The organism is Acinetobacter faecalis (genome assembly GCF_034187745.1).
In the GTDB taxonomy this organism is placed as follows: domain Bacteria; phylum Pseudomonadota; class Gammaproteobacteria; order Pseudomonadales; family Moraxellaceae; genus Acinetobacter; species Acinetobacter faecalis.
On record NZ_JAXHPF010000004.1, the window covers coordinates 57,672 to 115,342 of the forward strand.

Sequence of the window (57,671 nt, forward strand, 5' to 3'; positions counted from 1 at the left end):
GTGTTGTGATATTGGTTTAACCAAGCTTTTTCCTCTGTAGTAAGAAGATTTAAATCAATACAATCAATATTAATTGGGCATAGTGTAAGTGTTTCAAACTCTAAGAAATCACCGTAAATTGTACTGGTATTTTCTTTTAAGCGGTTTGTGACCAAGTTTTCAATTCGAATGCCGTATTGACCTTCATGATACAAGCCAGGTTCATTTGAAATAATCATGCCTTCACGTAGCTTAGAATACGCATGAATAGGTGCGTAATAAGATAAAACTTGTGGACCTTCATGAACATTTAACGCAAAACCAACGCCGTGACCTGTACCGTGTCTATAGTCCAATTGATGTTGCCATAAATGTTGACGAGCAATTGAATCCAGTAATGGCGCAGCTAAACCTTCAGGATAAACGACTTGTGCCAATGCAATATGGCATTTCAAAACAAGCGTGTAATCACGTTTTTGATCAGCCGATGGTGTACCTACAGGAACAACTCGCGTAATGTCGGTTGTGCCATCTTCATATTGACCACCTGAGTCAATTAGAAGTAATCCATTACCTTGAATATCGCTATAACTTTCAGGTGTTGCGCGATAATGTGGAAGCGCACCGTTGGCATTAAAACCTGCAATAGTCGAGAAACTTAATCCAATAAAACCATCTTGCTCTGCACGATACGCTGTAATTTTCTCATCAATCGTCAGTTCGTTAATTGCTTCATTGTGTTTTAAAGCATTTTCTAACCAATGGAAGAAATGACAGAGCGCAACGCCATCTTTTTGCATTGCGTTGCGAATATGTGCAATTTCGCTTTCGTATTTTTGCGATTTAAATAAAGTGCTTGGATTAATATCGTGATGGATTTTCACCTGAGAATTTAAAGTACCTTGGTGGTAATAAGATACTTTTGCAGGATCAATTAAGACACTAGAAACTTGTAATTTGTTTAGGAAATTTTGGCTTTCTGTATAATCTAAAATAGTGATATTTTCGTTTTTAAAACGTGAAACTAAAGCATCATCAAACTTATTTAAATCACAGAATAAGATAGTTTGTTTGCTGTCGATATAAAGATGAGATAAGAACACTGGATTGTATTCAACATCTGCACCACGACAATTCAGTATCCAAGCAATATCATCTACTGCAGAAATGAAATGTCCTTCAACTTGCTTTGAAGTAAGTGTTTTACGAATTTTCTCGATTTTTTCAGCACGAGATAATGCATTAATACCATCTTTCATTTCATAAACTGCTTGCACAGGTAAGGCAGGGCGGTCTTGCCAAATTTCTGAAATGAGATCGATATTTTCAACAATATTTAAATTATTTAACTTAGTGATACGCTGTAAAACTTCAAATTGTTGAACAGAGACAGTTTGTGTATTCACTGAAACATTTGCATTGGCTTTTAAATTTTGATTTAACCAAGCCCAATGTGATGAGCTTTCATCGCTAGTTAGTTTTTGCAGACTAAAACCAGTATCTTTAAGCTGTGTTTCTGCTTGAACCCAATAGCGACCATCTACCCAAAGTCCTGCAATATCTTGAGTAACTAAGATAGTACCAACAGAACCTGTGAAACCTGTAAGCCACTCACGAATTTTCCAATAGTCAGGTAAATATTCTGACATATGTGGATCAGCACTTAGTGCAATGAAAGCATCAACATTGTGTTTTTGCATGTGCTCGCGTAAGCATTTAAGTTTTTCTGAAGCAATCATTATAAAGTTTCCGTCAATTTAGTTTTATCGTCACTATCTGAAATAAGTTTAAGAATAGGTTTTTTGATGATAAGTAGAACAATAGCACCAATCATTAAGGCAACTACGCAACGTATAAATAAAGTTGGTAAATCTTGTAGTGAATCTTGAGATACATGACCACCAATTAAGCCTGCCATTAAGTTACCAAGCGCTGATGCTGTAAACCATAGTCCCATAACCTGACCACGAATTACACTAGGTGCTAATTTGGTCATTGTTGAAAGACCAACTGGACTTAAACACAACTCACCAAGGGTAAGTAAAAGGAATGTTGAAATTAGCCACCAAGGTGAAACTAAAGCTCCGCCACTTGAAATAACAGAGTAACTTGCAAGTGCCATAAGTCCAAAACCTGAAGCAGCAAGCACTAAAGCAATAATGAATTTAGAAATGTAGCTTGGGTCTTTATTTACTTTGCCAAGTTTTACCCAAAGCCAAGCCATAATTGGTGCGAAAATAATTACAAATAATGGATTAATCGATTGAAACCATACCGCAGGTACTTCATAGCCGAATACATATTTATTTGTGAAATCATTTGCGAATAAATTAAGAGATGTTGCTGATTGTTCAAATGCAGACCAGAATAAAGCAGCAATAATTAATAAAATAAAGCAAATAACCAGTTTTTGTTTCTCTTTTACAGTGGTTTTAGAAAAGAGTAAAAGATAGGCAAAATAGCCAATAATGGTAATGCAAATTATAACAGTCAAATAAGTAACGATTTCAACAGGATTAATGATGATAATCCCTGTTGCTGTTAAGGTAATTACTGCCGCACAAATAGCCAAAAAGCCCATCACAATTTTAGGTGCATGGCGGTTTTGATTAGTTGCTTGTTTCCAAGAGTTATCAATAGTTTTAACTGTGCTGAATTCTGTGATTTCTGGTACCGCAATAGAGCGGAAGATAACCAGAGCAATCAACATACCTAATCCGCCAACACCAAAACCTAAATGCCAACCATAGTCTTTAATTAGGAAACCTGTAATAAGTGGTGCAACAAAAGACCCTAAATTGATTCCCATATAGAAAATGGAAAATCCTGCATCACGTCGTGAATCTTTTGCTTCATATAATGTGCCGACAATAACGGAAATACAGGTTTTGAATAAACCTGAGCCTAATACAATAAGTACAAGACCAAAATAGAAAAAGAAATTGCTAGAAAATGCAGTTAAGGCAATAGAGAGATGCCCTAAAGCCATAATAATTGAGCCATACCAAACAGCACGTGCTTGACCTAGCCAGTTATCTGCAACCCATCCACCAAATACGGTCATGAGATACATAGAACCTGCAAATAAACCAACAATTGCTGATGCAGTAGGGAGATCTAGTCCTAAACCGCCATTAATTGTCATTGCAGACATATAAAGAATGAGAAGAGGGCGAATGCCGTAAAAAGAAAAGCGTTCCCAAAGTTCTGTGAAGAATAATCCTCTGAGTGGTTTTGGGTGTCCGTAGAAAGCTTGATCGTATTTATTTACATCTGGCTGCATATAAAGTCCGTTTATATTTATTGAATTCCATATGGAAATTCGAATATATGGGCTTTTATATGTGCGGATTGATGATGAATAGTAATTAAATGATGTGTAATTAATACAGATTATTGCGTTTATGTTTCAATCTAAAGAATCTATTTGACTTTGGAATAAATAGTATTAATAAAAAGAATGAATTAATTTTAAGCATAAAAAAACCACCCAAAAGGGTGGTTTTTTCAACGGAGTTCGAATTAACGAACGATATCGCGTTGAACTTCGCCAGTGTAAAGCTGACGAGGACGACCGATTTTGTAAGGACCGCTGTGCATTTCTAACCAGTGGCTAATCCAACCAACAGTACGTGCAAGAGCGAAAATTACAGTAAACATTTCTGTTGGGATACCAATCGCTTTAAGGATGATACCTGAGTAGAAGTCTACGTTAGGGTATAGGTTACGTTTGATGAAGTATTCGTCAGAAAGAGCGATACGTTCAAGTTCCATAGCTAAAGCTAATTGTGGATCGTTGATACCAAGTGCGCTTAACACTTCGTCGCAAGTCTCTTTCATTACTTTCGCACGTGGATCGAAGTTTTTGTAAACTCGGTGACCGAAGCCCATAAGTTTAACTTCTTTAGTTTTCACTTTTTCCATGAAGCCAGCAACATTTTCTACAGAGCCGATTTCATCAAGCATCTTAAGAACAGCTTCGTTCGCGCCACCATGAGCAGGCCCCCAAAGCGCAGAGATACCAGCAGCGATACATGCATATGGGTTTGCACCAGTAGAACCAGCTAAACGTACTGTTGACGTAGATGCGTTTTGTTCGTGGTCAGCATGAAGCGTGAAAATACGATCCATTGCTTTAGCAAGAATAGGGTTAACTTTGTAATCACGATCTGCTGGAGTAGCAAACATCATGTACAAGAAGTTTTCAGCGTAGCTTAAGTCATTACGTGGGTAAACGAATGGTTGACCAACAGTGTACTTGTAGCTCCAAGCTGCCAATGTAGGAATCTTAGCAATTAAACGAATTGCTGTGATTTCACGGTGGTTAACATCTTCGATGTCTAAGTTGTTGTGATAGAACGCAGAAAGCGCACCAACAACACCAACCATTATAGCCATTGGGTGAGCATCACGACGGAAACCGTTGTAGAAGCGGCTAACTTGATCGTGAACCATAGTGTGGTTACGAACTTTAGCGTCAAATTCTTCTTTTTGTGCAGCAGTTGGAAGCTCGCCATTTAATAATAAATAGCAAGTTTCTAAGTAATCAGCTTTAGTAGCTAACTGGTCGATTGGGTAACCACGGTGTAAAAGAATACCTTTGTTACCATCGATAAATGTGATTTTAGACTCACAAGAAGCAGTAGCCATAAAACCAGGATCAAAAGTAAAGTGACCTGCGGCCAATACATCTTTAACGTCGATTACATCTGGGCCCAATGTACCGCTGTAAATTGGTAGTTCAATTTCTTTGCCATCAAGTTGTAAAACAGCTTTTTTGCCAGTTGCTTCAGACATTCAATAGATCTCCTGTCCTGGTGAATGTTAGTCTGATTCTAAAAGTTCATCTTTTAATACATGAATCAAACGGATCGAAAATTGCTACAAGATTAGTAGCTACTGAAAATTTGTCAATTATACTTAGGGCTAAAAAGAGGCTGACAAATCATTGTTTCGTCAAAAAGCCAACTTAATAAAAAACATAATAGAATCACAGTATCGGGGCAATATAATATGTCAAATCTAAAGAGAAATGCAGAAAAAAATAAGCTGATTTAATTTAATTGTAAGGAATTATACGGGTTTAATTCATGTGGCTTTGTATATAAGTAAATGGCTAAATCGCGTAAAAGATTATAATTTTCGTAACTTACATTAAATTTTTAATCTAAAACATTAGATAGATCACTATAAATAAAATGATATAAGCATCCTTTTTTAATGTACTGATTGGTTAAAAAATAGATGGTTGGGTTGATTGAAAAATGAACTCGGATTAAAAAATAATCAAAAATATGAGTCATTTGACACCTAAAATACCGAGGAAATAGGTGCTAGGTTTAATTTGAATAATTAAGTTGTTATTAATATTCAGGATATTTGATAATTTTGATCAATAGCTTTGCAATATTTAATTTAAAAATAATGGGTTGATAAAAATTTTGCTGTACCTTATGGGAAAAACCAATCTCATTCCAATTACATTCATCTTTAGTCGTAGTTATGGTTAGGTTAGGTATGTAATAAAAATACTGAAAAAGCCGTTTATTTAGCTGTAAACCTAGGTAAATGCAGGCTTTGGGTGCTTTTTGATATTCAAATAGGTGAATTTTATACTATTTGAGATTTTGTTAATGATTCTTATTTATAGATATTTGCTTGAAATGGGCTTGAGAGCCGTTTGTAATTTGAAACTTGACGTTTTATAATTCAGTGTCGTTTTTAATTTAGGCAAAAGCTTGCCTATCTATGCCAGCTTTCCTTCGAACTAATTCCAACAAACTCCGGATGGAGTTTTTACTTACAGGATGCCCGCTGTGAAAAGCAACAGACCTGTCAATTTGTCCATGGGTCAAGTTTTAGAAGTAAACTTAAAATCCCCTGTGGCTATTGCATCAATTTTACACCGTCTTTCAGGTGTCATCGTATTTTTACTCGTTCCGGTACTTTTATGGATCTTAGACAAATCTTTGTCTTCTCCAGAAGGTTTTGCACAAGTTCAAGCTGTCTTCGATAGTTTTATTGTGCGTTTCATCGTATGGGTATTTGTAGCTGGCTTAATTTTCCACTTTATTGCTGGTATCAAGCATTTACTTGCTGATCAAGGCATTGCAGAAGAACTGCAAAGTGGTCGTGTTGCAGCTACTATTTCATTAATCTTGTCTGCAATTGGTATTGTTGCAGCATTTGTATGGATCGTACTCTAATGAAAAGTGCTACAGGTTTTACGGGTTCAGGTTCTCGTGATTGGTTTATCCAACGCGTAAGTGCTGTTGTATTAGCTGTTTATACCGTAGTGGTATTAGGTTGGATTCTGTGTAATGGCGGATTCAACTTTGAACAGTGGTACGGTTTTATGATGACAACACCAATGAAGATTTTATCTTTATTGTCAGTCTTATCTCTTGTTGCACATGCATGGATCGGTATGTGGCAGGTTTTCACGGATTACGTGACGACTCGTCAAATGGGTCCTTCTGCAAATGGTTTGCGTATTGTACTAACTTCAGCAGTAATTATTGCTGTATTGGCATACGCAATCTGGGCAATCCAGATTTTTTGGGCGAATTGATAGGAAACAATCATGGGCGCTATAAACCCTAAAGAAGATTACACAAATATTCCACACGAAACTTTCGATGCAGTCATCGTTGGTGGTGGTGGTTCAGGTATGCGTGCTTCTTACCAACTTGCTCAAGCTGGTTTGAAAGTTGCGGTACTTACTAAAGTATTCCCAACACGTTCACACACTGTAGCTGCTCAAGGTGGTATTGGTGCATCTCTTGGTAACATGCAAGAAGATAATTGGCACTACCACTTTTACGATACAGTAAAAGGTTCTGACTGGTTAGGTGACCAAGACGCAATCGAGTTCATGACTCGTGAAGCACCTCAAGTTGTTTATGAACTTGAACACCTAGGTATGCCATTTGACCGTAACGCAGACGGTACAATCTACCAACGTCCGTTTGGTGGTCACTCTGCAAACTACGGTGAAAAAGCAGTTCCACGTGCTTGTGCTGCTGCTGACCGTACAGGTCACGCACTTCTTCATACGCTTTATCAAAGCAACGTGAAAATGGGTACTCAATTCTTCGTTGAATGGATTGCATTAGATTTAATCCGTAACGAAGCAGGCGATGTACTTGGTGTAACAGCAATTGACCAAGAAACTGGTAAAATTGCAGTATTCCAAGCAAAAGCGACTTTATTTGCTACTGGCGGTGCTGGTCGTGTTTACCGTGCATCTACAAATGCTTATATCAACACTGGTGACGGTCTTGGTATGGCAGCTCGTGCAGGTATTCCATTGCAAGATATGGAGTTCTGGCAATTCCACCCAACGGGTGTTGCGGGCGCAGGCGTATTGTTAACTGAAGGTTGTCGTGGTGAAGGTGCAATCCTTCGTAACGATTCAGGCGAGCCGTTCATGGAACGTTATGCTCCGACACTTAAAGACTTGGCTCCACGTGACTTTGTATCACGTTCTATGGACCAAGAAATTAAAGAAGGTCGTGGTTGTGGTCCTAAGAAAGACTACATCTTGCTTGATATGACGCACTTGGGTGCTGAAACAATCATGAAGCGTCTTCCATCTGTATTTGAGATTGGTAAGAAGTTCGCGAACGTTGATATCACTAAAGAGCCGATTCCAGTTGTACCAACAATCCATTATCAAATGGGTGGTATTCCTACGAATATTCACGGTCAAGTGGTTGTGCCTGAAAGTGTTGAGACAACTCCATTTAAAGCGCATTACGATAAAGAAAATGACGTTTATTCTACTAATGCAGAAGGCCGTGACTTCACTAAACCAGTGAAAGGTTTCTATGCAATCGGTGAATGTTCATGTGTATCTGTACATGGTGCAAACCGCCTAGGTACCAACTCACTTCTTGACTTAGTTGTATTTGGTAAAGCTGCTGGTCAACACATTATCGATTATGTGACTAAGCATCACGGTGATGAGTACGAGCCACTTCCTACAACTGTACTTGAGCAAACTGTTGCACGTATTCGTGCATTGGATGAATCGACTTCAGGTGAAAATGCTCAAGACGTTGCTGATGCAATTCGTGATATTGTTCAAGACCACGCAGGTGTATTCCGTACAACTGAGTTGCTTGAAAAAGGCGTAAAAGAGATTCTTGCAATCGAGCCACGCGTACGTAACATTCATTTGAAAGATAAGTCTAAAGTATTCAACACTGCACGTATTGAAGCTCTAGAAGTTGAAAATATTTATGAAGTTGCTAAAGCGACCTTGATTTCTGCTGCTGCTCGTAAGGAGTGTCGTGGTGCGCATACAGTGGTAGATTTCGAATTACCACCTGATCATGCAGATTATCCGTACGGCCGTCGTGATGATGAATGGATGAAGCATACTTTATGGTTCTCTAGCGATAACCGTCTTGAGTATAAGCCAGTTCGTTACCGTCCATTGTCGGTTCAGGCTATTCCACCTAAACCACGTACATTCTAATTAGGAGAGTTGAGATGAGTAGAGGTACTCGTACATTTAATATCTACCGCTACGATCCTGATAAGGATGCAGCACCGTACATGCAAACTTTTAAGCTTGAGTTGACTGATAAGCATCGTATGTTGCTTGATGCTCTTCTTGCGCTAAAAGTACAAGACGAAACATTAACATTCCGTCGCTCGTGCCGTGAAGGTATTTGTGGTTCTGATGGTGTGAACATTAATGGTAAAAATGGTTTAGCGTGTCTTTGGAACCTAAACGATTTACCAGAAGTGATTACAGTTCGTCCTTTACCTGGTTTGCCAGTGGTTAAAGATTTAGTTGTGGATATGAATCAGTTCTACGAACAGTACAACAAAATTCATCCATTCCTAATCAATAATCAACCTGCGCCACCTAAAGAGCGTTTACAATCTCCAGAAGAGCGTGAACACTTAGATGGTTTGTATGAATGTATTTTATGTGCATGTTGTTCAACTTCATGCCCATCATTCTGGTGGAACCCTGATAAATTCTTAGGTCCATCTGCATTGTTAAATGCATACCGTTTCATTATTGATTCGCGTGATACAGGTACACAAGAGCGTTTGGCTCGTCTTGACGACCCATTCTCTCTATTCCGTTGTAAAGGTATTATGAACTGCGTATCTGTTTGTCCTAAAGGTTTGAATCCTACAAAAGCTATTGGTCATATCCGTAGCATGATGTTTGATCAAGCTGGCTAATTTTGGCGCTAAAAAAAAGCACACTTTCGGGTGTGCTTTTTTTTTAATATATAAGTAATAAAATGATACAAAAGTTTTGGTGATCTTATAGTAATTTACTCCTAATTAAAGGAAGGTAGTAGGTGATCTATTTAGTTATAAATTAAAGTGAAATTTACAGTTGTACTGAAAGTTAAAATTTGAAATGTTAATATGAAGGGGTTTGAGGGCGATTTTTATTGAGAAATACGAATAAAATTTATTATCAAAATTTAATAATTTAGAGCTTGATTTGCAAAATGTAAAACCCCATATATTAGGGTGGATTATATGTATTGTATTTAGCCAATTTATGAAAGGTATATGTCAAAAAAATCAATTCAAGTCGAAAGTTCGTGTTAAAATAACTCGCATCACTATATTTGAAAAAAATGCATATTTTATGTGTGAAATTTAATCAAAATAGGGGTGATTAATCGTTAATAAATATAATTGCTTTAGAAAAACAAACTTAAAAAGTTATTTTTTCTAAGTCAGTTTGCAGAAAATTGCTCGGTATCGCCGAGTATATGTGAGTGATGATGCCGCTGAGGGCGTTATGATTCATTGTTTACATTAGAGTTATCTAATGTAGTGATAACGCCTCAAAGGTTACGCCTAAAGGGGAGTAATGTAGTGTCGCCAATTTGACATTACAAATCATGGGTTTTGCTGTCAAAAGCAACCTGTAAATATTTTTGCAATAGGAAATGGGTCCAAAAATGCAAGAAGTTGTTGACGCTTCGCGTCTAGACACTGAACTTTCCGCTGATAGTGCAGCGTATATTGAAGAAATTTATGAGCAGTATTTAACGGCTCCAGATTCAGTTGGAGAAGATTGGCGTAAATACTTCGATAAATTTCCAAAAGGTGATCAACCACATAGTAATGTGCGCGAGCAATTTCTATTATTAGGTCGTAACTCAAATCGTATTCAGTCTGTTGTGCAAAGTACAGTGAGTTCTGAACATGGTCAGCGTCAAATTGGCGTGTTACAACTTATTGCTGCGTACCGTAACCGTGGTCATCAAAAAGCGAAGTTGGATCCATTAGGTTTGGCTAAACGTGAAGATGCTTATGACTTAGAATTAGGCGCTCATGGTTTAACTAAATCTGATTTAGATACAGTATTCAATACAGGTAACTTAGAGATTGGCAAAACAGAAGCTACTCTGGGTGAAATTGTTGATGCAATGGAAAAAATCTATTGCGGATCAATTGGTGTTGAATATATGCACATTGTGGACACCAAAGAGAAGCGTTGGATTCAACAACGTCTTGAAAGTGCACGTGGGCAATTCGGACTTAATGCGGATCAGAAAAAGCACGTTTTAGAACGCTTAACTGCTGCTGAAGGTTTAGAAAAATATTTAGGTAATAAATATGTTGGCGCTAAACGCTTTGGTGTAGAAGGCGGTGAGTCTTTCATTCCAATGGTAAACGAACTTATTCAACGTGCAGGTGCTGTAGGTTGTAAAGAAGTTGTTATTGGTATGCCACACCGTGGTCGTTTAAACCTTCTTGTTAACATCATGGGTAAAAACCCAGCTGACCTATTTGGTGAGTTCGAAGGTAAATCTCTTCACAAGAAAGGTTCTGGTGATGTTAAGTACCATCAAGGTTTCTCATCTAACGTAATGACTCCAGGTGGCGAAGTTCACTTAGCATTAGCGTTTAACCCATCACACTTAGAAATCGTTGGACCTGTAGTTGAAGGTTCTGTACGTGCTCGTCAAGTGCGTCGTAAAGACATTGGTGGTGATGATGTACTTCCAATTATCGTTCATGGTGATGCTGCATTTGCTGGTCAAGGCGTAAACCAAGAAACGTTCCAAATGTCACAAACTCGTGGTTTCACAGTAGGTGGTACAGTTCACATTGTTGTAAACAACCAAGTGGGCTTCACAACTTCAGATCCACGTGACGCACGTTCTACAGAATACTGTACTGATATTGCAAAAATGATCCAAGCGCCGATCTTCCATGTAAATGGTGATGATCCTGAAGCTGTGATTTTTGTAACTCAATTGGCACACGATTTCCGTCACACATTCCGTAAAGATGTTGTGATTGATATGTTCTGTTACCGTCGTCGTGGTCATAACGAAGCGGATGAGCCAGCTGCAACTCAGCCAATGATGTATCAAGTGATCAACAAAAAAACGACGACTCGTACTTTGTATGCTGATCAATTAGTACAAGAGAAAGTATTAGACCGTGAAACTGCTGATCAAATGATCGAAGATTATCGTGCTGATCTTGAAGCAGGTCGTCATGTTGCGAATGCATTGGTATTAGAACCAAATACAAAAATGTTTGTAGATTGGTCTCCATATGTAGGTCATGACTATACAGACGTTTGGGATACAACTTTCCCGATCGAGCGCTTAAAAGAGCTTGGTACAAAAATGCGTGAGCTTCCAGAAGGCTTCGTAATGCAACGCCAAGTATCAAAAGTGATTGATGATCGTTTGAAAATGCAAACAGGCGAAATGCCTCTAAACTGGGGTGCTGCTGAAACTTTAGCTTATGCATCTATTTTAGATGAAGGTTTCTTGCTTCGTTTAACAGGTGAAGATGTTGGTCGTGGTACGTTCTCACACCGTCATGCAAAATTGCATAACCAAGTAGATGGTTCTACTTACATCCCACTTTGCAACTTAAAAGAAAACCAGCCACGTACTGCTATTTATGACTCATTATTGTCAGAAATGGCTGTACTTGCATTTGAATATGGTTATGCAACAACTCTTCCTAAGAGCTTGATCATTTGGGAAGCTCAGTTTGGTGACTTCGCTAACTGTGCACAAATGGTTATTGACCAATTCATTTCATCTGGTGAAACGAAGTGGGAACGCGCATGTGGTTTAACAATGCTTCTTCCACATGGTTTTGAAGGTCAGGGTCCTGAGCATTCTTCAGCACGTTTAGAGCGTTTCTTACAGCTTTGTGCAGAAGACAACATGCAAGTGATTACACCGACTACACCAGCACAGATTTATCATGCTTTACGTCGTCAAGCACTTCGTCCAATTCGTAAACCGTTGATCGTGACTTCACCTAAGTCATTACTTCGTCACAAGTTAGCAACTTCTACTTTAGAAGAGCTAGCAAATGGTTCATTCCAAACTGTGATTGATGAAATCGACAACATCAACAAAGCAGACGTAACTCGTCTAGTACTTTGTGGTGGTAAGGTTTACTACGACTTAGTTGAAAAACGTCGTGAAAAAGAATTGAACAATACAGCTATCGTTCGTATTGAACAGTTATATCCATACCCAGAAGCACGTCTTGCTGAAGTTCTAGCACAATATCCAAATGTGAAAGAACTTGTTTGGGCTCAAGAAGAGCCTAAAAACCAAGGTGCTTGGTTGTTCATTGCTCCTCGTTTATATGACGACGTAATGAATGCTGGTAAACAAGTACGTATTAGCTATGCGGGCCGTGAAGCATCTGCTGCACCAGCGTGTGGTTCACCATATTTACATGCAAAACAACAAGCTCAGCTCGTAAATGATGCTTTAGCGATCGTAGAATAATCAGGAGATTCTAAAATCATGGCAACCGAAATTAAAGCACCTGTATTCCCAGAATCAGTTGCGGATGGAACTATCGCAACTTGGCACAAACAACCAGGTGAAGCAGTATCACGTGACGAAGTAATCTGTGATATTGAAACAGATAAAGTTGTTTTAGAGGTTGTAGCTCCTGCTGATGGCACAATTGCATCTATCATCAAAGGCGAAGGCGATACTGTTCTTTCAAATGAAGTGATTGCTCAGTTTGAAGAAGGTGCTGTTTCTGGCGCTGCTCAAACTCAAGCAGTTCAATCTGAAGAGAAAGTAGAAGTTGCTGCATCTCAAACTCAAGCAGGTGCTGCACCTGTTGTTGAGCGTGCTCAAGCTGTTACAGATCAAGCTCCTGCAGTTCGTAAAGCATTAACAGAATCTGGTATTGCTGCTTCTGATGTTGCTGGTTCTGGTCGTGGTGGTCGCATCACTAAAGAAGATGTTGCAAATCATCAAACTAAACCTGCTGCTGCACCTTTAAGTGTTGCTGTTGGTGAGCGTATCGAAAAACGTGTTCCTATGACTCGTCTTCGTAAGCGTGTTGCTGAACGTCTTCTTGCTGCAACTCAAGAAACTGCAATGTTAACGACTTTTAACGAAGTTAACATGAAACCAATCATGGAAATGCGTGCTCAATATAAAGATGCTTTTGAAAAGCGTCACGGTGCACGTCTTGGCTTCATGTCATTCTTTGTTAAAGCTGCAACTGAAGCACTTAAACGCTACCCAGCTGTAAATGCTTCAATTGATGGCGAAGATATTGTTTACCACGGTTTCTATGACATCGGTGTAGCTGTTTCTTCTGAGCGTGGTTTAGTAGTTCCTGTATTACGTGATACAGATCGCATGAACTATGCTGAAGTTGAAAACGGTATCCGTGCTTACGCTGCGAAAGCACGTGATGGTAAATTGGGTATTGAAGATATGACTGGCGGTACTTTCACTATTACTAATGGTGGTACTTTCGGTTCATTATTATCTACTCCAATTTTGAACACACCACAAACTGCTATTTTGGGTATGCATAAAATCCAAGATCGTCCTATGGCAGTAAATGGTCAAGTAGAAATCTTGCCAATGATGTACTTGGCACTTTCTTATGACCACCGTTTAATCGATGGTAAAGAAGCTGTAGGTTTCCTTGTAGCAATCAAAGAATTGTTAGAAGAGCCAGCACGTCTTATCCTTGATCTATAATTTATAGTTCTTAAGAATAATCAAAACGAGTTCAGGGCGATCCTTTGAACTCGTTCTTGGAGATACAAATGTCTCAATTCGATTTAGTTGTAATCGGTGGTGGCCCAGGTGGCTACGAAGCAGCAATTCGTGCAGCTCAACTTGGTTTTAAAGTTGCGTGTATCGAAAAGCGTATTCATAAAGGTAAACCTTCTTTAGGTGGTACTTGCTTAAACGTAGGTTGTATCCCTTCTAAAGCTTTACTTGACTCTTCTCATCGTTATGAAGATACAGTTCATCATTTAGATGATCATGGTATTACGACTGGTGAAGTTAAGTTCGATCTTGCTAAACTTTTAGCGCGTAAAGACAAAATCGTTGACCAATTAACTGGCGGTATCGATCAGTTATTAAAAGGTAACGGTATTGAGTGGTTAAAAGGTACTGGTAAATTACTTGCTGGTAAAAAAGTTGAGTTTGTATCTCACGAAGGTGAAACTCAAATTTTAGAGCCTAAATACGTAATTCTTGCGACTGGTTCTGTACCTGTGAATATTCCAGTAGCTCCTGTAGATCAAGACATTATTGTTGATTCTACTGGTGCGTTAGAATTCCAAGAAGTGCCTAAGCGTTTAGGTGTTATTGGTGCTGGTGTTATTGGTCTTGAACTTGGTTCAGTTTGGCGTCGTCTTGGTGCAGAAGTTGTTGTATTTGAAGCAATGGATGCATTCTTACCAATGGCTGATAAAGCTTTGGCAAAAGACTACCAAAAGCTTTTAACTAAGCAAGGTTTGGATATTCGTGTTGGCGCTAAAGTTGCTGGTACAGAAGTTAACGGTTCTGAAGTAACTGTTAAGTACACGCAAGGTGGTGAAGACAAAACTCAAGTATTCGACAAGTTAATTGTATGTGTAGGCCGTCGTGCTTATGCTGAAGGTTTATTGGCGGATGATTGTGGTATTAAATTAACTGAACGTGGTTTAGTTGAAGTGAACGATTGGTGTGCTACTTCTGTTGAAGGTGTATATGCAATTGGTGACTTAGTACGTGGTCCAATGCTTGCTCATAAAGCAATGGAAGAAGGCGTAATGGCTGTTGAACGTATTCACGGACATGCTGCTCAAGTTAACTACGACACAATTATTTCTGTAATTTACACACACCCTGAAGCGGCGTGGGTAGGCTTAACAGAAGAGCAAGCGAAAGAAAAAGGTCATGAAGTTAAAACTGGTCAATTCGGTTTTGCTGTAAATGGTCGCGCTTTAGCTGCTGGTGAAGGTGCTGGTTTCGTTAAGTTTGTTGCTGATGCAAAAACTGATCGTTTACTTGGTATGCACGTAATTGGACCTGCTGCGTCTGATATCGTTCACCAAGGTATGATCGCACTTGAATTTGTTTCATCTGTTGAAGATCTTCAATTGATGACGTTTGGTCACCCGACATTCTCTGAAGTAGTTCATGAAGCTGCTTTAGCGGTTGATGGTCGTGCCATTCACGCGATTCAGCGTAAACGTAAATAAATAAAAAGAGCGGCTTCGGCCGCTCTCTTTACATTTGGTGGTTGTTTTAACTTGAACAATCATCTAAAAATATAAAAATAAATTTTGATAAATGCTAATGCTTACTGCATAGCAGTATAAGTATTAGTGACCATAAAAACGTGAAAAGTAGTAGAAGGTAAATAATTAAATGAATCTACATGAGTATCAAGCAAAGGCTCTATTAAAAAAATATGGAATGCCTGTTCAAGAAGGCATTATTGCAACGAATGCAGAAGAAGCTGTTCAAGCATTTGAGAAGCTCGGTGGTAAATTTGCTGTAATGAAAGCTCAAGTACATGCAGGCGGACGTGGTAAAGCAGGTGGTGTTAAGGTTGTTAAATCTGCACAGGAAGCTCGTGATTATGCTTACAGTATTATTGGTACACGGCTTGTTACTTATCAAACAGATGCAGATGGTCAACCTGTAAATAGCGTACTTGTTGCAGAAGATGTATATCCTGTTGAGCGTGAATTATATCTTGGTGCTGTAGTTGATCGTTCAAGCCGTCGTGTGACTTTCATGGCATCAACCGAGGGTGGTGTTGAAATTGAGAAAGTTGCAGAAGAAACACCAGAAAAAATTATTAAAGTAGAAGTAGATCCTTTAGTTGGATTGTTGCCATTCCAAGCACGTGAAGTGGCTTTTGCATTAAATTTAAAAGATAAGCAAATTAATCAATTTGTAAAAATTATGACAGCAGCTTATCAAGCATTTATTGAAAATGATTTTGCATTGTTTGAAATTAACCCGCTTTCTGTTCGTGAAAATGGCGATATTTTATGTGTAGATGCCAAAGTAGGTATCGATTCAAATGCACTTTATCGTTTACCTGAAGTTTTAGCTTTACGTGATACATCGCAAGAAAATGAACGTGAACTTAAAGCATCTGAATTCGAGCTTAACTATGTTGCCCTAGAGGGTAATATTGGTTGTATGGTGAATGGTGCTGGTCTTGCTATGGCAACCATGGACATCATTAAATTATATGGTGGTCAACCTGCAAACTTCCTAGATGTTGGTGGTGGTGCAACGAAAGATCGTGTAATTGAAGCATTCAAAATTATTCTTGCAGATAGCTCTGTTCAAGGTGTTTTAATTAACATCTTTGGTGGTATTGTGCGTTGTGACATGATTGCTGAGGCAATTATTGCAGCGGTTCAAGAAGTAAATGTATCTGTTCCAGTTGTTGTTCGCCTTGAAGGTAACAATGCTGAACTTGGTGCAAAAATACTTGATGAATCAAGATTAAAACTAATTTCTGCAAATGGCCTAGCCGATGCTGCAGAAAAAATCGTTGCTGCAGTAAAAGCTTAAGGAGTATCAATCATGAGCGTATTAATTAATAAAGACACAAAAGTATTGGTACAAGGTTTTACTGGTAAAAATGGTACTTTCCATTCAGCTCAAGCTTTAGACTATGGCACAAAAGTAGTAGGTGGTGTAACACCAGGAAAAGGTGGTTCTGTTCATTTGGACCTTCCTGTTTTCAACACAATGAAAGATGCTGTACGTGAAACATCTGCCGATGCAACAGTAATTTATGTACCTGCTCCATTTGTTTTAGATTCAATTATTGAAGCTGTAGATTCAGGCGTGGAATTAATTGTTGTAATCACCGAAGGCGTGCCAACAATTGATATGTTAAAAGCAAAACGCTATATAGAAACTTATGGCAATAACACGCGTTTAATTGGTCCAAACTGTCCGGGTATTATTACTCCAGGCGAATGTAAGATTGGCATTATGCCGGGTCATATTCATCAACCTGGTAAAATTGGCATTATTTCACGTTCAGGTACTTTGACGTATGAAGCTGTTGCTCAAACGACGAAGCTTGGTTTAGGTCAATCTACGTGTATTGGTATTGGTGGTGATCCAATTCCAGGTATGAACCAAATTGATTGCTTGAAATTATTCCAAGAAGATCCACAAACTGAAGCCATTATTATGATTGGTGAAATTGGTGGTTCTGCTGAAGAAGAAGCTGCTGAATACATTAAGTCCAATGTGACCAAACCTGTTGTTGGTTATATTGCAGGTGTAACAGCACCGAAAGGCAAACGTATGGGACATGCAGGTGCAATTATTTCTGGTGGTAAAGGTACTGCTGAAGAAAAATTTGCAGCATTTGAAAAAGCAGGTATGGCTTATACACGTAGTCCAGCAGAGCTTGGTTCTACAATGTATCAAGTGCTGAAAGATAAAGGTTTAGTTTAATTTAAACTGTAAAAAAGCCCTCAATTGAGGGCTTTTTTACAATCATTTTTCTGCTATTAATGCATAAATAATTATATTGATGGATATTCACTAAATTTTAGACAAAAAAATACGCAATGGTTGGGGTACACATTGCGCAGAAAATCGAATCTGTTTTCACAGGTTCGGGGGTAACTATTGAAATTAAATGTATGATTAATTTCGATAAGAGAATAATAATGTAGAAAATAGATTAGGTCTTTTACTCTATTGTGTGGCTGGTGTTAAGCCTTGTAATTAATGTTATTTTGGGTGACTACATCACGCTTTATGTATAAAAAGCAAAAAAGCTCAAATATGAGCTTTTTTGTTCAAAAATTGCTTAGATATTAAAAGTGGAAAACACCTAAACCAGATTTAACTTCATCTAGAGTTTGTTGTGTAATGTCACGGCATTTGTCTGTACCAGATTTTAAAATATCCATGATGTAATCAGGATCTTTCGCAAGTTCCATACGACGTTCACGAATTGGTGTAATTAATTCTTTAAGCACACCTTCCAAACGTTTTTTCACAGTACCATCGCCTAAACCACCACGACGATAATGTGCTTTAAGTTCTTCAACTTCTTCTTTGTTTGGATCGAAAGCATCTAAGTAAGTAAATACAACATTACCTTCTACTTGACCTGGATCTTCAACACGTAAGTGATTTGGATCTGTGTACATTGCATTAACCGCTTTCTTAATGTCTTTATCAGAAGCATCTAGCACAATGGTGTTGCCTAAAGATTTAGACATTTTTGCTTTACCATCAAAGCCGGGTAAACGACCTACATTTGAAAGTAATGCTTGGCATTCTGGAAGTAAGTCATGACCAATTTGACGGTTTAAACGACGAACAATTTCATTGGTTTGCTCAATCATTGGAATTTGGTCTTCACCAACAGGAACAACGGTTGCTTTAAATGCTGTGATGTCAGCCGCTTGAGCAACTGGATAGCATAAGAAGCCTGCTGGAATATCACGCTCGAAGCCACGCATTTGAATTTCAGATTTAATGGTTGGATTTCGTTCTAAACGAGATACAGTCACAAAATTCAAATACAGCATAGTGAGTTCATTTAAAGCAGGTAAGCTTGATTGAACACAAATTGTTGTTTTAGTCGGGTCAATGCCTACAGCCAAATAGTCTGTTGCTACTTCAATAATATTGCGACGAACTTTTTCAAAGTTATCTGCATTATCTGTAAATGCTTGAGCATCAGCCAATAAAAGATGTTGATGATGCGAATCTTGTAAACCTACGCGTGAACGTAAAGAACCTACAAAGTGACCTAAGTGAAGTTGGCCAGTAGGGCGGTCGCCAGTCAAAATCACTGGACGATTATCTTGATTACTCATTATGAATTCCATAACAGTAGCCAGCGCTACTTAAATATACAAAGAATGCAGTTATTGTACGGTAATTTATTTTTTATTGTCAGCAAGATTAAATAGTGAAGTGGAAAAATAGGGAGATTTTTTACATATTAATGAATATCACTAGAACTTATTTTTAAATTGGAACATGACTTAAGGTGGAACTTTTATTTAGTTTCTTTGTTTATATAAATAGATTTTTCTTTTTTTAACGTAGTCATTAAATATAGAATATAGAAAACGCATAGGATAAGAAAAAATGGCGAGCAGTTTACTATTACTATTAGATGATATTGCCACTGTACTTGACGATGTTGCTGTTATGAGCAAAATGGCGGCGAAAAAAACCGCAGGTGTTTTGGGCGATGACTTAGCTTTAAATGCACAGCAGGTGAGTGGAGTAAAAGCAGACCGAGAGCTTCCTGTAGTTTGGGCTGTTGCAAAAGGTTCATTTGTAAATAAGCTGATTTTAGTTCCACTTGCATTATTAATTAGCGTATTTGCACCTTGGCTTATTAATCCGTTACTTATGATTGGTGGGTTATTTTTGTGCTATGAAGGTGTGGAAAAAGTTTTACACTCTTTACATAAGAAGAAATCAGGTTCAAAGAATCATCTTGAAAATAAGTCTTTGGAAGATGTTGATATAACAGCGTATGAAAAAGATAAAATTAAAGGTGCAATTCGAACTGACTTTATTTTATCTGCGGAAATTGTGGTGATTTCATTGGGCACGGTAGCTGCTGCCACTTTTATGACTAAATTGAGTGTATTGGCTGTTATTGCAATAGGAATGACAGTAGGCGTTTATGGTTTGGTCGCAATGATTGTCAAAATTGATGATTTAGGTTTGTATTTGGTAGAGCAAGCATCATTACTAAAGCAAAGTATGGGTAGAGCTTTACTCGCTTTTGCACCAAAGCTGATGAAAACACTGACTATTGTAGGTACGATTGCAATGTTCTTAGTGGGTGGAGGAATTATTAATCATGCAATTCCACTATTTCACCATTGGACTGAAGATGCCGTAGATTATATGGAGCTTATTCCAAATGTTGGAAATATTGTGGGGGCTCTTACACCAACTATGATTAATTTAGTCACTGGTTTTGTTGCAGGATTAATTGTATTAGTGATTATTACATTAGGACAAAAAGTTTTTTCAAAAGCAAAACAAGCATAATGAAATAGAGAACGCTAAAATAAAGCATATAAAAAAAGGATAAGACTATGCGTTGGAAAGGTCGTCGGGTAAGTAATAATATTGAAGATCGTCGTGGTGGCGGTGCAGGTAAAGCAGGTGGAATAAGTATTCTTGGCTTAGTTGTAGCCTTTGTTGCGTGGAAGTTTTTTGGTGTAGATCCTCAACAAGCATATCAGGCGACTAAACAAGTTACAGCGCAAGTTCAACCAGCCGAAACAAGCGGATTAAGTAATCCAACGCCAGATCAGCAAGAAGCAATGGCGTTTGTTGGCACTGTTTTGGCAGATACGGAAGATACTTGGACTCAAGTGTTTCGTGATCAGCTTAATGCAGAATATCAGCCACCAAAACTTGTGATGTTTAATGGTGTTGTAAAATCTGGATGTGGTACAGCTCAGTCAGCAATGGGACCATTTTATTGCCCAAGTGATCGAAAAGTTTATATAGATACTTCTTTCTTTAAAGATATGAAGTCGCAAATGGGTATTACGGGTGAGCAAAACCAAACTGAATTATCACGTAAAGATCAAGCAGGTGATTTTGCACAGGCTTATGTGGTTGCACATGAAGTAGGGCATCATATTCAAACTTTATTAGGTATTTCAGAGCAAGTGCATAAAGCACGTTCTCAAGCGACAAAAGTTCAGGGAAATGAGCTTTCTGTGCGACAAGAATTGCAAGCAGATTGTTTGTCTGGTATTTGGGCGCATCATAATCAGCAGCGTACTCAATTTTTAGAACAGGGCGATATTGAAGAAGCTATGGATGCTGCACATAAAATTGGCGATGATTATTTACAGAAAAGTGCAACAGGACAAGTTGTTCCAGATAGCTTTACGCATGGTACAAGTGCACAGCGTATGAAGTGGTTTCAAACGGGTTTAAAAAGCGGAAACATGAATGATTGCGATACATTTAATCAAAATATTTAAAGCTTAAAGATTTGATTAAAAGAAATGTATAAAAGGGAGCTCGCTCCCTTTTTTGTTTAAAGGATATAAAAAATTCTAAATGTAAAAATTTATGTTAAAAAACTTTAACAAATGAAAAAGCAATTAGAAAAAAATATTACACTATTAAAATAATAAATCCTGAAAGACTTTCTATTTAATATAGAAATATTAAGGGCACGTACTGTTGCAATATATGGAATACTGATGGGTAATTATTTTTTTCTCCAGATTTTTACGGTTATTTTTGCACTTTCAATCGCAACGACAATCTTTAATAAACGTGTTTTAGGTTTTCCTCAAGCGATAGGCGTTCCCTTAGTATCTGCAATTTTTGTCTTTATTTTACAATGGGGTGCAAGTTTATTAAGTGGTAATGAATTTATCACGATTAATATTCATAACATTGAAAATGCTGTTCGACATATCGATTTTTATGACTTTTTAATTAATGGCGTAATCTGCTTTATTTTGACGTCATCTGCCTTGAAATTTAAGGTTTCAGATTTAAGAAGTTATTGGAAACCTATTAGTATTCTTGCCAGTATTGCCTTAGTTTTATGTGCCGTATTTGTTGGCGTTTTACTTTATGGTTATCAAATTTTAGTGGGTAACCATGTCAATTTATTGGTGCTTTTACTGCTTGGTGCAGCTTTAGGTGCAACAGACCCAATTGGAATTAAAGGTGTTTTAAGCTCTGTTCGTGCGCCGCACCATCTTATGGTGAAGTTAGAAGGTGAGTCTTTGTTTAACGATGCAATGTGTATTGCATTGTTTATGACTTTATTGAATGTATTACAGGGTGAGAATTTCACAATTGTAGGTGTACTTGAAACACTGCTTTATGAAATTGTAGTTGCTGTGATTATTGGTTGGGCATTTGGTTTAGGAATTTTACGCTTACTCCGTGGTAAGCATGAAATGGAGTCTTTAATTTTAACAACTGCGTTACTGGCTTGTGGTTCATATTTAGTCGCTTTGTTTGCACATGCATCTGCACCAATTGCATGTGTTATTGGTGGTTTTTATTGTTGGTAATAAATGGAAAGAGATTCTACAAGATAGAGAAATTCGTGAAGTAAACCATTTTTGGCATACAGTTGAAGGCATTATTAATTCGTTCTTATTTACCTTAATTGGCTTAGAACTTTTCATTCTAGATTTAAGTGTAAGTTTAATTTTAGGTGGTATTGTTGCCTTTATTATTCTTCATGCTTCACGTTTTGCAGCGAATTTTTTATCATTTGCATTATTTCCAAGTTTAAAACATAAAAGTTATAACGGTAGTTTGGTTATTTTATCTTGGGGTGGGGTGCGTGGTGGTATTTCGCTTGCGTTAATTTTAGCGGTCGCCAATATTCCACAATTAAGTGAATATAGTAGTATTTTAATTGGCTACACATTTATTTCTGTGTTGTTGTCAGGTTTGGTTTGTGGTTTAGGTTTACCTGCGGTAATGAATGCTTTTTATTACAATCCGAATGAAGAGAAAACAGGATTCAAAGGTTGGTATCAGCGTATGTGCCACAAAATGAATAAGAAAGGTTTTCAATATGTTGTGGAAGAAGACGAGCATGGTAATGAAATTATTAGCGTGTATAAGCCAGACAGTATTGTCGATCAGAAAACTGATGATGGTGTCGCGAAACTTCATCATCCAGATAAATTACAAGAAGTTAAGCGTCTTGAAAGTCCAGAGAATTTCTAAATTATAATGCAAGATTATATACGTGAATTTTATGGAATTATTCAGTTAATTCCGAAAGGAAAAGTCGCAACATATGGGCAAATTGCATGCCTAGACATGCACGTCACGTGGGTTTTGCTTTAAAAAATATGGCGGATGATACAGCTGTACCCTGGCATAGAGTGATTAATTCTCAAGGGAAAATTAGCCTAAGCAAAGAAGATGGCTTTGGTGAAAATATTCAAATTGTGAAACTACAATCAGAAGGGGTTGTGGTGCTTAATGGCAAGGTGAATTTGAAGCTATTTCAATGGATTCCATAAATAAAAAAAGCTTCTTTAAAGAAGCTTTTTTTATTGGGAAGTGACTTATTTACGAACAATAAGTACAGGAACTTCGCCTTCAGCAAGAATGCTTTGTGCAACGCTACCAAGTACTAATTTTTTGAAACCTGTACGACCATGCGAACCAATCACAATGATGTCTGCTTTAGCTGCTTCAGCTGCTTTTACGATTTCACGTTGAATGACTTGACCTTCTAAAAGTTGAGTTTCAACAGTTACGCCGTATTCAGCGAATTTAGCTTTCGCTTCATCTAAAGTTTTAAGTAAAGATGTGCGCGCACGCTCAATAAGTTCGTTTGTATGAGATGCAGTAATGTATTCAGCAGCAATATAAGGGTCTAAAGTAAGTACTTGCACAACAGTTACTTTACTATTAAATGCTTTTGCTAAATCTGCCGCTTTTTCAATTGCAGCATAAGATGTTTCTGAACCATCTACAGGGACTAAAATATTATTAAATGACATTTTATTACTCCTTATTTTTAAAACAATTGAATTACTTAAAACGTTAAGAATACTTCTTTATAACTTCATAATATATTGATTTATAAAAGAATAAAACCCACCAAAACACTTGGAATATAAAGCTAACTTTATGTATTTATTAATGAATATTTATAGGAATTGAACAATGGCAAAAAAGATTAAAATGTAAACATCTATATATTCTTTAGTCTTAGATTCATAAAAATACCAATGTATGAATTGGCATTTTCATCCATGTAAAATAGGTTTTTTAGCTATTTTTTGAAAAATGAGTTTATGTATATAAAAGCCTAAAATCATTGAAATAATAAAATATAGCCCTTCATAATGACCTAAACCAATTAAAGTTAAGCTTGGTGCAGGGCATATTCCTGCAATTCCCCAACCAATACCAAAAATGATGCTACCTAAAATAAGTGAGCGATCTATTTGTGTGTTCTGTGGAAGTTGAATGGTTTCGTTAAACAAAGTTTTTGGTGAGCTTTGTTTCACTGCATTTTGAAATGGAATAAATGCAATGCAGATAGCGCCCATCATGACAAAAGCAAGGCTTGCATCCCACTGTCCAAATAAATCTAAAAAGTCTAATACTTTTTGTGGATTTGCCATACCTGAAATCATTAAACCAAGCGAAAAAATGCCACCAAATATAAAAGCGAGAAGGTTTTTCATGCATTCGCTCCTAATAAGTGGCGCGCTATAAATACTGTTACAAAGCCTGCAAGCATGAAGCTAACAGTGGCAAGTAATGAACGTGGTGATAAGCGACTGATACCGCAAATGCCGTGTCCGCTTGTACAGCCTGAGCCTAGACGTGTGCCAAAGCCTACAAGTAAGCCTGCAATAATCATGCTGAATGGTGATGCTTGTATATTGATTTCTGGTTGTGTGAAAAGTGCATAGATAAATGGAACAACAATTAAACCTGTTAAGAACCAAAATGCAGGGGAGTTTATAAAGCTTTTGATGTTGAGTGATTGTGCGAGTAAACCGCTAATGCCTGCTATGCGTCCATGCACGTATAAGTAGCCTACGGCAGATATGCCCAGTAGTGTTCCACCTAAAAATGAAATGAGATATTCATGCATGAACATAGTCTTTTAAAAATATGATGGCTTTATTATATGAAATTGAAGTGTTTAATGTGTGGTTTTAAAGGTATTTACGAATTAAGTTTTATAAGAAAATGATTTTAAATAATGCTTATAGCTTTGAATTTTTTGAGTATATTGTTGGAGTGTACTTTTACGAAAATAAAGAAAATGGTTAATGATCAATTAAAGTGGGATAAAGACAATTTTGAAAATATTGAAGAAGCATGGAAAGGGGATTTATGGGATCGTCGTCGTTTAGGTGAACAGCTTACGCAATATGTTGATCGTTTACAGTGTGGCGCTGTTTTAGCTTTAGATGCTAAATGGGGGGAAGGTAAAACGTGGTTTGTAAGGAATTGGGCTAAACATTTAGATGAAACGAATCATAACGTAATTTACTTAGATGCTTTTGCAAATGATTACTTAGATGATCCATTTTTAGTGATTACATCTGAAATTGCGAATATTTTAAAGAAAGATAAAAGTACAAAAAATAGTGTAAATAAATTAATCGAGTTATCCGCATCTGTTGGAACTGCATTATTACCATCTTTGCCTAAAGTGGCATTAACAATAGGACTTCACTTAGTTGGTGCAGGATTATTAAGTGGAGTTCTGCAACAAGGTTATGAAAATGCAAAAGATGGTATTGATGCATTATCTGATGAAGCAAGTGAGCGAATTAAAGAAAGTATTCAAGAAAAAATAGCAGGGCATGAAGCAGAAAAGGAAACATTAAAAGAATTTAAAAAGCATTTAGCAGATACAGTTGAAAAACTAGAAAATCCCCTAGTTTTTATAATTGATGAATTAGACCGTTGTCGTCCTGATTTTGCTATTCGTTTAATTGAGAGAATAAAACACTTTTTTGATATTCCTAAAATTGTTTTTGTTTTGGTAATGAATAAGCCACAACTATTACAGTCCGTAAAAAGCTTTTATGGTTATGGTTCTGAAATGACAGAAGACTATTTTGAAAAGTTTATAGATTTAACAATCAAATTTCCAAATAATGGAAATTTAATTAATTATGAAACTATTTTAAAAGAAGAGTTGTATAGAATTGGGGAAGTAAAAAATAGGGAAGAGTTTAATGAGTTTTATTTTTGGGTATTAGCATTACAGCTTTATAAAAAATATAATTCACGTGAGTTAAAAAGAAAGATTAATCAATATGCTATTTTAAAAACGAATGATAATAAAAAAAATCTAGTACTAATTGCTTTTGTTTTTGATGTGGAATTTTCAAAAAATTTGAAATTTTATAGTGTGGTTTTGACTAAGCTAGCTGAAAATTTAAATCATTATATTGGTGATAGCAAATATCTTGGAAATACATTAATTAATAAATTACGAAATGAATACTCTATTATTGAATCTAATATAGGATATTTGTACAATATGCAAGTAAACTTGAATGAAAAATACAGAACAGCAGGCCAACAAGAAGCTAAAGAATTTCAGATGTTGGAAATATATAAACCTTTTGCTATCTGTGAGCTAAAACAGTCTGATGATTTTATATCAGATTGGAAAAATTATGTTGAGTCTGGCTTTAATCTAAATAATTAACTAATTTTTCCACATCATCCGTTTGCAATTGCTCACGCATCTTTAAAAACTGCTTTTCATCTAAATCATACAACTTTAGAGAAAGCAGTTTTTCTATATCTTCCTCAGGAAAACGATACTTAATCACTTTTGCAGGCACGCCACCCACAACAGCATAAGGTGGCACATCCTTCGTAACTACAGCACCAGTCGCAACTACAGCACCTTCACCAAGCGTTACACCTTGCATAATCATGGCACGAGAACCAATCCAACAACCATCGCCAATAACAGTGTCACCCGCAGGCACAAAACTACGTGTATCAAAAGGAAAAGCCGAAATCCAATCTGTTCGGTGTAACTGATTACCGCCCATCATAATCACGCATTCCGCCCCAAAACACACGAAATTGCCAATATAAAGCTGATCAATTGGCTTATCTAACGTAGAAGGCTTGTCATGCAAATAACGCACAACACAACGCTCAAAACCCTGATCCCAATACGCAGAATAATAAGAATAGTTTCCCTTAATGTGAATATTTGGGTTTTTCACAGTTTTAGAAATAAATTCGAATTCGCACCAATGCTTAACAGGGGAATTAATTAAAGGTTCAGCCATAAGAGCAATCAAAGAACAAGCGTAACGCCATTATAGCTGAAGTTAACTCAAATGCTTAAAGGCTTCAATTGCACGCATACGACTGCTTTTTAAATCTACAATCGGCTTTGGATAATCCAATTTTAGTTGTGGATTTTTCGCATAAGGTTCATGAATTTGTTTCGCATCTAAATGTGAAATTTCAGGTATCCATAAACGAATATAATCTCCATTTTCGTCAAACTTTTGCGACTGACTTACAGGGTTGAAAATACGGAAATACGGTGCAGCATCTGTTCCTGTAGATGCACACCACTGCCATCCACCATTATTGGCAGCCAAATCACCATCAATTAAATGCTGCATAAACCACGCCTCGCCTAAGCGCCAATCTATAAGTAAATTTTTACTTAAAAACATCGCGCAAATCATACGAACACGATTATGCATCCAACCTGTGGCAAGCAGTTGTCGCATGCCTGCATCTACAATTGGAATGCCTGTTTGACCCTGTTGCCAAGCGTGTAAATCTTCAGGAGCATTGCGCCATACAATGCGTTGAGTGTCTAATTTAAATGGTAAGTTTTTCGATACGCGAGGGTAGTCGAATAAAATATGCTGATAAAACTCACGCCAAAGTAATTCATCTAACCAAATTTGTTGTCCATTGTTTTCAAATTCCATATAGCCGTGACTGTGGCGAAACAAAGCTTGTAAACATTGGCGAATAGAAAGAATGCCAATATTTAAATAAGCTGCAAGTTTGCTTGTGCTATTTAAATTCGGGAAATCTCGTTCTGTATGATAATGCTCAACTTGGTTTGCAATAAACTCATCTAAAAGCTCCCAAGCATGATGCTCACCAATTTGCCAAAGATTTTGTGTATTTTCGCTGATTACTTTTTCTTCTGAATCTGGGTAAATATCACTAAATATTGGAACTTCTTTTGCAAAGTCTTTGTGCTGTGGAATTGCATTTTGAACCTCAATAGTGGGATAGCACTGTGGCAAACTTATGCTGAGTTTTTCGTAGCATTGCTTTTTAAATGCCCCAAACACTTGATAGGGCAATTCACTTTTATTACGAATGCTTCCAACAGGGGAAATAGTTCGGTCATGATATAACTCAAAACGAATATTATTTTTTTCTAATAGATTTTGAATTTGAGCATCACGTTTAAGTTCATTGACACCTAACTCAATATTGGCATGAATAGCTTGAATATTATGATGTTGGCATAAGCTTAATAGTTTATTTGGAATGTCTTTCCATAATGGAATAGTTAAAATAATAAGAGGAATATTTTTTTGCTGAAGTGCAATTTTTAATTGTTGTAACTGTCTAAGGTAAAAATCAATTTTAATATCGGCATCGTTATGCAGTTTCCATTGTTCTGGAGATAAAACAACAAGGGCAATACATGAGCCTGCCTGATGCGCTTGCCACAGTGCAGCATGATCATGAATGCGTAAATCTTGTTTAAACCAAATAAGTTGCATATTTAATTTTAAAATTTGAAATATTAGGTCTTAAATCATATACATTTCTTGTGATTTTTCCGTGAACTTTCTAGAAAAAATAATAAAAAACCCCTCAAAAGAGGGGCTTTAAGATGAATGCTTTATAAATTAAAGATATTCAACTTTTACAATTTCGTATTCAACTTCACCTTGTGGAGTTGCAATTTTTACGTCGTCGCCTTCATTTTTACCTAAAAGACCACGAGCAATTGGTGAGTTCACAGAAATCTTATTAATTTTGAAGTCAGCTTCATCATCGCCTACAATTTTGTAAGTTTTTTGCTCTTCAGTATCTAAGTTTTCAATAGTTACAGTCACACCAAAAACAACACGGCCATTTTGCTCAAGTGTTTTTACGTCAATTTCTTGAGCTGCACCTAATTTGCCTTCGATGTCTTGAATACGACCTTCACAGAAACCTTGCTGTTCACGGGCAGCGTGATATTCAGCATTTTCTTTTAAATCCCCATGTTCACGTGCTTCAGCAATTGCTGCAATAATACGTGGACGATCAACACTTTTAAGTTGCTGTAATTCTTTCTCTAGGGCAATTTTGCCTTCAGGAGTCATAGGATAACGTTGCATTGTTGTCCCTCAAGTTCGTAAGAAAAATTAGATCAATAAAAACATTGATCTACAAATGAAAAAAATCCCGCCACCAAGAGGTAGCGGGACTTCTTGGTAACTTAATTAACCTTTAGTAAGGTCTTGCAAGCGGTAAACATCCATTGGTAATTGGATTGCTAAAGCTTGGCATACTGCTTCTGCACCATTCAAAGTAGTTGTGTTATACACTTTACCTTGAAGCGCTGAACGACGGATCGAGAAAGAATCTTCTTGCGCTTTTTTACCTTCAGTCGTGTTAATAACAAGGTGGATTTCGCCGTTTTTAATACGGTCCACAATGTTAGGACGACCTTCAGTAACCTTGTTCACGCGTTCACACTCAAGACCAGCTTCGCTGATTACTTTAAATGTACCATCGGTTGCAAGAATCTTGAAGCCTAAAGCGATAAGTTGTTTAGCAATACCTACAGCACGTGGTTTATCAGATTCACGTACAGAGATGAATGCATGTTTCACTTCGCCTTCAGTTGGTAAGCCTGGTAAACGTTCGTTAGCACCAAGTACAGCTTTATAGAATGCTTCGCCGAAAGATTTACCAACACCCATTACTTCGCCTGTAGATTTCATTTCAGGCCCAAGAATAGGGTCAACACCAGGGAATTTGTTGAATGGGAACACTGCTTCTTTTACAGAGAAGTGTTCAGGAATAATCTCTGATGTGAATCCTTGAGACACAAGAGATTGACCCGCCATACAACGTGCAGCAACTTTCGCTAAAGATTCGCCAATACATTTCGATACGAATGGAACAGTACGAGATGCACGTGGGTTCACTTCAAGAATATAAACGTCATCGCCTTTAACTGCAAACTGAACGTTCATTAAACCAATTACGCCAAGTTCTTTTGCCATAGCAACAGTTTGACGACGCATTTCGTCCTGAACTTCTTTAGATAAAGAGTAAGGAGGAATTGAACATGCAGAGTCACCAGAGTGAATACCCGCTTGTTCGATGTGCTGCATAATACCGCCAATCACAACGTCTTTACCGTCAGATACGCAGTCTACGTCAACTTCAATTGCGTCATCTAAGAAACGGTCAAGAAGAACAGGCGCTTCGTTTGATGCTTGAACAGCATCACGTAAGTAGCGTTTTAATTCTTCATCGTTGTAAACGATTTCCATCGCACGACCACCAAGTACATAAGATGGACGTACAACAAGTGGGTAGCCTACTTTAGATGCTTCAGCCATACCTTCTTCAGCAGATTTTACAATGCTGTTGTTTGGTTGACGAAGTTGTAGACGTTGAATCATTTGTTGGAAACGTTCACGGTCTTCTGCACGGTCAATTGCATCAGGAGATGTACCGATAATTGGCGCACCAGCTTCTTCTAAAGCACGAGCCAATTTAAGCGGAGTTTGACCACCGTACTGAACGATAATGCCTTTAGGCTTCTCAATACGTACGATTTCAAGAACATCTTCCAACGTAATTGGTTCGAAGTACAAACGATCTGATGTGTCGTAGTCTGTAGAAACAGTTTCAGGGTTACAGTTAACCATGATTGTTTCGTAGCCATCTTCACGCATTGCAAGAGCAGCGTGTACACAGCAGTAATCGAATTCGATACCTTGACCAATACGGTTAGGACCACCACCAATTACCATAATTTTGTCTTTGCTAGACGGATTCGCTTCACATTCATCATCGTAAGTAGAGTACATGTAAGCTGTATCAGATTCGAATTCAGCTGCACATGTATCAACACGTTTGTAAACTGGAGTTACACCCAAGTTCCAACGGTGTTTACGGAATTGCTTTTGCGAAATACCCATTAAGTTCGCAATACGAAGGTCAGATAAACCTTTGCGTTTGAACGAACGGATATTGTCTGCATTTAAATCGCCAAAACCTAAAGTCTTAATTTGATTTTCAGTTTTGATGATGTCTTCAATTTGAATCAAGAACCATTTGTCGATGTTTGTTGCAGCAAATACTTCGTCTAGTGTGAAACCGTGACGGAATGCATCGCCCACGTACCAAATACGCTCAGGACCTGGAACTTTAAGTTCTTGAAGAATTTTTTCTTTCGCGCCTTCAGTGCCCACTTCGATTTTTTCATCAAAGCCACAAGCACCCACTTCAAGACCACGAAGTGCTTTTTGCATAGACTCTTGGAAGTTACGGCCAATTGCCATTACTTCGCCTACAGATTTCATCTGAGTCGTCAAAGTTGCGTCAGCTTGTGGGAATTTCTCGAAGTTAAAGCGAGGAATCTTAGTTACTACATAGTCAATTGCAGGTTCGAATGAAGCTGGAGTTGTACCGCCAGTGATGTCATTTTTCAATTCATCAAGCGTGTAACCAACAGCCAATTTCGCAGCAATTTTCGCAATAGGGAAGCCAGTAGCTTTAGATGCTAAAGCAGATGAACGTGATACACGCGGGTTCATCTCAATAACAACCATACGACCAGTTTTCGGGCAAATACCGAACTGAACGTTAGAACCACCAGTTTCAACACCAATTTCACGAAGTACAGCTAAAGATGCATTACGTAGTAATTGGAATTCTTTATCTGTAAGTGTTTGAGCAGGAGCAACAGTGATTGAGTCACCCGTGTGCACGCCCATTGGGTCAAAGTTTTCAATTGTACATACAATGATACAGTTGTCGTTTTTGTCACGAACAACTTCCATTTCGTACTCTTTCCAACCAATTAAAGATTCATCAATCAATAATTGTTTAGTTGGAGAAAGATCGAAACCGCGTTCACAGATTTCAATGAATTCTTCTTTGTTATAAGCGATACCGCCACCTGAACCACCCATCGTGAATGATGGACGAATGATTACAGGGAAGCCGAAGCGTGCTTGAATTTCTAAAGCTTCTTCCATTGATTCTGCAATGTCAGCTTTTGGACATTCAAGACCAATTTTACGCATCGCTTGGTCGAATAATTTACGATCTTCAGCTTTTTCAATCGCTTCTTTTGTAGCACCAATCAATTCAACATTGTATTTTTCTAAAATGCCGTGCTCATCAAGTGCAAGGGCACAGTTCAATGCTGTTTGACCACCCATTGTCGGTAAAACCGCATCTGGACGTTCTTTTTCAATGATTGCTGCAACAGTCTGCCAAGTAATTGGCTCGATGTAAGTTGCGTCTGCCATTGTAGGGTCAGTCATGATTGTCGCAGGGTTAGAGTTTACCAAAATTACACGGTAACCTTCTTCACGAAGCGCTTTACATGCTTGTGCACCTGAGTAGTCAAACTCACATGCTTGACCAATAACAATTGGACCAGCACCAAGAATTAAGATGCTTTTAATGTCTGTACGTTTAGCCATGATGCTTCCTTAATTACTTCTTAGATGCTTCGATAAGTTCGATGAAATGATCGAACAATGGTGCGCAGTCATGTGGACCAGGGCTTGCTTCAGGGTGACCTTGGAAACTGAACGCAGGTTTGTCTGTACGATGAATCCCTTGAAGAGTTTGATCGAACAAAGACTTGTGCGTAGCTTTCAAGTTTGCAGGTAATGTATCGAAATCAACTGCGAAGCCATGGTTTTGCGAAGTAATCATCACTGTGCCAGTTTCAATGTTCTGTACAGGATGGTTTGCACCATGATGACCATGAGGCATTTTTACAGTTTTAGCACCAGATGCTAAAGCTAGAATTTGATGACCCAAGCAAATACCAAAAACTGGTACGTTACGAGCATCTTCAACAATTGTTTTTACAGCTTCAATTGCGTAGTCACATGCAGCAGGATCGCCAGGACCGTTCGATAAGAACACGCCATCTGGATTCAGTGCAAGCACGTCAGCAGCAGGAGTTTGTGCAGGAACAACAGTCAATTTACAACCGCGGTCTGCAAGCATACGTAAGATGTTGGTTTTGACACCGTAATCGTATGCAACAACATGGAATTTAGCTTCAGGCTGAGAGAAACCTTGACCAAGTGTCCAAGAACCTTCAGTCCATTCGAAACCTTCAGGATCACAGCACTCTTTTGCAAGATCTAAACCGTTTAAACCACCAAATGCACGAGCTTTTTCTAAAGCTTCTTCTGCCGTGATATTTTCGCCAGCAAGGATGCAACCATTCTGCGCGCCTTTATCACGTAAAATACGTGTAAGTTTACGGGTGTCGATATCTGCAATTGCTACAACATTATGTTGTTCTAAGTATTCACCTAAAGATTGTGTAGCTCGGAAGTTACTGTGCAATAAAGGAAGGTCACGAATAATTAAACCGTTAGCCCATACTTTATGAATTCGACCTGACTCAGCATCTTCATCATTGCAACCAGTGTTACCAATATGCGGATAAGTTAAAGTCACAAGTTGTTGTGCATAACTTGGGTCAGTCAAAATTTCTTGATAGCCAGTCATGGCAGTGTTAAAAACGACTTCACCAGTCGTACTACCCGATGCGCCAATAGAAGTACCTTTAAAGATAGTTCCGTCGGCAAGGGCTAAAATTGCTGGGGTGCTCAAACCAAAGCTCCTGAAATTTAGGCTGTAAAAAAGCGAGAAGACGAAAAAAAAGGAAGGCTATTTTTTAAACCTACCCTCCTATGTCTGCTCGCTTGAACTTAACACGGCATTATACGGACAACACTGCCAAAAGTCCATTCTATTTATTGTGAATAAGTAAGATAAATCACTTGCAATTTGAGTATTGGTTTATTTCTTAAGCTTGTACTGAAAAACTAAGCAATTAATAATTGTTAAACAAATCAAAACTTAAATTTTATCAAATTTGAAAAATCACATAATAAATAAGATGTAACTTTGGGTGATGTTGTTGACCATAATGCAACAGAAAGGGGTTGCTTCAAATGAGCTTTAAAACGCAGGTTGGGGTGATATTGGGCTGTTTGAAATTTATTGGGTTAAGGTGAAAAATAAGCAATTTAGTTTAATGTTTTATTAAACATGAGCCTAACTAAACCAAACGTTAAAATTGAATATGAATCTAATTTTTTTTAATTGTGAAAATGGCTGAGCAAGGTGATGAAGTGATTTTAATAAAAAGTACTTTGATGTAATTAATCAGTCGTTCTTTATTTATGATTATAAGAAGAGGGGAAGGTTAATTTAAAGGTCGAAACTTTTAAAAAGGGAAATTTCAGATATAAAAAAAGCAAAAGGTAAATGCCTTTTGCTTTTTTCACTTTTAAAACTGATGTAGCCAATCTCGTTTATTGTGGAAATCGGCACTTGGGCTACTATGCTGCATTGCATAATATTGATGACCTTGAGTTGTATTTAACACAGCGGTTAAACCAATAAACAAGTCATCCCATTTCAGTTTATGTTTCAACATAAATTCAGTCAGATCTAAACTTACATTTAAACCATAATGGGTGCGTTTAAGTTGATTAAGTTCGATGTCTTCAGCAACTTGAGGAGGCATATCCTCTGGATAGCGATATTCTTCGAATTGATAAGCTTGCCATGCTTGAGAAGGGGAAAGGTTAATTTCACGATAGAAATCTTCACCTTTAACGCCTATAAAAATCTCATAGCATGTATTTTCCCAAAGGAAATCAACACGAGGATTCGCAGAAACTAGCTCTGGCCATTGAACATATTGGTTAGGATCACGTAACCAAAAGCCAACATTTAAGCCAAATGGGCTTTGTTGTTCAATTGCGCCAACTAGGGAGATTGCCTGAAAGCGGCGATCAAAAGCACTAAGGTCATAACTTGCCATAAGTTAAATATTAATTACCTAAATGTGCGTGACGAACAAGATTAGAAAGCTTTTGGTTTTGTTTTGCAGCTTTTTTATAAAGTAATGCAATTTTACCAATAGTTTGTACAATTTCAGATCCTGAAACTTCTGAAAGTTCTGTAATTAATGCAGAACGCGCTTCGCGATCTTCAGCAACTACTTTAACTTTAATAAGTTCATGATCATTTAACGCACGGTTTAGCTCTTCAATTACGCTTTCTGATAAGCCTTTATCACCAATCATTACAACTGGGTTTAAAGCATGTCCAATTTGACGTAAACGCTTACGTTCCTGAATTGATAAAGCCGCCATAAAAATAACCTAAATTAAAAAACGCCTTAGTATAACAAATTGCACAATCAATCGCTGAAAATTCTGAAGTTGAATACACATTTATTCAGAAGCTAATTTTCCTTATAAAGAGGAGGAAAATGGTTTTTAATTTAATAAGCATCATATATTTAGTCTAAGTTGGTTAAAGTTTTACATCTAAAATTTGTTAAAGTTTCAAATAATCATCAAGTTATAAACTTTCAAATAAACGATCTACACGATTGAAAAAAACAAAAATAAAGACGATATTTAGATACAGATGAATACTGCATGACAGATTATTTTCACGTACAATGAATATTAAGAAGATTTAATTTATTAGAGAGTTATGGCTACACGCATTACCAACCAAAAGTTATCTAAAAGTAGTCGTGATTGGATGAGAGAGCATTTAGACGACCCATTTGTGAAAAGAGCGCAAAAGGAAGGCTATCGTGCTCGTGCAGCTTATAAGCTTCTAGAAATGCAAGAAAAATATAAGCTCATAAAACCAGGTATGGTGGTTGTCGATTTAGGTGCTGCTCCAGGAAGTTGGTCGCAAATTGCAGGTAAATTAGTTGGAAGCAAGGGTATTGTAATTGCATCTGATATTTTAGAAATGGATGCATTACCCGACGTAACCTTCCTGCAAGGTGACTTCCGAGAAGAAGCTGTCTTTGAAGAATTGTTAAAAATTTTAGATGGGCGACAAGTAGACGTTGTAATTTCGGATATGGCCCCCAATACATCAGGTAATAAGGCTGTTGATCAACCGCGTCAAATTTACTTATGTGAACTAGCCCTAGATTTTGCCAATAAAGTACTGGGACCGAAAGGTCAATTTGTGGTAAAAGTTTTCCAAGGGATCGGTTTTGATGAATTCCGTAAGCAAGTTGTCGATAGTTTTAAAGTGTTAAAAACATCGAAACCTGCTGCTTCTCGTGCTCGTTCAAAAGAAGTTTTCTTAATTGGACAAGGGCTAAAAAAAGCATCTAAGTAAAGTTTACTTGCCAAGTCCTTAAAAATTGTGCATTTTGTACCTTTTTAATGATTTATATAGCTGGTTGTCAGCGTTTTGAAATAAAAGGTCACCCAATTGGGCATGATCAAATTAGATTGATATGGGAATAAAGCTTTGAGCGATCTTTTCAAGAATGCCGTATTGTGGTTGATTATACTTGGTGTGCTGATTCTTATTTTCAGTAACATTAATGGCGATGAAAAACCAACATCATTGAACTATTCAGAGTTCGTGGCGGCGGTGAATGCTGGTCAAATTAAACAAGTTACAATTGATGGCGAAAGAATTAATGGTGAGAAAGTAAACGGCTCATCATTCGAAAGTATTCGTCCGGCAGTTCAAGATCCTGAACTTATGCCGAACTTGATCAAAAACAACGTTGCTGTTGAAGGTACTGCACCTCAACGTCAAGGTTTGTTGATGCAGCTTCTTATTGCAAGTTTCCCTGTACTTTTAATCATTTTGTTATTCATGTTCTTTATGCGCAACATGGGTGGCGGTGCAGGTGGTAAGAACGGCCCAATGAGTTTTGGTAAATCTAAAGCGAAAATGCTTTCAGAAGACCAAATTAAAGTAACATTTACAGATGTTGCTGGTTGTGATGAAGCTAAACAAGAAGTTGTTGAAATTGTAGATTTCTTAAAAGACCCATCAAAATTCAAGCGTTTAGGTGCAACAATTCCTAAAGGCGTATTGATGGTTGGTCCTCCGGGTACGGGTAAAACTTTACTTGCTAAAGCAATTGCTGGTGAAGCGAAAGTTCCATTCTTTAGTATTTCTGGTTCTGATTTCGTTGAAATGTTTGTTGGTGTGGGTGCGTCTCGTGTACGTGACATGTTCGAACAAGCAAAACGCCATGCGCCATGTATCATCTTCATTGATGAGATTGATGCAGTTGGTCGTCATCGTGGTTCGGGTACAGGTGGTGGTAATGATGAGCGTGAGCAAACATTAAACCAAATGCTTGTGGAAATGGATGGTTTTGAAGGCAATGAAGGTATTATCGTTATTGCTGCAACCAACCGTGCAGATGTACTCGATAAAGCATTACTTCGTCCAGGTCGTTTTGACCGTCAAGTAATGGTGAGCTTGCCAGACATTAAAGGTCGTGAACAAATTTTAAATGTTCACTTGAAAAAACTACCTTCAACGGCTGGTGTAGATGTTCAAGTTCTTGCGCGTGGTACGCCTGGTTTCTCTGGTGCCCAATTGGCAAACCTTGTAAACGAAGCTGCATTATTTGCTGCACGTCGTAACAAGAATACTGTTGATATGCATGACTTTGAAGATGCAAAAGATAAGCTTTACATGGGTCCAGAACGTAAATCGATGGTGATTCGTGAAGAAGAACGTCGCGCTACGGCTTACCATGAAGCGGGTCATGCAATTGTTGCTGAAATTTTACCGGGCACAGACCCTGTTCATAAAGTAACAATTATGCCGCGCGGTTGGGCTTTAGGTGTAACTTGGCAGTTACCTGAACATGATCAAACAAGCCATTACAAAGATAAGATGTTGAATGAACTTTCGATTCTTTTTGGTGGTCGTATTGCTGAAGAAGTATTCATTAATCAAATGTCGACAGGTGCCTCGAATGACTTTGAGCGTGCAACAAAAATGGCACGTGCAATGGTTACGAAGTACGGCATGTCAGACAAAATGGGCGTAATGGTTTACGAAGATGATTCTCAGCAATCATTCATGGGTAGTATTGGTAGTCGTACGATTTCTGAAACAACTCAACTTGAAGTTGATCGTGAAGTTCGTCGTATTTTAGATGAGCAATATAAGGTTGCGCGTGACATCTTGGAAAATAACAAAGATATCGCACACGCAATGGTTAAAGCGCTTATGGAATGGGAAACGATTGATCGTGATCAAATCCGTGACATTATGGAAGGTCGTGAACCTCAGCCACCAAAAGTTTATGTTGCAGACAACCCTGTGGTTGATGTAACTCCAACAGATGGTCCTGCGACACCTCCGCCATTACCAACTTTGCCAAATGCTTAATTAAGTTATTTAAAAAAGAGTCTCAATTGAGGCTCTTTTTTTATGCATGCTATTTTGAAAAGAATTTAGCAACTGTAATTTAAGACTTGTTAGAATGTATTCAGCGTTTATTTAGGAAAAAAGTATGCAGCTCGTTGCTTTGCCAGAACATATTTTACAGTGTGGTAATTTAAGTTTAGATTTATCAAAACCACATGTAATGGGCATATTAAATGTGACACCAGATTCTTTTAGTGATGGTGGTTTGCATAATGGTAAAGATGAAGCTGTAGCGCGTGCTTTACAAATGATTGCGGAAGGTGCAACCGTTATTGATGTTGGTGGTGAATCTACACGTCCAGGCGCATCTGTAGTTGCTGTGGAAGAAGAGATAGCACGTGTTGTGCCTGTGGTAAAAGAACTCGCAAAACATAATGTTGTGATTTCAATTGATACATCAGAACCCGAAGTGATTAAAGCTGCAGTAAGAGCGGGTGCGCATATTTGGAATGATGTTCGTGCGCTCACACGCCCAAATGCGTTAGAAACAGCGGCAAGCTTAGATATTCCTGTCATTATTATGCATATGCGTGGTGAACCCACAACTATGAATAATTTAGATCAATATAGTGATGTTACTTTTGATGTAATTTCAGAGTTAAAGCAACGTGTAAATGATGCTTTAAATGCGGGTGTTAAATCTGAAAATATTATGATTGATCCCGGTTTTGGTTTTGCCAAAAATGCTCAGCAAAATTTAAAACTTTTAAATGAGTTTTATAAATTAAAGGAAATGGGCTATCCAATACTTTCGGCATTATCACGTAAACGCTTTATTGGTGAAGCGGTAGGTGAGTCTGATGCACAAAAACGGGTGGTTGGTTCTGTGGCAGCAAATTTAATTTCTGTGCAACAGGGTGCATCTATGGTGCGTGTGCATGATGTAAAAGCAACGTGTGATGCGCTAAAAGTTTGGCAAGCGATGCAAAGCTAAATGAGAGGTTATTGATGAAATCTAGGTGGAATGAGGGTTTTGCCTAGATTGTGTATGAATGTTGAATTTTATTTTACATATCAAAACTATATTTTTCATTCAAACTGTAAATAATCATTATATAAAATAATATATTTTTAATAATTAATAACTAATTTGAGAATAGCTATGAAGAATAAAAAATTATGTGTTTTTGGTGTATTAAGTTTATTTATTACCGCATGCGGACAACAACCAAGATTACAGGAAGGTGGTTCATCAGCAAGAATGCTACAGCGTAGCGCTTTACCAGCACAATTGGGCATCGCAAATATTGCTAATTCACCTTCGTTAACAAGTAAACATTTAGATCAATATTCATTAAATACTGAAAAATATCAAAAAAATGTCATTAATCCTGTTAAGCGAGTAGCTGAAGACGCTGTTTCAACTTTTAGTATTGATGTTGATACGGGGAGTTATACAAATGTGCGTCGATATTTACAAAGACAAACTCGGCTGCCACCCGTAGATGCGATTCGCATCGAAGAAATGATTAACTATTTTAATTATGACTATCCACAGGTTAAATCTGAACATCCATTTACTCTAAATACAGAGGTTGTTGCTTCGCCATGGAAGCAAAATGCAAAGCTTATTCGCATTGGTATTAAAGCTAATGATATTGAATATGCTCAATTGCCTGCAGCCAATTTGGTATTTTTAGTTGATGTTTCTGGAAGTATGGCTGGAAAGAGTGGACTTGAGTTGGTGAAAAAAACACTCAAAATACTCACTGAGCAATTACGTACGCAAGATCGTGTGACTATTGTGACATATTCAGGTCGTGAAGAAATTGCGTTAGAAACGACATCTGGGAAAGATAAGTGGAAAATTCTTAAAGTGATTGATTCTTTAGAAGCAAATGGTGCGACATCGGGTGAGAGTGCGATTCGTATGGCATATGATTTGGCTGAAAAGTCTTTCATTAAAAATGGAATAAACCGTATTTTAATTGCGACTGATGGTGATTTTAATGTAGGTGTAACTGATTTTGATACCTTAAAAGGAATGGTTGAGGAAAAGCGAAAAACAGGTATTTCATTAACAACCTTGGGATATGGTGTAGATAACTATAACGAGCATCTTATGGAGCAAATGGCGGATGCAGGTGATGGAAACTATAGTTATATTGATAATGAGAAAGAAGCTCTAAAAGTTGTGGAGCGTCAATTAAGTTCAACTTTGGCAACGGTTGCTCAAGATGTAAAAATACAAGTTGAGTTTAACCCTACAACAGTTAAAGAATATCGTTTGGTAGGTTATGAGAATCGTGTATTGAAGGAAGAAGATTTTAATAACGATCAAGTTGATGCAGGTGATATTGGTGCAGGGCATACCGTAACTGCATTGTATGAAATTATTCCGACAGGTGTTGGTGGTTGGATGTCTGATTCTCGTTATCAAAAAAATGCACAGGATAATTCAAATTCTAATGAATATGCATTTTTAAAGTTGCGCTATAAACTACCTAATCAGCAAAAGAGTATTTTAATTAATCAGCCTATTGAAAATGTATCGAAGAGTTTTGATCAAGCTTCAAAAGATACCCAGTGGGCTGTGGCGGTCACTTCATATGCAGAACTCTTACGAGGTGGGAAATACATTGGAAATATGAATTGGGCTAAAGTATTGGATCTTGCAAATAAAAATGCAAAACCTGATCCTTATTTAATGAAAGCTGAATTTATAGAGCTTGTGGAAACAGCACAAAAATTCAGTTCTAACCGTGGGCGTGATTAGAATAATTGAACTTGAGTTTATAAAGTAATCTTACAGAGTTTTACTTTTAAATTTGGTGAAAGCTTGAGGATGTGTTATATAAGCTCGGTTTTCTGAAATGCTATAAGTTTGAGCTGTATTATGTTGAATGATTTACTTCTCCCAATGTTTGATGATGAGTATTATCCAGATGTACTGGTTGCTGAAGTGAGAGAAAGCATAAAAAAATTTGCGAAGAAAGTTGCTAAGTCAAACTTAAGTGAAAATGATATTTATCATTTTGCTCAAGAATCCATTACAGAAATTAATAAAATGAAACCTCAGTTTGAAGATCTGGATTCATCTTTAGATGATACTGCGGCAGATTATATAGCTGAGGCTATGATGATGGTGGTTCAAGATCAAGGCTATATGGATATTGAAATGGAAGAGTTGGTTGCCACCCGTGAATGGTAATTGAAAATAAACCCTGCATTTGCAGGGTTTATTTTTTTAGAAGTGTAATAATTGCTGATATAAAATTTGGGTAAAGTATTTGCTGTGAGAGCTTTTGTTCTTCAAGCATACATTTATTGTATAAATCTAAATAATAGTGTGTTGGTTGTGCTGAGTTGTTTTTAGTTTGTTGAAAAGCCCAAAATGCCATTTGACGAATTTTGTGTAAGCGCACTATTTCTAAACGTGGGGTGTTTTTATATAGGGGTTCAATAAAAATAACGACATAACCAAAAAAAGAGAATAATACCAAGCTTGGAAAATACAAGTGTGGAATATCTAATATGAAGTAGTTTAATACGAAGAGAATAATGATAAAGATTTGTATATATAAGGCATTTTGAAGTCTTTGAGCGTAAAATTTTGAACAGTGTTTTGCTTGTTGTTGTACCCAAAACTGAAATGGAAATTGAATAAAAGCAAATAAAATAGTAGATAACGTAAGTGCTTGGAGAATATCAAATCGAAAATTATCAGATATAAGTATGGCAAAGCCTAAGCAAAGCATAACGGTACTAATTGCAGTAAAAAAAATGATGGCAAAATTGATGATATGAAAAGAGTGGTAAAAAGGAAGTTTTAATTGAGCAAAATGTAAAGGTTGAAAAAAAGCTTCAGGATGACGTTGTTGTAATTCTTTTAAATTAAAATGATTAGACATAAAAATTAATACTAACACTAAATTTTAGACATAAAAAAACCAGCATATAGCTGGAAATTTTATTGCACCATTTTTCTGTAGTAGAAGAATGGTGCCCGAGGCCAGACTCGAACTGGCACGCTTTGTGGGCGGGGGATTTTAAATCCCCTGTGTCTACCGATTTCACCACTCGGGCATGTGCGCAATAATAGAGGACGAAATAAAACTTGGCAAGTGTATTTCCAATCAATTGCTTTCTTTTCAATCAAATAATTGCGTTATGGTTAAAAAATATAAAATAACAGAAGATTTAACCCGTTTTATACGCAATTGTTAGAATTTTATGATTATATTGTCGATGTAAAATTCTCACTTCTATAATGGCAATTTATAAACTCTAGGTTTATATGAGTTGTTGTTTGAATTTCTATAAATTTTAAATGAGGAAAATATGAAAAAGTATCTCATTTTATTTTTATTGAGTTGCTATAGCTTTGTATTGAATGCAGCAGAAGAAAATATAAAAGTAGAAGAAACAAAAGAAACGATATTTGAAGCGCAAGAAAAGGAAAAAAAAGAAAATTTAGAAAAATATGATGAAGAACAAAGAGATTATAGTTTTATAAATAATAATTTTTACGAAGATGATGTTGTACGCGTGTATAACAACACTGCATATAGTTTTGATGGTGCTCAAAATAAATTTATGTCAGGGCAGACATATGATGTAGGTGTAGATGATTTTGCTGTTTCTTTTGGTTATGGAATGGAATTTAAATTAGATCCAGTTAATAAAGTGGGCTATGAGTATGTTTCAAGCTTTCCTTATGATAGAGGACAAATGGTTCGTTTTTTTTGGTCTAAACGGTTTTAATATATTAGCTTTAAGTTAAAAGGCTTAAGCACATTAAAATTCCTGAAGTAAATAACAAACCAAGTACGATTTTTTTGAATTGAGTGTCTGAAATTTTATAAAATAATTTAGCACCAAAAATAGCAGGAATGCTGACACTAAAAACAAGAATTGCAAGATAGGGGATATGTTCGCTTTGTATATTTCCTTTAATTAAATAAGCAGTTATTGCAAAAAGCTGAATTGCAAAATTAAAATGACGCATAATGTGGCGTTGTTTATCTTTATTTAAGTTTTTGAGCATGACCCACGCAGAGGGCACAGCACCACTAAAACCGCCTAATCCTCCTAAAACTCCACCAATAAAGCCAATACAGCTATCTGCTAATTTTCCTGCATTTTTTATGATGGAAAATTGAGGATTAAACAGCATTAAGGGACTCCAAATAATTAAAAATACACCCAATACAAGTTTGAATATTTCAGGTTGTATTAAGTCGAGTAGCCATGTACCAATAGGAACACCAATTAAGCCTGCTAAAATATAAGGTAGAACTAAAGATTTATTAAATTTATAGATTTTCTTTTCGCTAGATAGTGAAATCATATGACTCCACAACGAAGCAAAGACCACTAATGGTGCTGCGAGTTGAGGTGCTAATACCCAAACCCAGAAGGACATGGCGACCAAGCCAAAGGCGAAGCCTGTTAAGCCTTGTACAAAGCCAGCAATTACAGAACCAATGATAAAAATAAGCCAAGTCATAAAATTAACAGCATAATTATTTGGCTTAATTTTAATCCATCTTATTTAAATTATTAGTTTTAAATTGAATTTTGTTATTTCTATTAAAGATATGTTTTGCATAATATGAGCAAAATATGAATGAATTTCTACATAAATAAAACAACCAATCCCCGATCTATTCATGTGTGTATTTCATAATTTAGAAATAGAATTTTAGGGTTTTTCACATGATTAAAAAAATAATATTGTTATCGGCACTTGGGTTTTCTTTAACAGGTTGTGTAATGGCACCTTACGATGACCGTCCTCATTATTCAGGTGGTTACAACTCCTATGATCGACCTCATTGGAATAATGGTGCGACTCATCGACCTAATTATAGACCGAACTATCGACCAAATGATCGTCCTCATCAGCAGAAGCCTAAGCCTCATCAAACCAAACCTAATTTTCAGGGCAACAAACCGCCAGTGTATCGTCCGCCTGTGAATAGACCATCGCTTAATCGTCCTTCTGAACACAAGCCAAATCACCAAGGTCAAAAACCATCGCAGCACAAACCAAATCATAAGCCAAATGACAAACCAAATCATTCAGGGCAAAAACCAAGTGTAAATAAACCAAGCTTGAATTCGAATTATCCTAGACCGCTAGGTTTACCAAATGCGCAAAGACCACTTCGACCATCGGTATAAAAAAAGGATGCTTAAGCATCCTTTTTTCTTTTAATTTTTATGATCACTTCTTCTGATATAAGCCCGCACGAACGGTACCAGCTTTGGTATTTTTAATTTGAATCCAGCTTGATGGAATTTTTAACTGTGATAAATCACGGTCAGCTTCAATATAAATAAAGCCATCATTTTTTATTAAAGGATCTGCAAGTACTGCGAGTTCTTCCCATAAGTTTAAGCTATATGGGGGATCTAAAAAAACCACATCAAACTGATCTTTTAAAGCTGGTAAGGTCTGCTGTGCGGTTGTAATTTTAAGTTTTGCACGTTGATTGGTTACTTTTAAAAGCTCTAAATTGTCTTTTAAAAATTTAGCTTGTTGAGTATTTGGTTCAATCATAACCACTTGGCTTGCACCACGTGATAATGCTTCAAAAGCAAGTGCGCCAGAACCTGCACAAATATCTAAAACATTGGTGTTTTGAATGTCCCACATGAGCCAGTTAAATAAGGTTTCGCGAACACGGTCGGGTGTAGGGCGTAAGCCTTCAATACTTGCAAAAGGGAGTTGGCGACGTTTCCATTCGCCACCAATAATACGTAATTGGTTTTTCATATCTTAGAGTTACTCTTCACTTTCAACTTGTGAGGCTGCTTGTGAATTGGTTGGACGATTATTGGGTTCTGGTAATGTAGTCGCTGTAGGCATATTTACATTAGCATTGCTTGCAGAAGTATTTGTGTTGTTATTACCACTTGGTAATTCACTTGGTTTAATACCTGCTGTCATTAGACCACCACTCATTTGTGTTGCGGCAGGCTTAATTGGGTTCTTTTTACGGCTTAGAATCCAATAGTCGAATAACGGTTTTGCAAGCTGAGCAGCAGAACCACCATGACGACCATTTTCCCAAACAACAGCAACCGCAATTTGTGGGTTTTCGGCAGGAGCAAAACCTACGAATAAGCCGTGGTCTAGTTGGCGTTCTGTAAGTAGGGCTTCGTTGTATTTTTTACCTTGTGCGATACTTTTAACTTGGGCTGTACCTGTTTTACCTGCAATATCATAAAACGGTGTACGAATACCTCTACCTGTACCTGTGTTAATTACATCTACCATGGCTTCACGCATTTTTATCCAATCTTCAGGTTTTCCATTAAATGGAATAATGCCATCTGTTGCATTGTGAACTTTATGCTCTTTTGCGCCTTTACTTTCACGAAGTACATGAGGCGTAATGTGAGCACCTTTGTTAGATGTAATCGCTGTTGCCATAGCAAGTTGTAATGGTGTTGCAGTAAAGGCACCTTGACCAATACTTACAGAGATGGTTTCTCCGCGTAACCATTTGCTATTACGTGTGCGAAGTTTCCATTCTGGGCTTGGATATAAACCTGAACTTTCGCTTGGTAAGTCGATACCTGTTTTTTCGCCAAAGCCAAATTGACGCATCCATTCATTCATTTTTTCAATACCCATACGGTACGAAAGGACATAGAAGAATGTATCGCAAGAAACGACTTGAGCTGTATGCATGTTTACAACGCCATGACCTGTTTTCTTATGGTCACGGAAGCGGTGGCTGTCGCCAGGAAGGGTAAAGTAACCATGATCTTGAATGGCAGTTTGCCAATCGATTAGACCGTAGTGAATGCCACCTAAACCAAACATTGGTTTAATTGTAGAGCCGGGTGGATAAGTACCTTGAACAGCACGGTTATATAAAGGTTGATCTAAATTATCACGTAGTTCTGAATAATCTTTTGTGCTAATACCTGTAACAAATAAATTAGGATTAAAACTGGGGCTAGAAACTAAAGCTAGAATTTCACCTGTATTTGGGTCTAATGCAACAATTGCACCACGTCGACCTGCGAGTTGTTCACTTGCAACTGTTTGTAAGCCATAGTCGAGAGAAAGGAATAAATCATTACCACGAATAGGGTCTTTACGTCCTAAATGGCGTAAGACATTACCATGCGCATCGGCTTCAATAGATTCATTGCCCGGTAAGCCATGTAGTAAGTCTTCGTAGTATTTCTCTACGCCAATTTTACCAATTAAGTTCGTGCCTGCGTAGGCATCTTTATCAATCGATTTTAATTCTTTATCGTTAATACGACCAACATAACCAATTACATGAGCAAAAAGCTCACCATGTGGGTAATAGCGGGTCATTTGGGTTTCAATATTTACACCTGGAAACTGAAATTTAACTTCACTAAAGCGAGCAATATCTGTCTCATTTAAATTGAGTTTAATTACGACACGTTCAGTTTTACGAGAAACTTTAATACGGCTTTTGAAGCGGTCGATATCTTCTTGAGTAAGTTCTAAAATTGGCGTTAAACGCTCAATTGTATCGTTCATATCATCAATATCTGCACGGCTTAAAGTTGCAGAAAAAACTGGGTAGTTATCTGCTAAAAGTACACCATTACGGTCATAAATATAACCACGAGCAGGTGCTAAAGGCTGAAGACGAATACGGTTTTTATCGGAAGCTGTTGCAAACTCATCGAAGCTGAAAATTTGTAAATATGCGTAGCGAGAAATAAGTAATAAAAGAAAAAAAGTAACAATACCTACAGAAACCAGAACACGATTGCGAAATATGCGCTTTTCTTGCTGAACATTTTTTAAAGGAAAGTTCTGTTTCATACGCAGTGTACTTAGGTTTGTGGGGTGAATGATTTTGATGCTTATTCTAACTCAACTCAAGTGTATTTGTGAAAGAAGCAGATCTATTTAAAAATAAAAATATAAAGCGACGAAATTGACTTAAGCGACACAAATTTACAGAAATGAGGTCTATAGAGTTATGAGTAATTCTGATACATTTCTGATGTAAATATTACTGTTTTTATTTAAAGAACAAGCATAAGTAAGTTGTTGTTGAAAATATGCGTGACAACTTTTGGCTGAATAATGAAAAAACAGCTATAATATCAATACTTATATAGGTTTTATCTCATTTAAATATAAAACTCACTTAAATAAGCAAAGCTTACGGAGGTTAGAGTTAATTTGTTTTAATGAATAATAAGTTTATTTTTTAAATTACTTAGCAAAAGGGTGCAGTTAAAGATTTTAAATACAAATTTCTAATATTGTTCTAGAAAGCTAATAGACAAAATAGAACAATTACTAGAACTTTAAAATCTTGCAAATAGAAAGATATATGGAATTCATGCATGCTTGAGTACATCAATCAGTTGTGGCAAACATTTTTGCAACGTCCAGATTTCTGGGCGGTGCTTAGTATTATTCCTGTCACAGCATTTGTAACTTGGGCGCATGTATGGATGGCACTTAAAATGGTGTTTTTCCCCATTCATTTTTGGGGGGTTCATGTTGGTTCTATTCCTGTTGGTTGGCAAGGAATTGTGCCACGTAAAGCAGGGCGTATTTCAGGCATTATTACAGACAACACATTGTCTAAATTGGGTTCATTGCAGGAATTTTTAGATGCAATGGATCCTAAAGATATGGCGCACATTATTGGTCAGCAAGTTGGTCATGAACTTGAATACTTAATTGATGAAGTCATGATGGAGCGTAATGCCATACTTTGGGAAAATATGCCTTATGCCATTAAGCGCCGTATTTATGCTCAAGCCAATAAGCAATTACCCGGTGTTTTAGAAGATTTAGTTGTCGATTTGACTTTAAATGTAGAGTCACTTGTAGATATGCGTGAAATGGTCGTAAGTCAAATGGAAAATGACCGCCATTTAATGGTTCGCATGTTTTTAAAAGTTGGACAAAAAGAAATTAATTTCATTTGGCATATCAGTGCTTTAATTGGAATTGTCTTTGGTGTTTTTCAAATGATTGTATGGTTCGTGATACCATGGCATTGGACAGTACCTTTTTGGGCATCTGTATGGGGTTTTTTAACGAATTGGATTGCAATTTGGATGGTATTTAATCCACTTGAAGCGCATTATGTTCGTTACCCTCAATTTTTTGAAAGAACTAAAAATCGTAAATTTCCTTGGATTAAACCTGTCATTCCTCGTATAGGGGCGTATAATATTCAAGGTGCTTTTATGAAGCGCCAAGATGAAGTATCGGATGTGTTTGCAAAAGTCGTAACAGAAGAGCTCATTACCTTAAAAACGATTATGTCTGAAATGATGTATGGTGGGAAAAAAGAAAAAACTCGCCGTATTGTGAAACGACATATTAACGAAATTATGGAAACGCCTTTAGTTCGTACGACTTTACAGCTTTCTTTAGGGCCTAAAGAATACGCAAGACTCAAGACTGACTTGATAGATCGCTCAATTGAAATTACGATGGTTCCTATAAGTGACCCAGAATTCAATGCGAGTCGTGCACAAAAAATCTTTCAAATGTTTCGAGATCGTATTCGAGAGTTAACACCAAAAGAATTTCAAAATTTATTACGTCCTGCATTTCAGGAAGACGAATGGATTTTGATTATATTGGGTGGTGTAACTGGATTTGTTGCTGGTTTAATACATTTATTTGTGGCTTTTTTATAATTCGATGCTGAGCCATATAACGAAACGTTGATTTTGTTATAAGCAATGCATCATGTTCATTGTTAAATGAGGATGTTTTTTATGCGCATTATTTTACTAGGACCACCTGGAGCAGGCAAGGGTACTCAGGCTCAGTTGATCTGTAAGCGCTACAATGTCCCACAAATTTCAACCGGTGATATGCTCCGTGCTGCAATTCGTGAAGGTACTGAATTAGGTCTAAAAGCTAAAAGCGTAATGGACAATGGCGGTCTTGTTTCTGATGAGCTTATCATTGGTCTTGTAAAAGAGCGTATTGCTCAACCAGATTGCGTGAATGGCTGTATTTTTGATGGTTTCCCACGTACGATTCCTCAAGCTGAAGCTTTGGAACAAGAAGGCATTAATATCGATCACGTGATTGAAATTGATGTTCCAGATGAAGAGATTGTTCAACGTCTTTCAGGTCGTCGTCAACATGCTGCATCTGGTCGCGTTTATCACATCGTTTACAACCCACCTAAAGTGGAAGGTAAAGATGATGAAACTGGTGAAGATCTTATTCAACGTCCAGATGACCAAGAAGATACAATTCGTCGTCGTTTAGGTTCATATCATACAGAAACAGAACAACTTGTTGGTTTCTACCAAGGTCGTGCTGCTTCTGGTGAAAATGCACCAACTTACAATAAATTAAATGGTCTACGTCCAATCGAAGAAGTTCAAACTGATTTGTTCGCGATTTTAGATCAATCAAAATAATTTAGATTTTTAAAATTCTAATTGTTTTGACAAGAAAAGAGTCCTAAGTCATATTGGGGCTCTTTTTTATTGTTATAACTTTTGAGGACACGATTTTGCTAAAAGTTGGTTTAATCATCTTAGTGATTGCATGTTTGGCAATGCTTTTAGGCTTGTTATATGTGAGCTTTAAAATATTACGTGAAACGCAAAAGAAAGAAGCTTTATTGAAGAAAGATCAAACAACACAATATCAGATTCATCCTAAGCTAAAAGCAGAATTGGATGCGAAAAAAAAAGAATGAAGAATGATTAAAAATATAGATGCATTAAGCATCTATATTTTTAAGTTTAATTGCTCTTTCTGCGCCAAATTCGAAACGATCTGGCCAGTTGCAAACATCAGACACAATGCATTCATTACATTTTGGTTTACGTGCAATACAACAATATCGACCATGCAAAATTAGCCAATGATGCGAGTCGATAATAAATTCTTTAGGAATGACTTTGACTAGTCTATGTTCTACTTCTAGAACATTTTTCCCAACTGCTAAACCTGTTCTATTTCCTAAACGGAAAATATGTGTATCTACTGCCATAGTAGGTTGACCAAATGCGGTATTTAGCACCACATTTGCCGTTTTACGCCCTACACCAGGTAATGCCTCTAAGTCTGCACGGTTATTCGGAACAACGCTGTTATGCTTCTCTATGAGCATTTTACAGGCTTTAATTACGTTCTCGGCTTTAGAGTTATATAAGCCAATTGTTTTTATATATTCTTTTAGCCCATCTACACCTAATGCATAAATCGCTTCAGGCGTATTGGCAACGGGAAAAAGTTTATCAGTTGCTTTGTTTACGCTTACGTCTGTCGCCTGTGCAGATAAAGTTACAGCAACCAAAAGCTCAAATGGATTTGAATAATTGAGTTCGGTTTGAGGATGAGGGCGCTGTTCACGTAACCGTTCAAAAAACGTTTGAATTTGTTTTTTGGTCATATTTTTAACGGTCATGTATTTAAGCTCCTAAAGCTGTAAGTTGCTTGTTTAACTCATCCAATTGTGCACGTTTATTTGCGTCTTCACGAACGCTCAGTTGCTTTTCTAATTTTTTAATTTGCGTTCTGAGCTTTGCTAATTCAATTGTTGTTTTAGCATCTTGCTGAACAACCGTCGGTTTGGCTTTTTCAACACGCTTAATTTCAGGCACATTTGATGTATGAGCTGAAAATTGTGCGAAAAGTTCAGTGTCAATTTCTGCGCGAACAATAGGACCTTTACGATGAATACGACGTTTTTCTTCACGTTGAATATGTGAATAGTAACGTTGTCTTAAATCATTTTGTTCTCGTATACGAATAATTTCAGTTGGAATTTCTTTGGTATCTTCAACTAAATCAATGCAATCGACAGGGCAAGGCGGTATACATAATTCACAGCCTGTGCAAAGGTCGGTCAAAATACTATGCATCAGTTTTCCTGAGCCAATAATGGCGTCTACAGGACAAGCGCTAATACATTTGGCACAACCAATACATTCATCTTCACGAATAATAGCTTTCATGCGTTGTGGGCGACCATCGCTTTGAATAGGCCATACACTTTCTTCGGCTTTTAATTTTGGTCGAGCAAGAAGATCTGCTAAAGCATCGGCAACAGGTTGACCACCCGGAACACATTTATTTGCGTCTTCGCCAGCAACAATAGATTTTGCGTATGGTAAACACCCATCTCGATGTCCACATAGACCACATTGAGTTTGTGGAAGTAAAGCATCAATATTTTGAATGAGTGCGATTTGCGAGTTCATTTAGGTACCACAACTACTCGTAAAAGTAGTAAAAAGGAGGAATTTTATTAAGTTGATGATTTTAACACGAATTATTTCATTAATCTTGTGCTCTAAATTGATACAAAACGTGTCTTTATTTGGTACGTTTATTTTGATAGATATACTTGAAAATTATAGGTTTTTTGTTAACGCTCATAAATATAAATAATTGTTATTTAATATTTAATTAAATTTCATTCAAATAATTGTTGTAGATTCATTACAAAAGATATTTAATGTTTTGCGCCAAAATAAATCGTTGATTGAATTTTTGACCAATTTTGATCCATTTTCTGCTGAGGATTAAGCGTTGAAATACAACACACTTAATGAGTTCCTAGATTACGTAAAAGCACGTGATGCACATCAACCAGAATTTCTTCAAGCTGTTGAAGAAGTGATGACAAGTTTGTGGCCTTTTATTGAAAAAAATCCACAATATGCAGCTCACGGTTTGCTAGAACGTCTAGTTGAGCCTGAACGTGCGATTCAGTTCCGTGTTTCATGGGTAGATGACCAAGGTCAAACACATGTAAACCGTGCGTTCCGCGTACAATATAACTCAGCTATTGGTCCATTTAAAGGGGGCATGCGTTTCCACCCTTCAGTGAACCTTTCAATCCTAAAATTCTTAGGTTTTGAACAAACTTTTAAAAATGCTTTAACTACACTCCCTATGGGCGGTGGTAAAGGCGGTTCAGATTTTGACCCTAAAGGCAAATCTGAAGGTGAAATCATGCGTTTCTGCCAAGCGTTAATGATTGAGCTTTACCGTCATTTGGGCTCTAACACAGATATCCCTGCTGGTGATATTGGTGTTGGTGGTCGTGAAGTGGGTTACATGGCTGGCATGATGAAAAAGCTAAGCAATGACACTTCATGTGTATTCACTGGTAAAGGTTTAACTTTCGGTGGATCATTGGCTCGCCCTGAAGCAACTGGTTACGGTACTGTGTATTTCGCTGAGGAAATGCTTAAGACTCGTGGCGAAAGCTTTAAAGACAAAGTAGTAACAATTTCAGGTTCTGGTAACGTTGCTCAATATGCTGCTGATAAAGCAATGTATTTAGGCGCGAAAGTGGTTTCGCTTTCAGATTCTGCTGGTACTGTTTATGTTAAAGACGGTTTTACAGAAGAATTACTTGCTGAAGTAATGGAACTTAAAAACGTTAAACGTGGTCGTATTTCTGAATTTGCAGCTAAACATGGCTTCGAATATTTAGAAGGTCAACGTCCTTGGTCAATTAAATGTGATATCGCACTTCCTTGCGCAACTCAAAATGAGTTAGATGCAAATGATGCTGCACAATTAATTGCAAATGGTGTGATTTGTGTTGCTGAAGGTGCAAACATGCCTTCTACACTTGAAGCTGTAGAGAAATTCGTTGAAGCGAAAATTCTTTATGCGCCAGGTAAAGCATCAAATGCGGGCGGTGTTGCAACTTCTGGTCTTGAAATGTCTCAAAACGCATTGCGTTTAGGTTGGACTTTCGAAGAAGTTGACGAACGTCTTCATGCAATTATGAAAGAAATTCACCGCAACTGCGTTAAGTTTGGTACTAAAGAAGATGGTACTGTGAACTACGTAGATGGTGCAAATATTGCAGGCTTCGTAAAAGTTGCCGATGCAATGTTAGCGCAAGGTGTATTCTAAGTTTTGCTTAGAATAAGCTAAAAAAACCGAGGCAATTGCCTCGGTTTTTTTACATATTGAGTTTCAAATTAGACTTAAAGTGCGCCTTTTACAGCTTCACGCTCAATTGTCATATCGTGAACATAAGCATATTTAGATTGATCTGCTGCTGGATTTTTAATTTCATAACGTTTAATGCGAATGACTTGGCGTTCATTTGGATTGTGTTCATAGCCTTCAATTGAGTCATAGAAGTTAGACCAGTTTTGATCTGCTTGAGTTTTAATGCCTTTATCGTTGTATTTAATTTCACGTACTTGTAAACAAGTTTGTGGCGCTACACCTTGGCATTGCACAGTTTTAGGATTTACTTCTAAGAAAATCGTTTCACCTTGAGTTTGATATTTTACTTCAGGTGTCATTTTTCCTGTAAACACAAATTTTTCGCCATTCGCTGCAACCAAAGTCAGTGTTGGTCTTTGTGCATCATCAAGGTTTAATACAAATGGTGTTTTACCTGCGCTGAATAAGCTTGAAGCAAAACCTTCTTGTTTTGTAGATGCCTCATCACAAGCCATCATTGTAGACATTATATTTGTTGTCGTAATAATATTGTTTTCAACTTTCCAAGATGTGCCAAGCGTATTACAGCTTGTAGAAACACTTAAACGACCTTTGTCGGCAAAAGTAAGTACGATAGGGCGCTTCGCATTTTCAGTGCTTGCACTCCAAGTATAAGACGTTAATGTTTTATCGGCATTTTGTTGTTGTAGTACTGACACAGCTAAATCTCCAACTTTTTGAATATCGCTAGATTGACAAGCAGCAAGCGCAAAAGGGAATAGGGCAATAGCTAAGTATTTTAATTTCATTTTCGGCGTATTCTTTGTTGATAATTTAAGTAATAAGTAGAATAACTGAAAGTAATGAAATAAAAATGGATACATTCCCAACTTTTGAGTAGAAAATGTATCCCAAATATATCAGATTGTTATTTTTTTATTGCTGAATGCAATATTAATCGAAGCGATAAACATCCATTCCAAGCGAACCCATTGTAAAACTACTATGTACAATACTAAAACGATGACCTGTACCCATAGCAAAGAAAATAGGTGCAAAGTGTTCAATAGTTGGGTGATTACGGTTTACATGAGGAATTTTTTCCCAATCTAAAACAGCATTAAAGTCATTATGATGAAGCTTATTGACCACATAATTACGGAATGTTGAAGCCCATTCAGGAACAGATTGATTATCTCCATTCCAAGAAAGTTCTCGTAAATTATGGGTAATACTGCCCGAACCAATCATTAAAATTTGCTTTTCACGCAGTGGTGCAAGCGTTTGCCCAATTTTATAAATATCTTCAGCAGACATATTCATAGGCAGTGAAATTTCAACCACAGGAATATCTGCTTCAGGGTACATATGAAGTAAAGGCATCCACACGCCATGATCGCGTGGGCGCGTACTATTTGCATGTGCAGAGAAGCCTGCTTGTGCAAAGAGCTGTAAAATTTCTTCAGCTAATTCAGGTTCACCGGGAGCAGGATAGCGAATGTCATAAAGCGCTGGCGGAAAACCACGAAAGTCATGCCATGTTTCAGGACGTACAGCAGAACTTACTTCAAGCGCATTACTTTCCCAATGTGCAGACATAATAATAATGGCTGTTGGTTTAGGAAGATTAAGGCTTAATCTTTCTAATGCTGGCCCAACTTGTTCAGGGTTCAAAGCAAGCATGGGTGAACCATGTGAAATGAATAGCCCTGGTAAAGTTTGTAAGTTCATGACTTTATGCCTAAATAAATAATCTATGGGGATTATCTAAGATAATAAAAATAAGATAAACTCAAATTAATTAACAAATCGTTCTATAGGTAGAACAATTTAAAATTAGCCTGCACGATGGTAAGGGTGGTTGTTGTTAATACTCATAGCACGGTAAAGCTGTTCAATGAGCATGACGCGTACCATAGGGTGAGGCAGGGTGAGTTTAGACAGTGACCAATGCCAAGCCGCAGCTTTACGTACGGCTTCTGAGTGACCATCTGGCCCACCAATTGCAAGTACAATGTCGTTACCTTCTAGCATCCAACCTTTCATGGTTTCAGCAAGTTTTTCGGTGCTAAATTCGCGTCCGCCTACTTCTAAAGCAATAAGCACTTCATTTTGCTTCATGGCATTTAGAATGCTGTCACCTTCGATATTTCTGTATTTTAAAATATCTGCTTCGGAGTCGTTTTTGCCACGCTTTGCCATTGGCAATTCTATTATTTGAGTTTGCACGAATGGTTGTATGCGTTTGAAGTAGTCTTCAAAACCTGTAAGTACCCAAGCAGGCATTTTTTGACCGATAGTCAGAATACGAATTTTCATAAGAAGCAAATTTTTAAAACAGGATTGAATTATACCTTGAAATTCGTGGGTTGGATGAGATTGTTAGTTGAGATTCAATGAGTAGTTAGGGAGGACTGTGTAGGTCGATTTAAAATGCTTTATTGGATTTCTTAAGGTGAATTAAATAACTTTGTAGAACGATGTATGTTTTTTTAATCGTGGAACATATTAATTTTATCAAAAAGCCCAGATTGGTAGTGAGCTTTTTTTGGTGTTGCAGTAACATTTTGATTATTATTGATAATTTTTCATAGTGTGCATTGTGTTAAAATGATTATTTCGATAATCAATTAATGATAAATGGTTAAAATAAATAGAAATAAAATTGAATTGCTTGCTTCTGCGAATTGGTCTCGAATAAGCTGGAAGTTAAGTTGGGAGCCCATCATAAAGTTAGATGAGCTATTACCTAGAGTTGGTGAAAGATACCAAATTTCTTTAAAAGACTCTGAAGCTCGACATACTGAAAATGGGCGATATTATTTGCTTTGGCTCCCTCCACACTCAGAATTGAATACTCTGTATGATCGTCCAACTGAAGTTTTAAAATCTTGTGTTATTGAGGCTGAATTATCTCAGGGTGAGTGGATTACAGATGGTCATAGTTTCGGGGCAGAACGAATTTTTAGTGCAACTATAATTTCAATAAGAAAATTTTTTGATTATTTACCCGAAATTCAAGTAATACAACGGGAAAGAATTTCTCACTATTTTGAATTTCATCATCGAATTGAGTTTTTTAAGTGGGATAATTTCTTTTTGTTTATAATAGATGATGAGTATAAGAATACTGAATTGTTATTCAATATTGATCAGGGAAATTATTATTTAATATTTGTTAATGATTGGCTTTCATATTCTTATGATAGTTATATTTGTAAGTATTTACTCGATGCTCAGCAAATTGAATTTTTAAAGAAATATATGATTGAATCAAATAAATTGACATCATGTACAGAAGATTTAGAAGAAGAGCATTTGGTTCAAGGGGCATTGTATATGTAAGGAGGCGTTACTTTTGATGTAATGAATGATTTCTATTGAGGGCTTACAATTGAATTTCACTTATAAGCATGTAGAAATTAGATGCTCGTACAAGATATTTTCAAATCTATTGAAATTGACTTAACATAAATATCTTATACGAAATGAAAAGAATAAAAATATTTATTTTATCGTTGAAGCAAATAAAAAAAGCACACCGAAGTGTGCTTTTTTTATTTGCTTGTGAAATTAATGACGAGCTGCTTTACCTTCATCTACAACTTTTACAATTGGCGCTTTAACCAATGGCTTAGGTGTAGAAACAAGACCTAAAGCTAAAATCTCATCAATTGATTTAACAGCTTTAATTTCCAGACCTTCTTTCACATTGTCAGGAATTTCGATTAAATCACGAACGTTTTCTTGCGGAATAAATACAAGCTTAATGCCACCACGGTGAGCAGCAAGTAACTTCTCTTTTAAACCACCAATACGCATCGCACGACCGCTCAAGCTCGTTTCACCTGTCATTGCAATATCAGGGCGAATCGCAATTTTAGTGAATGCAGAAACTAAAGCTAGCGTCAGCGCTAAACCAGCAGATGGGCCATCTTTAGGCGTCGCACCTTCAGGTAAATGCACGTGAACATCAGTTTCTTCAAAACGAGAAGCTTCAATACCAAGCTCATCTGCACGAGTACGAACTACAGTCATTGCTGCTGTAATTGACTCTTTCATTACATCGCCAAGTGAACCTGTGGTAATGAACTTACCTTTACCTGGTACAGCAGCAACTTCAATATTCAGAAGCTCACCACCAACCGAAGTCCAAGCAAGACCATTTACACGACCCACTTGTGCTTCTTCTTCAGCCATACCGAAGTCGAACTTATGAGGGCCTAAGTAATCTGGTAAGTTAGCTGATGTCACTTCAACTTGAAGATTTTTCGCTTTCTTGCTTACGGCTTCTTTAACCACTTTACGTGCAATTTTAGACACTTCACGTTCTAAGCTACGAACACCTGCTTCACGTGTATAACGCTGTACGATGTCACGAATCGCTTCTTCATGAACAGTCAATTCTTTGGCACGTAAACCATTGTTCTTAATTGCTTTAGGAACAAGGTAACGGTCTGCGATATGCACTTTTTCATCTTCTGTATAACCCGGAAGACGAATCACTTCCATACGGTCAAGAAGTGCTTCAGGAATATTCATGCTGT

48 protein-coding genes, 1 tRNA gene and 2 pseudogenes (2 of these 51 cut by a window edge) are annotated in these 57,671 nt (G+C 37.1%); 26 read left to right on the forward strand and 25 right to left on the reverse strand.

Annotation, left to right across the window (positions count from 1 at the left end):
- The 3 genes from SKM54_RS05440 to gltA all read right to left on the reverse strand — a co-directional run.
- Positions 1-1,718 carry the 5' portion of an aminopeptidase P family protein gene (locus SKM54_RS05440; protein WP_321094613.1) on the reverse strand. It extends 76 nt beyond the left edge of the window, so 1,718 of the gene's 1,794 nt are visible here — the first part of the coding sequence; the start codon lies at positions 1,716-1,718; its stop codon lies beyond the left edge, outside the window.
- Positions 1,718-3,262, reverse strand: coding sequence for a peptide MFS transporter (locus SKM54_RS05445; protein WP_321094615.1), 1,545 nt, complete (start codon positions 3,260-3,262; stop codon positions 1,718-1,720). Before SKM54_RS05445 ends, SKM54_RS05440 begins: the two co-directional genes overlap by 1 nt.
- Positions 3,263-3,501: 239 nt before the next feature.
- Positions 3,502-4,776: a citrate synthase gene (gltA, locus tag SKM54_RS05450; RefSeq protein WP_154772320.1), complete on the reverse strand. Its 1,275-nt coding sequence runs from the start codon at positions 4,774-4,776 to the stop codon at positions 3,502-3,504.
- A gap of 1,010 nt (positions 4,777-5,786) precedes the next feature.
- Between gltA and sdhC the strand changes: the two genes are divergently transcribed.
- The 9 genes from sdhC (at position 5,787) to sucD (ending at position 17,711) form a co-directional block, all read left to right on the forward strand.
- Positions 5,787-6,185: a succinate dehydrogenase, cytochrome b556 subunit gene (sdhC, locus tag SKM54_RS05455; protein ID WP_154772321.1), complete on the forward strand. Its 399-nt coding sequence runs from the start codon at positions 5,787-5,789 to the stop codon at positions 6,183-6,185.
- Positions 6,185-6,550: a succinate dehydrogenase, hydrophobic membrane anchor protein gene (sdhD, locus tag SKM54_RS05460; protein WP_154772337.1), complete on the forward strand. Its 366-nt coding sequence runs from the start codon at positions 6,185-6,187 to the stop codon at positions 6,548-6,550. Before sdhC ends, sdhD begins: the two co-directional genes overlap by 1 nt.
- 12 nt (positions 6,551-6,562) lie before the next feature.
- Positions 6,563-8,461, forward strand: coding sequence for an FAD-binding protein (locus tag SKM54_RS05465; RefSeq protein ID WP_321088200.1), 1,899 nt, complete (start codon positions 6,563-6,565; stop codon positions 8,459-8,461).
- A 14-nt stretch (positions 8,462-8,475) separates the two neighbouring features.
- A complete protein-coding gene (locus SKM54_RS05470) occupies positions 8,476-9,186 on the forward strand; it encodes a succinate dehydrogenase iron-sulfur subunit (RefSeq protein ID WP_154772323.1) in 711 nt (236 codons plus the stop codon).
- A 740-nt stretch (positions 9,187-9,926) separates the two neighbouring features.
- Positions 9,927-12,746 carry a 2-oxoglutarate dehydrogenase E1 component gene (locus SKM54_RS05475; protein ID WP_154772324.1) on the forward strand — a complete coding sequence of 940 codons (2,820 nt, stop codon included), beginning with the start codon at positions 9,927-9,929 and terminating at the stop codon, positions 12,744-12,746.
- 18 nt (positions 12,747-12,764) lie between these two features.
- Complete coding sequence (gene odhB / locus SKM54_RS05480) at positions 12,765-13,973, forward strand: 2-oxoglutarate dehydrogenase complex dihydrolipoyllysine-residue succinyltransferase (protein WP_154772325.1); 1,209 nt, start codon at positions 12,765-12,767, stop codon at positions 13,971-13,973.
- Positions 13,974-14,041: 68 nt separating this feature from the next.
- Complete coding sequence (gene lpdA / locus SKM54_RS05485; RefSeq protein ID WP_154772326.1) at positions 14,042-15,472, forward strand: dihydrolipoyl dehydrogenase; 1,431 nt, start codon at positions 14,042-14,044, stop codon at positions 15,470-15,472.
- Positions 15,473-15,641: 169 nt separating this feature from the next.
- The gene (gene sucC / locus SKM54_RS05490; protein WP_154772327.1) at positions 15,642-16,808 is read left to right on the forward strand and encodes an ADP-forming succinate--CoA ligase subunit beta; all 1,167 of its coding nucleotides are present in this window, start codon (positions 15,642-15,644) and stop codon (positions 16,806-16,808) included.
- Between the two features lie 12 nt (positions 16,809-16,820).
- Positions 16,821-17,711 carry a succinate--CoA ligase subunit alpha gene (sucD, locus tag SKM54_RS05495; RefSeq protein ID WP_321088201.1) on the forward strand — a complete coding sequence of 297 codons (891 nt, stop codon included), beginning with the start codon at positions 16,821-16,823 and terminating at the stop codon, positions 17,709-17,711.
- A gap of 368 nt (positions 17,712-18,079) precedes the next feature.
- On the opposite strand, the gene trpS is transcribed toward sucD, so the two are convergent.
- Entirely contained in the window at positions 18,080-19,093 is a 1,014-nt protein-coding gene (trpS, locus tag SKM54_RS05500; RefSeq protein WP_154773243.1) for a tryptophan--tRNA ligase, read from the reverse strand.
- Positions 19,094-19,370: 277 nt separating this feature from the next.
- Here trpS and SKM54_RS05505 point away from each other — a divergent pair, with 277 nt between their 5' ends.
- From SKM54_RS05505 to SKM54_RS05520, 4 genes and pseudogenes are all read left to right on the forward strand, one after another.
- Positions 19,371-20,294, forward strand: coding sequence for a DUF808 domain-containing protein (locus SKM54_RS05505; protein WP_321094617.1), 924 nt, complete (start codon positions 19,371-19,373; stop codon positions 20,292-20,294).
- 47 nt (positions 20,295-20,341) lie between these two features.
- Positions 20,342-21,247, forward strand: coding sequence for a KPN_02809 family neutral zinc metallopeptidase (gene ypfJ, locus SKM54_RS05510; protein ID WP_321094619.1), 906 nt, complete (start codon positions 20,342-20,344; stop codon positions 21,245-21,247).
- Positions 21,248-21,472: 225 nt separating this feature from the next.
- Positions 21,473-22,973 (forward strand): annotated as a pseudogene (locus tag SKM54_RS05515) (cation:proton antiporter).
- Between the two features lie 6 nt (positions 22,974-22,979).
- Positions 22,980-23,275: pseudogene (locus SKM54_RS05520) on the forward strand (MGMT family protein).
- A 45-nt stretch (positions 23,276-23,320) separates the two neighbouring features.
- Here SKM54_RS05520 and SKM54_RS05525 read toward each other — a convergent pair.
- The 3 genes from SKM54_RS05525 to SKM54_RS05535 form a co-directional block, all read right to left on the reverse strand.
- The gene (locus SKM54_RS05525; RefSeq protein ID WP_154773248.1) at positions 23,321-23,761 is read right to left on the reverse strand and encodes a universal stress protein; all 441 of its coding nucleotides are present in this window, start codon (positions 23,759-23,761) and stop codon (positions 23,321-23,323) included.
- A gap of 249 nt (positions 23,762-24,010) precedes the next feature.
- On the reverse strand, positions 24,011-24,454 hold the full coding sequence (locus SKM54_RS05530) for a DUF6691 family protein (protein ID WP_321094621.1): 444 nt from the start codon (positions 24,452-24,454) through the stop codon (positions 24,011-24,013).
- Positions 24,451-24,870: a YeeE/YedE family protein gene (locus tag SKM54_RS05535; RefSeq protein WP_321094623.1), complete on the reverse strand. Its 420-nt coding sequence runs from the start codon at positions 24,868-24,870 to the stop codon at positions 24,451-24,453. Before SKM54_RS05535 ends, SKM54_RS05530 begins: the two co-directional genes overlap by 4 nt.
- Before the next feature lie 174 nt (positions 24,871-25,044).
- Between SKM54_RS05535 and SKM54_RS05540 the strand changes: the two genes are divergently transcribed.
- Positions 25,045-26,448: a KAP family P-loop NTPase fold protein gene (locus tag SKM54_RS05540; protein ID WP_321094625.1), complete on the forward strand. Its 1,404-nt coding sequence runs from the start codon at positions 25,045-25,047 to the stop codon at positions 26,446-26,448.
- Here SKM54_RS05540 and SKM54_RS05545 read toward each other — a convergent pair.
- The 7 genes from SKM54_RS05545 to yhbY form a co-directional block, all read right to left on the reverse strand.
- On the reverse strand, positions 26,432-27,049 hold the full coding sequence (locus SKM54_RS05545; protein ID WP_321094627.1) for a CatB-related O-acetyltransferase: 618 nt from the start codon (positions 27,047-27,049) through the stop codon (positions 26,432-26,434). The genes SKM54_RS05540 and SKM54_RS05545 overlap by 17 nt on opposite strands.
- Before the next feature lie 42 nt (positions 27,050-27,091).
- Complete coding sequence (locus tag SKM54_RS05550; RefSeq protein WP_154773253.1) at positions 27,092-28,528, reverse strand: cryptochrome/photolyase family protein; 1,437 nt, start codon at positions 28,526-28,528, stop codon at positions 27,092-27,094.
- 129 nt (positions 28,529-28,657) lie between these two features.
- Positions 28,658-29,134: a transcription elongation factor GreA gene (gene greA, locus SKM54_RS05555; RefSeq protein WP_154773254.1), complete on the reverse strand. Its 477-nt coding sequence runs from the start codon at positions 29,132-29,134 to the stop codon at positions 28,658-28,660.
- Between the two features lie 105 nt (positions 29,135-29,239).
- Positions 29,240-32,470 carry a carbamoyl-phosphate synthase large subunit gene (carB, locus tag SKM54_RS05560; RefSeq protein ID WP_154773255.1) on the reverse strand — a complete coding sequence of 1,077 codons (3,231 nt, stop codon included), beginning with the start codon at positions 32,468-32,470 and terminating at the stop codon, positions 29,240-29,242.
- A gap of 13 nt (positions 32,471-32,483) precedes the next feature.
- Positions 32,484-33,626 (reverse strand): glutamine-hydrolyzing carbamoyl-phosphate synthase small subunit, encoded by a 1,143-nt coding sequence (gene carA / locus SKM54_RS05565; RefSeq protein ID WP_154773256.1) that lies wholly within the window; start codon positions 33,624-33,626, stop codon positions 32,484-32,486.
- A gap of 682 nt (positions 33,627-34,308) precedes the next feature.
- Positions 34,309-34,848, reverse strand: coding sequence for a DOMON-like domain-containing protein (locus SKM54_RS05570; RefSeq protein ID WP_321087981.1), 540 nt, complete (start codon positions 34,846-34,848; stop codon positions 34,309-34,311).
- A 10-nt stretch (positions 34,849-34,858) separates the two neighbouring features.
- Positions 34,859-35,182: a ribosome assembly RNA-binding protein YhbY gene (gene yhbY, locus SKM54_RS05575; RefSeq protein WP_154773258.1), complete on the reverse strand. Its 324-nt coding sequence runs from the start codon at positions 35,180-35,182 to the stop codon at positions 34,859-34,861.
- 349 nt (positions 35,183-35,531) lie between these two features.
- Here yhbY and rlmE point away from each other — a divergent pair, with 349 nt between their 5' ends.
- The 5 genes from rlmE to SKM54_RS05600 all read left to right on the forward strand — a co-directional run bounded on the left by rlmE (position 35,532) and on the right by SKM54_RS05600 (position 41,406).
- Positions 35,532-36,182 carry a 23S rRNA (uridine(2552)-2'-O)-methyltransferase RlmE gene (rlmE, locus tag SKM54_RS05580; protein ID WP_154773259.1) on the forward strand — a complete coding sequence of 217 codons (651 nt, stop codon included), beginning with the start codon at positions 35,532-35,534 and terminating at the stop codon, positions 36,180-36,182.
- A 135-nt stretch (positions 36,183-36,317) separates the two neighbouring features.
- Complete coding sequence (gene ftsH, locus SKM54_RS05585; RefSeq protein WP_154773260.1) at positions 36,318-38,216, forward strand: ATP-dependent zinc metalloprotease FtsH; 1,899 nt, start codon at positions 36,318-36,320, stop codon at positions 38,214-38,216.
- A 124-nt stretch (positions 38,217-38,340) separates the two neighbouring features.
- Positions 38,341-39,189 (forward strand): dihydropteroate synthase, encoded by an 849-nt coding sequence (gene folP / locus SKM54_RS05590; protein ID WP_321094630.1) that lies wholly within the window; start codon positions 38,341-38,343, stop codon positions 39,187-39,189.
- A 168-nt stretch (positions 39,190-39,357) separates the two neighbouring features.
- On the forward strand, positions 39,358-40,971 hold the full coding sequence (locus SKM54_RS05595; RefSeq protein WP_321094632.1) for a vWA domain-containing protein: 1,614 nt from the start codon (positions 39,358-39,360) through the stop codon (positions 40,969-40,971).
- Between the two features lie 120 nt (positions 40,972-41,091).
- Positions 41,092-41,406 (forward strand): DUF5713 family protein, encoded by a 315-nt coding sequence (locus SKM54_RS05600; protein ID WP_311918295.1) that lies wholly within the window; start codon positions 41,092-41,094, stop codon positions 41,404-41,406.
- A 28-nt stretch (positions 41,407-41,434) separates the two neighbouring features.
- Here the strand turns inward: SKM54_RS05600 and SKM54_RS05605 are convergent, their stop codons facing one another.
- Together SKM54_RS05605 and SKM54_RS05610 are read right to left on the reverse strand one after the other, a co-directional pair.
- Positions 41,435-42,106, reverse strand: coding sequence for a hypothetical protein (locus SKM54_RS05605; RefSeq protein ID WP_321087978.1), 672 nt, complete (start codon positions 42,104-42,106; stop codon positions 41,435-41,437).
- A gap of 89 nt (positions 42,107-42,195) precedes the next feature.
- Positions 42,196-42,281 (reverse strand) — tRNA-Leu (locus SKM54_RS05610).
- A 255-nt stretch (positions 42,282-42,536) separates the two neighbouring features.
- On the opposite strand from SKM54_RS05610, the gene SKM54_RS05615 reads away from it, so the two are divergent.
- The gene (locus SKM54_RS05615; protein WP_321094634.1) at positions 42,537-42,959 is read left to right on the forward strand and encodes a hypothetical protein; all 423 of its coding nucleotides are present in this window, start codon (positions 42,537-42,539) and stop codon (positions 42,957-42,959) included.
- 10 nt (positions 42,960-42,969) lie between these two features.
- On the opposite strand, the gene SKM54_RS05620 is transcribed toward SKM54_RS05615, so the two are convergent.
- Complete coding sequence (locus tag SKM54_RS05620) at positions 42,970-43,704, reverse strand: sulfite exporter TauE/SafE family protein (protein WP_321094635.1); 735 nt, start codon at positions 43,702-43,704, stop codon at positions 42,970-42,972.
- Between the two features lie 209 nt (positions 43,705-43,913).
- Here SKM54_RS05620 and SKM54_RS05625 point away from each other — a divergent pair, with 209 nt between their 5' ends.
- On the forward strand, positions 43,914-44,381 hold the full coding sequence (locus SKM54_RS05625) for a hypothetical protein (RefSeq protein ID WP_321087975.1): 468 nt from the start codon (positions 43,914-43,916) through the stop codon (positions 44,379-44,381).
- A gap of 43 nt (positions 44,382-44,424) precedes the next feature.
- On the opposite strand, the gene rsmD is transcribed toward SKM54_RS05625, so the two are convergent.
- Together rsmD and mrdA are read right to left on the reverse strand one after the other, a co-directional pair.
- Complete coding sequence (gene rsmD, locus SKM54_RS05630) at positions 44,425-44,976, reverse strand: 16S rRNA (guanine(966)-N(2))-methyltransferase RsmD (RefSeq protein WP_311918300.1); 552 nt, start codon at positions 44,974-44,976, stop codon at positions 44,425-44,427.
- A gap of 9 nt (positions 44,977-44,985) precedes the next feature.
- Complete coding sequence (gene mrdA / locus SKM54_RS05635) at positions 44,986-47,022, reverse strand: penicillin-binding protein 2 (RefSeq protein ID WP_321094637.1); 2,037 nt, start codon at positions 47,020-47,022, stop codon at positions 44,986-44,988.
- A 533-nt stretch (positions 47,023-47,555) separates the two neighbouring features.
- On the opposite strand from mrdA, the gene SKM54_RS05640 reads away from it, so the two are divergent.
- The 3 genes from SKM54_RS05640 to SKM54_RS05650 all read left to right on the forward strand — a co-directional run bounded on the left by SKM54_RS05640 (position 47,556) and on the right by SKM54_RS05650 (position 49,897).
- Positions 47,556-48,872, forward strand: coding sequence for a hypothetical protein (locus SKM54_RS05640; RefSeq protein WP_321094639.1), 1,317 nt, complete (start codon positions 47,556-47,558; stop codon positions 48,870-48,872).
- 81 nt (positions 48,873-48,953) lie between these two features.
- On the forward strand, positions 48,954-49,613 hold the full coding sequence (gene adk, locus SKM54_RS05645; protein WP_154773269.1) for an adenylate kinase: 660 nt from the start codon (positions 48,954-48,956) through the stop codon (positions 49,611-49,613).
- 95 nt (positions 49,614-49,708) lie between these two features.
- Positions 49,709-49,897: a hypothetical protein gene (locus tag SKM54_RS05650; protein ID WP_321094641.1), complete on the forward strand. Its 189-nt coding sequence runs from the start codon at positions 49,709-49,711 to the stop codon at positions 49,895-49,897.
- A gap of 24 nt (positions 49,898-49,921) precedes the next feature.
- Here SKM54_RS05650 and nth read toward each other — a convergent pair whose 3' ends face one another.
- Together nth and SKM54_RS05660 are read right to left on the reverse strand one after the other, a co-directional pair.
- Positions 49,922-50,611, reverse strand: coding sequence for an endonuclease III (gene nth / locus SKM54_RS05655; protein ID WP_321094643.1), 690 nt, complete (start codon positions 50,609-50,611; stop codon positions 49,922-49,924).
- 4 nt (positions 50,612-50,615) lie between these two features.
- Entirely contained in the window at positions 50,616-51,407 is a 792-nt protein-coding gene (locus tag SKM54_RS05660) for an RnfABCDGE type electron transport complex subunit B (RefSeq protein ID WP_321094646.1), read from the reverse strand.
- A 331-nt stretch (positions 51,408-51,738) separates the two neighbouring features.
- Here SKM54_RS05660 and gdhA point away from each other — a divergent pair, with 331 nt between their 5' ends.
- The gene (gene gdhA / locus SKM54_RS05665) at positions 51,739-53,082 is read left to right on the forward strand and encodes an NADP-specific glutamate dehydrogenase (protein ID WP_154773273.1); all 1,344 of its coding nucleotides are present in this window, start codon (positions 51,739-51,741) and stop codon (positions 53,080-53,082) included.
- Positions 53,083-53,156: 74 nt separating this feature from the next.
- Here gdhA and SKM54_RS05670 read toward each other — a convergent pair whose 3' ends face one another.
- The 3 genes from SKM54_RS05670 to rlmH all read right to left on the reverse strand — a co-directional run bounded on the left by SKM54_RS05670 (position 53,157) and on the right by rlmH (position 55,443).
- The gene (locus SKM54_RS05670) at positions 53,157-53,933 is read right to left on the reverse strand and encodes an META and DUF4377 domain-containing protein (protein ID WP_321094648.1); all 777 of its coding nucleotides are present in this window, start codon (positions 53,931-53,933) and stop codon (positions 53,157-53,159) included.
- Between the two features lie 145 nt (positions 53,934-54,078).
- A complete protein-coding gene (locus SKM54_RS05675; RefSeq protein WP_154773275.1) occupies positions 54,079-54,855 on the reverse strand; it encodes a DODA-type extradiol aromatic ring-opening family dioxygenase in 777 nt (258 codons plus the stop codon).
- A 105-nt stretch (positions 54,856-54,960) separates the two neighbouring features.
- Positions 54,961-55,443 (reverse strand): 23S rRNA (pseudouridine(1915)-N(3))-methyltransferase RlmH, encoded by a 483-nt coding sequence (gene rlmH / locus SKM54_RS05680; protein WP_154773276.1) that lies wholly within the window; start codon positions 55,441-55,443, stop codon positions 54,961-54,963.
- 321 nt (positions 55,444-55,764) lie between these two features.
- Between rlmH and SKM54_RS05685 the strand changes: the two genes are divergently transcribed.
- On the forward strand, positions 55,765-56,469 hold the full coding sequence (locus SKM54_RS05685; protein ID WP_321094650.1) for a hypothetical protein: 705 nt from the start codon (positions 55,765-55,767) through the stop codon (positions 56,467-56,469).
- A gap of 228 nt (positions 56,470-56,697) precedes the next feature.
- On the opposite strand, the gene lon is transcribed toward SKM54_RS05685, so the two are convergent.
- Positions 56,698-57,671, reverse strand: the final stretch of a protein-coding gene (gene lon, locus SKM54_RS05690) for an endopeptidase La (protein WP_321094652.1). 1,453 nt of this gene lie beyond the right edge of the window; the window shows 974 of its 2,427 coding nt (coding positions 1,454-2,427); the start codon falls outside the window, past its right edge; its stop codon occupies positions 56,698-56,700.

Bases quoted from the DNA above. Each gene is read 5' to 3' on its own strand.
- SKM54_RS05445 (WP_321094615.1), bottom strand. From the start codon at position 3,262: ATGCAGCCAGATGTAAATAAATACGATCAAGCTTTCTACGGACACCCA.
- gltA (WP_154772320.1), bottom strand. From the start codon at position 4,776: ATGTCTGAAGCAACTGGCAAAAAAGCTGTTTTACAACTTGATGGCAAA.
- sdhC (WP_154772321.1), top strand. From the start codon at position 5,787: ATGCCCGCTGTGAAAAGCAACAGACCTGTCAATTTGTCCATGGGTCAA.
- sdhD (WP_154772337.1), top strand. From the start codon at position 6,185: ATGAAAAGTGCTACAGGTTTTACGGGTTCAGGTTCTCGTGATTGGTTT.
- SKM54_RS05465 (WP_321088200.1), top strand. From the start codon at position 6,563: ATGGGCGCTATAAACCCTAAAGAAGATTACACAAATATTCCACACGAA.
- SKM54_RS05470 (WP_154772323.1), top strand. From the start codon at position 8,476: ATGAGTAGAGGTACTCGTACATTTAATATCTACCGCTACGATCCTGAT.
- SKM54_RS05475 (WP_154772324.1), top strand. From the start codon at position 9,927: ATGCAAGAAGTTGTTGACGCTTCGCGTCTAGACACTGAACTTTCCGCT.
- odhB (WP_154772325.1), top strand. From the start codon at position 12,765: ATGGCAACCGAAATTAAAGCACCTGTATTCCCAGAATCAGTTGCGGAT.
- lpdA (WP_154772326.1), top strand. From the start codon at position 14,042: ATGTCTCAATTCGATTTAGTTGTAATCGGTGGTGGCCCAGGTGGCTAC.
- sucC (WP_154772327.1), top strand. From the start codon at position 15,642: ATGAATCTACATGAGTATCAAGCAAAGGCTCTATTAAAAAAATATGGA.
- sucD (WP_321088201.1), top strand. From the start codon at position 16,821: ATGAGCGTATTAATTAATAAAGACACAAAAGTATTGGTACAAGGTTTT.
- trpS (WP_154773243.1), bottom strand. From the start codon at position 19,093: ATGAGTAATCAAGATAATCGTCCAGTGATTTTGACTGGCGACCGCCCT.
- SKM54_RS05505 (WP_321094617.1), top strand. From the start codon at position 19,371: ATGGCGAGCAGTTTACTATTACTATTAGATGATATTGCCACTGTACTT.
- ypfJ (WP_321094619.1), top strand. From the start codon at position 20,342: ATGCGTTGGAAAGGTCGTCGGGTAAGTAATAATATTGAAGATCGTCGT.
- SKM54_RS05525 (WP_154773248.1), bottom strand. From the start codon at position 23,761: ATGTCATTTAATAATATTTTAGTCCCTGTAGATGGTTCAGAAACATCT.
- SKM54_RS05530 (WP_321094621.1), bottom strand. From the start codon at position 24,454: ATGAAAAACCTTCTCGCTTTTATATTTGGTGGCATTTTTTCGCTTGGT.
- SKM54_RS05535 (WP_321094623.1), bottom strand. From the start codon at position 24,870: ATGCATGAATATCTCATTTCATTTTTAGGTGGAACACTACTGGGCATA.
- SKM54_RS05540 (WP_321094625.1), top strand. From the start codon at position 25,045: ATGGTTAATGATCAATTAAAGTGGGATAAAGACAATTTTGAAAATATT.
- SKM54_RS05545 (WP_321094627.1), bottom strand. From the start codon at position 27,049: ATGGCTGAACCTTTAATTAATTCCCCTGTTAAGCATTGGTGCGAATTC.
- SKM54_RS05550 (WP_154773253.1), bottom strand. From the start codon at position 28,528: ATGCAACTTATTTGGTTTAAACAAGATTTACGCATTCATGATCATGCT.
- greA (WP_154773254.1), bottom strand. From the start codon at position 29,134: ATGCAACGTTATCCTATGACTCCTGAAGGCAAAATTGCCCTAGAGAAA.
- carB (WP_154773255.1), bottom strand. From the start codon at position 32,470: ATGGCTAAACGTACAGACATTAAAAGCATCTTAATTCTTGGTGCTGGT.
- SKM54_RS05570 (WP_321087981.1), bottom strand. From the start codon at position 34,848: ATGGCAAGTTATGACCTTAGTGCTTTTGATCGCCGCTTTCAGGCAATC.
- yhbY (WP_154773258.1), bottom strand. From the start codon at position 35,182: ATGGCGGCTTTATCAATTCAGGAACGTAAGCGTTTACGTCAAATTGGA.
- rlmE (WP_154773259.1), top strand. From the start codon at position 35,532: ATGGCTACACGCATTACCAACCAAAAGTTATCTAAAAGTAGTCGTGAT.
- folP (WP_321094630.1), top strand. From the start codon at position 38,341: ATGCAGCTCGTTGCTTTGCCAGAACATATTTTACAGTGTGGTAATTTA.
- SKM54_RS05595 (WP_321094632.1), top strand. From the start codon at position 39,358: ATGAAGAATAAAAAATTATGTGTTTTTGGTGTATTAAGTTTATTTATT.
- SKM54_RS05600 (WP_311918295.1), top strand. From the start codon at position 41,092: ATGTTGAATGATTTACTTCTCCCAATGTTTGATGATGAGTATTATCCA.
- SKM54_RS05605 (WP_321087978.1), bottom strand. From the start codon at position 42,106: ATGTCTAATCATTTTAATTTAAAAGAATTACAACAACGTCATCCTGAA.
- SKM54_RS05615 (WP_321094634.1), top strand. From the start codon at position 42,537: ATGAAAAAGTATCTCATTTTATTTTTATTGAGTTGCTATAGCTTTGTA.
- SKM54_RS05620 (WP_321094635.1), bottom strand. From the start codon at position 43,704: ATGACTTGGCTTATTTTTATCATTGGTTCTGTAATTGCTGGCTTTGTA.
- SKM54_RS05625 (WP_321087975.1), top strand. From the start codon at position 43,914: ATGATTAAAAAAATAATATTGTTATCGGCACTTGGGTTTTCTTTAACA.
- rsmD (WP_311918300.1), bottom strand. From the start codon at position 44,976: ATGAAAAACCAATTACGTATTATTGGTGGCGAATGGAAACGTCGCCAA.
- mrdA (WP_321094637.1), bottom strand. From the start codon at position 47,022: ATGAAACAGAACTTTCCTTTAAAAAATGTTCAGCAAGAAAAGCGCATA.
- SKM54_RS05640 (WP_321094639.1), top strand. From the start codon at position 47,556: ATGCTTGAGTACATCAATCAGTTGTGGCAAACATTTTTGCAACGTCCA.
- adk (WP_154773269.1), top strand. From the start codon at position 48,954: ATGCGCATTATTTTACTAGGACCACCTGGAGCAGGCAAGGGTACTCAG.
- nth (WP_321094643.1), bottom strand. From the start codon at position 50,611: ATGACCGTTAAAAATATGACCAAAAAACAAATTCAAACGTTTTTTGAA.
- SKM54_RS05660 (WP_321094646.1), bottom strand. From the start codon at position 51,407: ATGAACTCGCAAATCGCACTCATTCAAAATATTGATGCTTTACTTCCA.
- SKM54_RS05670 (WP_321094648.1), bottom strand. From the start codon at position 53,933: ATGAAATTAAAATACTTAGCTATTGCCCTATTCCCTTTTGCGCTTGCT.
- SKM54_RS05675 (WP_154773275.1), bottom strand. From the start codon at position 54,855: ATGAACTTACAAACTTTACCAGGGCTATTCATTTCACATGGTTCACCC.
- rlmH (WP_154773276.1), bottom strand. From the start codon at position 55,443: ATGAAAATTCGTATTCTGACTATCGGTCAAAAAATGCCTGCTTGGGTA.
- SKM54_RS05685 (WP_321094650.1), top strand. From the start codon at position 55,765: ATGGTTAAAATAAATAGAAATAAAATTGAATTGCTTGCTTCTGCGAAT.